This window comes from Butyrivibrio sp. M55, assembly GCF_900116865.1.
Lineage (GTDB): Bacteria > Bacillota > Clostridia > Lachnospirales > Lachnospiraceae > Butyrivibrio.
The window spans coordinates 1-57,671 of sequence record NZ_FPCD01000015.1 but is presented as its reverse complement, the minus strand read 5'-3'; the positions used below and the strand labels follow the sequence as shown (position 1 = coordinate 57,671).

General features: G+C 37.0%; 68 protein-coding genes (1 of these 68 running past the window's edge). 56 read left to right on the top strand and 12 right to left on the bottom strand.

From position 1 onward, the window contains the following. The 5 genes from tnpC to BM398_RS13745 form a co-directional block, all read right to left on the bottom strand. On the bottom strand, positions 1 to 1,706 hold the 5' portion of the coding sequence (gene tnpC, locus BM398_RS13765) for an IS66 family transposase (protein ID WP_175531958.1). Its footprint begins 238 nt before the window's first position; 1,706 of the gene's 1,944 nt are visible here — the first part of the coding sequence; the start codon lies at positions 1,704 to 1,706; its stop codon lies beyond the left edge, outside the window. A gap of 19 nt (positions 1,707 to 1,725) precedes the next feature. Next, on the bottom strand, positions 1,726 to 2,079 hold the full coding sequence (locus BM398_RS13760) for a hypothetical protein (RefSeq protein WP_092338355.1): 354 nt from the start codon (positions 2,077 to 2,079) through the stop codon (positions 1,726 to 1,728). 90 nt (positions 2,080 to 2,169) lie between these two features. Next, on the bottom strand, positions 2,170 to 2,544 hold the full coding sequence (gene tnpB / locus BM398_RS13755; protein ID WP_092338353.1) for an IS66 family insertion sequence element accessory protein TnpB: 375 nt from the start codon (positions 2,542 to 2,544) through the stop codon (positions 2,170 to 2,172). Next, a complete protein-coding gene (tnpA, locus tag BM398_RS13750) occupies positions 2,537 to 2,932 on the bottom strand; it encodes an IS66 family insertion sequence element accessory protein TnpA (protein WP_092338351.1) in 396 nt (131 codons plus the stop codon). Before tnpA ends, tnpB begins: the two co-directional genes overlap by 8 nt. Before the next feature lie 172 nt (positions 2,933 to 3,104). Continuing rightward, positions 3,105 to 4,421, bottom strand: coding sequence for an IS30 family transposase (locus BM398_RS13745; RefSeq protein ID WP_175531957.1), 1,317 nt, complete (start codon positions 4,419 to 4,421; stop codon positions 3,105 to 3,107). Positions 4,422 to 4,698: 277 nt separating this feature from the next. On the opposite strand from BM398_RS13745, the gene BM398_RS13740 reads away from it, so the two are divergent. From BM398_RS13740 to BM398_RS13710, 7 genes are all read left to right on the top strand, one after another. Beyond that, positions 4,699 to 5,229: a helix-turn-helix domain-containing protein gene (locus tag BM398_RS13740; protein WP_092338346.1), complete on the top strand. Its 531-nt coding sequence runs from the start codon at positions 4,699 to 4,701 to the stop codon at positions 5,227 to 5,229. A gap of 109 nt (positions 5,230 to 5,338) precedes the next feature. After that, positions 5,339 to 5,641 (top strand): hypothetical protein, encoded by a 303-nt coding sequence (locus BM398_RS13735; protein ID WP_092338344.1) that lies wholly within the window; start codon positions 5,339 to 5,341, stop codon positions 5,639 to 5,641. 3 nt (positions 5,642 to 5,644) lie between these two features. Continuing rightward, a complete protein-coding gene (locus BM398_RS13730; RefSeq protein WP_092338342.1) occupies positions 5,645 to 6,019 on the top strand; it encodes a hypothetical protein in 375 nt (124 codons plus the stop codon). Between the two features lie 18 nt (positions 6,020 to 6,037). Next, entirely contained in the window at positions 6,038 to 7,657 is a 1,620-nt protein-coding gene (locus BM398_RS13725) for a hypothetical protein (protein ID WP_092338340.1), read from the top strand. A 22-nt stretch (positions 7,658 to 7,679) separates the two neighbouring features. Then, complete coding sequence (locus BM398_RS13720) at positions 7,680 to 8,243, top strand: hypothetical protein (RefSeq protein WP_092338338.1); 564 nt, start codon at positions 7,680 to 7,682, stop codon at positions 8,241 to 8,243. Positions 8,244 to 8,287: 44 nt separating this feature from the next. Then, the gene (locus BM398_RS13715) at positions 8,288 to 8,653 is read left to right on the top strand and encodes a hypothetical protein (RefSeq protein WP_092338336.1); all 366 of its coding nucleotides are present in this window, start codon (positions 8,288 to 8,290) and stop codon (positions 8,651 to 8,653) included. Positions 8,654 to 9,046: 393 nt separating this feature from the next. Further along, on the top strand, positions 9,047 to 10,429 hold the full coding sequence (locus BM398_RS13710) for an ISL3 family transposase (RefSeq protein WP_092338334.1): 1,383 nt from the start codon (positions 9,047 to 9,049) through the stop codon (positions 10,427 to 10,429). 51 nt (positions 10,430 to 10,480) lie between these two features. Here the strand turns inward: BM398_RS13710 and BM398_RS13705 are convergent, their stop codons facing one another. The 5 genes from BM398_RS13705 to BM398_RS13685 are packed head-to-tail and all read right to left on the bottom strand — an operon-like array spanning position 10,481 to position 13,533. Then, positions 10,481 to 10,840: a hypothetical protein gene (locus BM398_RS13705; protein ID WP_092338332.1), complete on the bottom strand. Its 360-nt coding sequence runs from the start codon at positions 10,838 to 10,840 to the stop codon at positions 10,481 to 10,483. A 28-nt stretch (positions 10,841 to 10,868) separates the two neighbouring features. Beyond that, a complete protein-coding gene (locus BM398_RS13700) occupies positions 10,869 to 11,396 on the bottom strand; it encodes a hypothetical protein (protein ID WP_092338330.1) in 528 nt (175 codons plus the stop codon). Then, complete coding sequence (locus BM398_RS13695; RefSeq protein ID WP_092338328.1) at positions 11,386 to 12,840, bottom strand: polymorphic toxin type 44 domain-containing protein; 1,455 nt, start codon at positions 12,838 to 12,840, stop codon at positions 11,386 to 11,388. Before BM398_RS13695 ends, BM398_RS13700 begins: the two co-directional genes overlap by 11 nt. A gap of 13 nt (positions 12,841 to 12,853) precedes the next feature. After that, on the bottom strand, positions 12,854 to 13,216 hold the full coding sequence (locus tag BM398_RS13690) for a YwqH-like family protein (protein ID WP_092338326.1): 363 nt from the start codon (positions 13,214 to 13,216) through the stop codon (positions 12,854 to 12,856). Continuing rightward, positions 13,216 to 13,533 carry a hypothetical protein gene (locus BM398_RS13685; RefSeq protein ID WP_092338324.1) on the bottom strand — a complete coding sequence of 106 codons (318 nt, stop codon included), beginning with the start codon at positions 13,531 to 13,533 and terminating at the stop codon, positions 13,216 to 13,218. The genes BM398_RS13690 and BM398_RS13685 overlap by 1 nt, the downstream gene beginning before the upstream one ends. Before the next feature lie 235 nt (positions 13,534 to 13,768). On the opposite strand from BM398_RS13685, the gene BM398_RS13680 reads away from it, so the two are divergent. After that, the gene (locus tag BM398_RS13680; RefSeq protein ID WP_092338322.1) at positions 13,769 to 14,005 is read left to right on the top strand and encodes a hypothetical protein; all 237 of its coding nucleotides are present in this window, start codon (positions 13,769 to 13,771) and stop codon (positions 14,003 to 14,005) included. 36 nt (positions 14,006 to 14,041) lie between these two features. Then, positions 14,042 to 15,127 carry a PDDEXK nuclease domain-containing protein gene (locus BM398_RS13675; protein WP_092338320.1) on the top strand — a complete coding sequence of 362 codons (1,086 nt, stop codon included), beginning with the start codon at positions 14,042 to 14,044 and terminating at the stop codon, positions 15,125 to 15,127. A gap of 378 nt (positions 15,128 to 15,505) precedes the next feature. Here the strand turns inward: BM398_RS13675 and BM398_RS13670 are convergent, their stop codons facing one another. Continuing rightward, on the bottom strand, positions 15,506 to 15,778 hold the full coding sequence (locus BM398_RS13670; RefSeq protein ID WP_092338317.1) for a hypothetical protein: 273 nt from the start codon (positions 15,776 to 15,778) through the stop codon (positions 15,506 to 15,508). Positions 15,779 to 16,538: 760 nt separating this feature from the next. Here BM398_RS13670 and BM398_RS13660 point away from each other — a divergent pair. The 30 genes from BM398_RS13660 to BM398_RS13520 all read left to right on the top strand — a co-directional run bounded on the left by BM398_RS13660 (position 16,539) and on the right by BM398_RS13520 (position 40,662). Beyond that, the gene (locus BM398_RS13660) at positions 16,539 to 17,489 is read left to right on the top strand and encodes a DUF5688 family protein (protein ID WP_092338313.1); all 951 of its coding nucleotides are present in this window, start codon (positions 16,539 to 16,541) and stop codon (positions 17,487 to 17,489) included. Between the two features lie 98 nt (positions 17,490 to 17,587). Continuing rightward, positions 17,588 to 17,776, top strand: coding sequence for a hypothetical protein (locus BM398_RS13655; RefSeq protein WP_092338311.1), 189 nt, complete (start codon positions 17,588 to 17,590; stop codon positions 17,774 to 17,776). Between the two features lie 30 nt (positions 17,777 to 17,806). Further along, a complete protein-coding gene (locus BM398_RS13650; protein ID WP_092338309.1) occupies positions 17,807 to 18,487 on the top strand; it encodes a macro domain-containing protein in 681 nt (226 codons plus the stop codon). Between the two features lie 416 nt (positions 18,488 to 18,903). Further along, positions 18,904 to 19,470: a tyrosine-type recombinase/integrase gene (locus BM398_RS13645; protein WP_092338307.1), complete on the top strand. Its 567-nt coding sequence runs from the start codon at positions 18,904 to 18,906 to the stop codon at positions 19,468 to 19,470. 195 nt (positions 19,471 to 19,665) lie between these two features. Continuing rightward, positions 19,666 to 20,883: a WGR domain-containing protein gene (locus BM398_RS13640; RefSeq protein WP_092338305.1), complete on the top strand. Its 1,218-nt coding sequence runs from the start codon at positions 19,666 to 19,668 to the stop codon at positions 20,881 to 20,883. A 53-nt stretch (positions 20,884 to 20,936) separates the two neighbouring features. Continuing rightward, on the top strand, positions 20,937 to 21,458 hold the full coding sequence (locus BM398_RS13635; RefSeq protein WP_092338303.1) for a metallophosphoesterase family protein: 522 nt from the start codon (positions 20,937 to 20,939) through the stop codon (positions 21,456 to 21,458). Between the two features lie 315 nt (positions 21,459 to 21,773). Beyond that, positions 21,774 to 22,787 (top strand): phosphoadenosine phosphosulfate reductase domain-containing protein, encoded by a 1,014-nt coding sequence (locus BM398_RS13630; RefSeq protein WP_242949821.1) that lies wholly within the window; start codon positions 21,774 to 21,776, stop codon positions 22,785 to 22,787. Positions 22,788 to 22,967: 180 nt separating this feature from the next. Further along, positions 22,968 to 25,166 (top strand): NAD-dependent DNA ligase LigA, encoded by a 2,199-nt coding sequence (gene ligA / locus BM398_RS13625; RefSeq protein ID WP_092338301.1) that lies wholly within the window; start codon positions 22,968 to 22,970, stop codon positions 25,164 to 25,166. 15 nt (positions 25,167 to 25,181) lie between these two features. Then, positions 25,182 to 25,673: a hypothetical protein gene (locus tag BM398_RS13620; protein WP_092338299.1), complete on the top strand. Its 492-nt coding sequence runs from the start codon at positions 25,182 to 25,184 to the stop codon at positions 25,671 to 25,673. 199 nt (positions 25,674 to 25,872) lie between these two features. After that, positions 25,873 to 26,292, top strand: a complete 420-nt coding sequence (locus BM398_RS13615; RefSeq protein WP_092338297.1) for a hypothetical protein — start codon at positions 25,873 to 25,875, stop codon at positions 26,290 to 26,292. 62 nt (positions 26,293 to 26,354) lie between these two features. Continuing rightward, positions 26,355 to 27,797, top strand: coding sequence for a DNA cytosine methyltransferase (locus BM398_RS13610; RefSeq protein WP_139233829.1), 1,443 nt, complete (start codon positions 26,355 to 26,357; stop codon positions 27,795 to 27,797). A 340-nt stretch (positions 27,798 to 28,137) separates the two neighbouring features. Next, on the top strand, positions 28,138 to 29,283 hold the full coding sequence (locus BM398_RS13605; RefSeq protein WP_092338293.1) for a hypothetical protein: 1,146 nt from the start codon (positions 28,138 to 28,140) through the stop codon (positions 29,281 to 29,283). After that, on the top strand, positions 29,280 to 29,762 hold the full coding sequence (locus tag BM398_RS13600) for a hypothetical protein (RefSeq protein ID WP_092338291.1): 483 nt from the start codon (positions 29,280 to 29,282) through the stop codon (positions 29,760 to 29,762). Before BM398_RS13605 ends, BM398_RS13600 begins: the two co-directional genes overlap by 4 nt. Before the next feature lie 12 nt (positions 29,763 to 29,774). Continuing rightward, a complete protein-coding gene (locus tag BM398_RS13595; protein WP_092338289.1) occupies positions 29,775 to 30,035 on the top strand; it encodes a hypothetical protein in 261 nt (86 codons plus the stop codon). Beyond that, on the top strand, positions 30,035 to 30,208 hold the full coding sequence (locus tag BM398_RS17205; protein ID WP_175531956.1) for a hypothetical protein: 174 nt from the start codon (positions 30,035 to 30,037) through the stop codon (positions 30,206 to 30,208). Before BM398_RS13595 ends, BM398_RS17205 begins: the two co-directional genes overlap by 1 nt. A 100-nt stretch (positions 30,209 to 30,308) precedes the next feature. Then, positions 30,309 to 30,491 (top strand): hypothetical protein, encoded by a 183-nt coding sequence (locus BM398_RS13590; protein ID WP_092338287.1) that lies wholly within the window; start codon positions 30,309 to 30,311, stop codon positions 30,489 to 30,491. A gap of 2 nt (positions 30,492 to 30,493) precedes the next feature. Beyond that, positions 30,494 to 30,880: a hypothetical protein gene (locus BM398_RS13585; RefSeq protein WP_092338285.1), complete on the top strand. Its 387-nt coding sequence runs from the start codon at positions 30,494 to 30,496 to the stop codon at positions 30,878 to 30,880. Between the two features lie 249 nt (positions 30,881 to 31,129). After that, positions 31,130 to 31,888: a thermonuclease family protein gene (locus BM398_RS13580; RefSeq protein ID WP_092338283.1), complete on the top strand. Its 759-nt coding sequence runs from the start codon at positions 31,130 to 31,132 to the stop codon at positions 31,886 to 31,888. Between the two features lie 9 nt (positions 31,889 to 31,897). Further along, positions 31,898 to 32,542 (top strand): hypothetical protein, encoded by a 645-nt coding sequence (locus BM398_RS13575; protein WP_092338281.1) that lies wholly within the window; start codon positions 31,898 to 31,900, stop codon positions 32,540 to 32,542. 137 nt (positions 32,543 to 32,679) lie between these two features. Continuing rightward, the gene (locus BM398_RS13570; RefSeq protein ID WP_092338279.1) at positions 32,680 to 33,090 is read left to right on the top strand and encodes a hypothetical protein; all 411 of its coding nucleotides are present in this window, start codon (positions 32,680 to 32,682) and stop codon (positions 33,088 to 33,090) included. 176 nt (positions 33,091 to 33,266) lie between these two features. Continuing rightward, complete coding sequence (locus tag BM398_RS13565) at positions 33,267 to 34,535, top strand: coiled-coil domain-containing protein (protein WP_092338277.1); 1,269 nt, start codon at positions 33,267 to 33,269, stop codon at positions 34,533 to 34,535. 99 nt (positions 34,536 to 34,634) lie between these two features. After that, positions 34,635 to 34,835: a helix-turn-helix domain-containing protein gene (locus tag BM398_RS13560; RefSeq protein ID WP_092338275.1), complete on the top strand. Its 201-nt coding sequence runs from the start codon at positions 34,635 to 34,637 to the stop codon at positions 34,833 to 34,835. Positions 34,836 to 34,974: 139 nt separating this feature from the next. Beyond that, a complete protein-coding gene (locus tag BM398_RS13555; protein ID WP_092338273.1) occupies positions 34,975 to 35,178 on the top strand; it encodes a hypothetical protein in 204 nt (67 codons plus the stop codon). Positions 35,179 to 35,181: 3 nt separating this feature from the next. Continuing rightward, positions 35,182 to 35,412, top strand: a complete 231-nt coding sequence (locus tag BM398_RS13550; RefSeq protein ID WP_092338271.1) for a hypothetical protein — start codon at positions 35,182 to 35,184, stop codon at positions 35,410 to 35,412. A gap of 401 nt (positions 35,413 to 35,813) precedes the next feature. Then, positions 35,814 to 37,310, top strand: a complete 1,497-nt coding sequence (locus BM398_RS13545) for a hypothetical protein (protein WP_139233828.1) — start codon at positions 35,814 to 35,816, stop codon at positions 37,308 to 37,310. A 1-nt stretch (position 37,311) separates the two neighbouring features. Beyond that, positions 37,312 to 38,214 carry a hypothetical protein gene (locus BM398_RS13540; RefSeq protein ID WP_092338266.1) on the top strand — a complete coding sequence of 301 codons (903 nt, stop codon included), beginning with the start codon at positions 37,312 to 37,314 and terminating at the stop codon, positions 38,212 to 38,214. A gap of 22 nt (positions 38,215 to 38,236) precedes the next feature. Then, a complete protein-coding gene (locus BM398_RS13535) occupies positions 38,237 to 39,550 on the top strand; it encodes a hypothetical protein (protein WP_092338264.1) in 1,314 nt (437 codons plus the stop codon). Next, complete coding sequence (locus BM398_RS13530) at positions 39,532 to 39,849, top strand: 3'-5' exonuclease (protein WP_242949820.1); 318 nt, start codon at positions 39,532 to 39,534, stop codon at positions 39,847 to 39,849. Before BM398_RS13535 ends, BM398_RS13530 begins: the two co-directional genes overlap by 19 nt. Before the next feature lie 2 nt (positions 39,850 to 39,851). Then, positions 39,852 to 40,268, top strand: coding sequence for a hypothetical protein (locus BM398_RS13525; protein ID WP_092338262.1), 417 nt, complete (start codon positions 39,852 to 39,854; stop codon positions 40,266 to 40,268). A 73-nt stretch (positions 40,269 to 40,341) separates the two neighbouring features. Next, a complete protein-coding gene (locus BM398_RS13520) occupies positions 40,342 to 40,662 on the top strand; it encodes a hypothetical protein (protein ID WP_092338259.1) in 321 nt (106 codons plus the stop codon). A 122-nt stretch (positions 40,663 to 40,784) separates the two neighbouring features. Here the strand turns inward: BM398_RS13520 and BM398_RS13515 are convergent, their stop codons facing one another. Further along, on the bottom strand, positions 40,785 to 41,342 hold the full coding sequence (locus tag BM398_RS13515) for a winged-helix domain-containing protein (protein ID WP_175531955.1): 558 nt from the start codon (positions 41,340 to 41,342) through the stop codon (positions 40,785 to 40,787). A gap of 258 nt (positions 41,343 to 41,600) precedes the next feature. On the opposite strand from BM398_RS13515, the gene BM398_RS13510 reads away from it, so the two are divergent. From BM398_RS13510 to BM398_RS13435, 17 genes are all read left to right on the top strand, one after another. Next, the gene (locus tag BM398_RS13510; protein WP_092338255.1) at positions 41,601 to 42,302 is read left to right on the top strand and encodes a hypothetical protein; all 702 of its coding nucleotides are present in this window, start codon (positions 41,601 to 41,603) and stop codon (positions 42,300 to 42,302) included. 12 nt (positions 42,303 to 42,314) lie between these two features. Further along, on the top strand, positions 42,315 to 42,530 hold the full coding sequence (locus BM398_RS13505; RefSeq protein WP_092338253.1) for a hypothetical protein: 216 nt from the start codon (positions 42,315 to 42,317) through the stop codon (positions 42,528 to 42,530). Further along, a complete protein-coding gene (locus tag BM398_RS13500; protein ID WP_092338251.1) occupies positions 42,531 to 43,064 on the top strand; it encodes a helix-turn-helix domain-containing protein in 534 nt (177 codons plus the stop codon). Next, a complete protein-coding gene (locus BM398_RS13495) occupies positions 43,024 to 44,499 on the top strand; it encodes a hypothetical protein (RefSeq protein ID WP_092338248.1) in 1,476 nt (491 codons plus the stop codon). The genes BM398_RS13500 and BM398_RS13495 overlap by 41 nt, the downstream gene beginning before the upstream one ends. A 4-nt stretch (positions 44,500 to 44,503) precedes the next feature. After that, the gene (locus tag BM398_RS13490) at positions 44,504 to 45,133 is read left to right on the top strand and encodes a CvpA family protein (protein WP_092338246.1); all 630 of its coding nucleotides are present in this window, start codon (positions 44,504 to 44,506) and stop codon (positions 45,131 to 45,133) included. Between the two features lie 14 nt (positions 45,134 to 45,147). Further along, complete coding sequence (locus tag BM398_RS13485) at positions 45,148 to 45,387, top strand: hypothetical protein (RefSeq protein ID WP_092338244.1); 240 nt, start codon at positions 45,148 to 45,150, stop codon at positions 45,385 to 45,387. Then, positions 45,365 to 45,538: a hypothetical protein gene (locus tag BM398_RS17200; RefSeq protein ID WP_175531954.1), complete on the top strand. Its 174-nt coding sequence runs from the start codon at positions 45,365 to 45,367 to the stop codon at positions 45,536 to 45,538. Before BM398_RS13485 ends, BM398_RS17200 begins: the two co-directional genes overlap by 23 nt. Positions 45,539 to 46,477: 939 nt before the next feature. Continuing rightward, a complete protein-coding gene (locus BM398_RS13480; RefSeq protein ID WP_092338241.1) occupies positions 46,478 to 47,698 on the top strand; it encodes a replication initiation protein in 1,221 nt (406 codons plus the stop codon). Between the two features lie 264 nt (positions 47,699 to 47,962). Then, complete coding sequence (locus tag BM398_RS13475) at positions 47,963 to 48,148, top strand: hypothetical protein (RefSeq protein WP_092338239.1); 186 nt, start codon at positions 47,963 to 47,965, stop codon at positions 48,146 to 48,148. A gap of 116 nt (positions 48,149 to 48,264) precedes the next feature. Continuing rightward, positions 48,265 to 50,145 carry an ATP-dependent helicase gene (locus BM398_RS13470; RefSeq protein ID WP_092338237.1) on the top strand — a complete coding sequence of 627 codons (1,881 nt, stop codon included), beginning with the start codon at positions 48,265 to 48,267 and terminating at the stop codon, positions 50,143 to 50,145. A gap of 231 nt (positions 50,146 to 50,376) precedes the next feature. Next, complete coding sequence (locus tag BM398_RS13465) at positions 50,377 to 51,810, top strand: toprim domain-containing protein (RefSeq protein ID WP_092338235.1); 1,434 nt, start codon at positions 50,377 to 50,379, stop codon at positions 51,808 to 51,810. 13 nt (positions 51,811 to 51,823) lie between these two features. Next, a complete protein-coding gene (locus tag BM398_RS13460; RefSeq protein ID WP_175531953.1) occupies positions 51,824 to 52,876 on the top strand; it encodes a DUF1351 domain-containing protein in 1,053 nt (350 codons plus the stop codon). A 148-nt stretch (positions 52,877 to 53,024) separates the two neighbouring features. Further along, positions 53,025 to 53,288, top strand: coding sequence for a hypothetical protein (locus BM398_RS13455; protein WP_092338230.1), 264 nt, complete (start codon positions 53,025 to 53,027; stop codon positions 53,286 to 53,288). A gap of 20 nt (positions 53,289 to 53,308) precedes the next feature. After that, positions 53,309 to 53,776, top strand: coding sequence for a hypothetical protein (locus BM398_RS13450; protein ID WP_092338228.1), 468 nt, complete (start codon positions 53,309 to 53,311; stop codon positions 53,774 to 53,776). 93 nt (positions 53,777 to 53,869) lie between these two features. Beyond that, a complete protein-coding gene (locus BM398_RS13445) occupies positions 53,870 to 55,309 on the top strand; it encodes an IS110 family RNA-guided transposase (RefSeq protein WP_092338226.1) in 1,440 nt (479 codons plus the stop codon). Between the two features lie 570 nt (positions 55,310 to 55,879). Then, positions 55,880 to 56,530, top strand: a complete 651-nt coding sequence (locus BM398_RS13440) for a hypothetical protein (RefSeq protein ID WP_139233827.1) — start codon at positions 55,880 to 55,882, stop codon at positions 56,528 to 56,530. Positions 56,531 to 56,640: 110 nt separating this feature from the next. Then, a partial coding sequence (locus BM398_RS13435) for a hypothetical protein (protein WP_139233826.1) occupies positions 56,641 to 57,671 on the top strand: 1,031 nt, incomplete at its 3' end.

The window sequence follows — 57,671 nt, the reverse complement described above, 5'->3', positions numbered from 1 at the left end:
ATGTAGGGATTTACCTTGTTAGCGATAGCCGTTTCTACGATGGAATACATGGCAGCATTTACTTTTGCACCCTCTGGAGTATCGGCAAAAAGCCAGTTGGAGCGCCCAACGGAGTAGCGGCGTATATGACGTTCCGAACTGCCATTATCGCAAGGAATACTGCCATCTTCAAGAAATCTCCTTAAATATACTTCCTGATTTATTGCATAAGAAATGGCTTTTGATAACTTCTCTGAAAAGACAGCTCCGGAATCATTAAGCTCATGTATGTATTCAAACAGTGCATCCATCTTAGGAGCAACAAACTCTTTTCTTGCAAGAAGCCTGTCATCAGCAGTCATGCTTTTTAGCTTGTTTTCCTCGGCATAAACTTCTCTTATGAGCATAAGTACCTTTACTTCAGGCATCTCAAGGATCTGCTCTGCAGATAAGTCTTTAAGGTCGTTTACAAAAAGCGCAATAGCAAAGTACCTGCGGCAATGCATAAGACAACCTGTTGTCATTATCCTGCCGTTACTTTCTTCTTCAAGTACGCGGTATGATACGTAGGCGTCACAGGTAATATAGCCATGAAATTCCAGAAGGAGATTTCTTAAGTGGTCAGTGCCGCGAGTCGCTTCGTAAAAGAAAAGTATTATAGGATTGCAGTCAGCAAGCTCACTTGTGCTATGTACCCACATAAAACTTTTAGAGCCTGCAGAGCGTCCATCACGATTTACAAGAAGGTAGCTCTCATCGCATTGATGATACATGCATTTAAGCATAAGCTCTGCAAGATAATCTATGACAGGGCTTATGATAGTAGGGACAAGTTCATTCACCCATTTGATGATGACCTGCCTTGAAAGGGCAAGTCCCCATGTATTGTAATCCTCTGACTGCCTGTAAAAAGGTATTGAAAGTACAAATTTCCTATAAAGTATGTCTGCAAGGAGTGAAGCCGACAGGTAAGTTCTGTCTTTTATCGGATTTTTATAGGGGATTGTTGTCATCCTGTGTTCAAGACCTGAAGATATCACAGGAGTAAGGATCTTTCTTACATAAAGAGGACATTCTATCTTCTCGACTACAAAGTGTTCGTGCCATCTGGCAATACGCCAGTTACCTTCTCCGTAGTCTTCATTGAGCTTATCTATATCAAGATCATAGACAAGCTGCATCGGAAGGTCTTTTAACGACTCATAAAGCTTTGAAAGGCGCGGCGCTTTATCATTTCCGCTCTTTGGCGAACTGAGACTGACATTTTTCTTTTTATTTTTCTTTGTGCCGGGATCAGTGTTTTCTTCAGCGCGGCACTTTTTATACTCTTCGAGACTGACTATGCTGCCAATATCATTTTTATCGTGAGCATCATTGTCCTCGATATCACTTTCATCTACGAATTCTTCAGTATGATCGCAGGCTTCTTCAATGTCGGCAATGAACTTCTCGGTACTGCGCCCGAATACTGTTCTTGTTTTAAGCGATAGCTGTTCGCTAAGGGATGAGATCATCTTATCTCTTTCCTCAAGATTTTTCTTTGTTTCAGCAAGTTCCTTCTCCATACGAAGGTAAGCTATCGTACTCTCAGTATTTATCCTGTCATTCGCATTTCCAACAAGTGTTATCTCTGTAAGTTCATCGTACAGACGAAGGCAGAGAGAGCGCAGCTCTGTATTATCAAGACTATTCATTGAATCTATGAATTTATCCCTGTCTGCTCTCATCCCTGCATCCTCCATCAAACTATAACGACCATTTTTTTAAGAGCACATCAAGTGCTTCAAGAATCTCTTTTTTCTCCTTGATAAGACGTCTGTTCTCAGCCTTTAACTGGTTTATGAGTTCATCTTTCTCTGCAAGGAGCTTCACATGATCTGTTATTACTTCAGGAGCTTCGGATTGCTTTTGAACATCAGTATTGTCGGCTTTTTTCCTGCCACTTTTACCGGTTGGGATGATCTCGCCCGTCTCATCATCTATCTTTCCGATAAGAGTGCGCTTTGAGCGGGGCTGCTTCTTTTCTTTATCCCAGTAGGATTCAGATTCATAAACATAAGTAATTCCGGAACGTTTATCAGTGTGTTTTACAATAGACATCTTTTTTGTCCTCCATAGTGATATTTTATCATATAATTATACCTATGTCAACTAAATAGTGATAATTATTAATAAAATATCACTAGGTTTTTATATTTTTCTTTTCACACTGATAGGCTTTGATATGCGCTTTTTTCCTACTGATGGATCAATAGCAAATCCATCCATTAGACGCATGAATTCTTCGCTGGACAGATTTCGTGCTTCTTCCTCAGAACGAGGCCACTGGAAGGAACCTTCCACAAGACGGATATAGAGTAGGACAAAGCGGTCGCCAAGCCACAGTATTCCTTTGAGACGGTCTTTTCGCGTTCCACAAAAAAGGAAAAGCGTATCTTTCTCAAGCGGATCGCGGTTATAACGCAATCTCACCATAGCGGAGAGACCATCTATTCCTTTACGAAGATCACAACGGCCAACCAGAACCACTACCTTTGAAAAAGACAGTCCGTTCTGATCAAGCATGTTTCACCGCCCGAAGAACAGCAGCTAGAGCATCTTCATCCACAGCACCCTCAATCTTGATCGATACACCATGAAATGTAAGCGTCATTGATGATGGTTTTTTAGGTGACAACAATCCCTTAGTATCAACAGACTTTTGTACATCAGGAGTCATAGGAAGTTCTACAAATGTCGGTTCCTGTTCACTTTCCGGAATATTTGTCTGAACTTCAGAAAAATCATGCTCATCAATGAGTTTGCTCCTAAGATAGCGCTGCCATCTATAGAATGTATTTTCACTGATATTGTGCAGCTCACAAAAAGCTTTTTTGCTTAGTCCACTTTCAGCCTGTGCCTTTAGCACTGGGATCCAGGTTTGCAATCTTACGTCCATTACTGCTGAATCCATAAAAAATCCCTCCCGTATCAGTAGTTTTCTCTAAGAGAATTCTACCAATATGAGAGGGCGTGTTCCTAGACGCGTTCGTATTACCGCTTACGATTTTGCGCTGTTTTGCACATGCTTAACAGGTCCATTTCTGGACCTGTCAGAGTAAATCGTACATATTTGGGTGTTGCATTTAGTCTGAAGAATCAGACTTTTTAAGGAGCTTTGGGGTAAGGATTATATCGTTTGGCGGAATCTCTTCAAGACCTAAGAGATTTGCAAAGTCTTCCGGGTACATGAGTTTAGTCAGCTCATACGGAGATTTTCCATGCAGTTCTTTGCGCTTATAGCTGTTGATGTGATTCATCATAAGGTTTATATCAGCCTGAGAATACGGCTCAAGAGGAGTTCCTTTCTTTATCACATAACGAATAAACTCATGGTTTTTCTCGCAACCGCCTTTCTGCTCGGGATGATTAGGTTCACAAAAATATATAAAGCAACGATCACCGCCATTTATAGAACGCTGCATACCATCGATATCAGCAAACTCATGACCGTTATCGGTAATAATGTACGGGAACATTTCTTTAAACAGCTCTGTCCCCAAAATCTCTTCGAGCATATCAAGACAAGCAACTACGTTTTCTGAGGTCTGTTCTTCAAGAATAAAAGCAAGCTGCAGCCTTGTGACCGGAAAGAATAATGTCAAAAGAACAGCTTTAGAATCCTTCGAACCCTCGACACAATCCATCTGTGGAATCTCTATGGGGTTACCTTCCTTGAACTTAAGGTAGTCCTCATATTTATGTCCGTCCTTTATGACTTTCATTGATTTGTAGTCTTTGGGCCTTTTCTGTCTTTGACGGCGTTTTACAGCATTTCTAAGGTCAATGTTCCTGGCTTCAAGCTCGCAGCTGTTTATCATACGTCTTAAGGTTGATTCGCTCACCTTAAGGTTATTGGTCTGAGCTATATGATAAACTGATTGTCCGTTCTTTATGAGCGGTGATACCGTTTCGTCGATTGCTATTAGCTCTTCTGCAGTAAGGTCATATCCATTGCGGCTGTTTACAAGAGTATCCTTGTATTCACGCTGTGCTTTTGAAGCTTTGTAGTAACGCTTGCTAAAATGGCAGTTATAAGGTCTACTGCAACCATTGCAGAGCTTTAACTTGCTATCTTCAAGCCTGTCACAGTAGGACTTGGAATAATCGGTACAGTATTTCTTAGCTTTTCCGCAGTTACGGCATTGCTTCTTGCAACTCTTGCTTCCGCATACATTCATGGTATTGCACTCATAAAAATATATGCAGTCACATGAACAGGTCTTGCTATTCGATGTATGGAGCTTTATCTCCCTTGAGATAGTTGAAGGTGACTTATCGAGTCTTTCTGCGATATAACGGATTGACATCTGCTCATTTAACAGAGTCTCAATCCTTGTGCGGTCATCTTCTGTCAGGTGTTTCTTTGCCGGTGGTCTGTTCATCATGTCCTTTCCCTGCATAGAAAAAGCACCCACTATGAATGTCATGAGGGTGCACTTAATAAGACCATCAAATTTCTTCTTGATTTTTGTGCGTTATGAGTGGTAATGTTTATTATATCAAGTAAAGATACTGATGGTGCGTTGCACCATAGGGTGAAGGCATCGGGCAAAAGCGGTCAAACTTTTGGAGCCCGGTGCTTTTTGTATGCAGTTTTTTATATTAAGTATAAAGTGCGCGGAAATGCTGATAAATAGGCGACTTTGATAAAAAATATAACTGAGAGGAATATCAGCTATGAGAAATACACATATATCTAACGATTCATTCTTAAAACGTGTAGGTTGTACGATTGCAAGACTAAGGATCAGAAAAAACATCAAACAGGAACAGATGGCAAAAGAACTCAATATAACACAACCTGCGCTAAGTAAATATGAACGCGGGAAGATAGACATCCCGGTTCTTAAAATAAAAGAGATATGCGATAAGTATGACTATCCATTGGAGGAATTCTTTTCCATGGATGAACTGCCAAGTGAGATGTACAGAAAGATTGTCAAAGCTCCTAAACATCAGAAAATGAACAATGATGATGAAGTTTTTAATGACTACATGCTTGATCCGGTCAACAAAGATAAACGTGAAGTCTTAAAAGCGGCGTACATACTGTATAAAAACAGGATGCTCATAGATATACAGCTTCAGGACATACGCTTGCTTATAGAAAATCCCGATAATGATAAATATAAGCGGAATGATAGGCTGTTAGCATATTTCTTTAAGATGAATGAATTAGCCAAAAAACAGCCAACAAAGAATATATGAAATCTCAAGCACTTTTGTGTTTTGATCGTTGATAAAGTGTATACGCCATGATAAAATGTTAATGTTTTATTAAATAATGTTTCAAAATTAGAAATAATAGAGGTACATAATGGCAGAAAAAAGCGTATACATAGACACCAACGTGTTTACAGATATTGTTAATGAGATACAGACCACTTCAGCTAATTGTGTTCTTTCCAAAGATCCACTTAGCAAAGTGAGTGTTTTTGAAGGTATGAATGTTGGACGTGAGATGAATGAGATTCTTAAACTTTTTTATAAATCCACAGACACATACAGGCATGAAGCTTCTGAATGTCTTCCAAGAGCACTTCTTACAATCAGGGACGGTATGATCGAGCAGGATAGGATCCTCAGCGAAGGGCTTACTGTAGAAACAAAGCGGAGGTAATAGATGGGACTTCATTCAAGATTAGCAGAGAAAGAACATGAAAAAAGAGAATATGAACGTGATCTTGCCGAATGCGAAGAATCATACGATTATATCAGTCAGAAACGCAGAGCTATAGAGGAAGAGATATATCAGCCGGATAAAGCCTATGATATGACAAGCTCCGGCGATTGGTATGGAAAACTTGAACAAGACGCAGATAATTTCAGAAATGATCTATGTTTAAAGACAAGCATAATACTGAGCAATACATCAGAGCACCTGAATGATCTGCAAAAAGTAATGGAAAGACTCCGGGAACTTATCAGAGAATGTGAAGAAGAAATAGCCGCTCTTGAAGAAGAAATCCGTGAAAGGGAGCGCAGAGATAACATATAAAATTTTGGGGTTAATGTAATGGGAAAAAGTTGGGATACAAAGAAGATACATGATTTTATAGAAACTTTTGAAAATGCCGCTCATAATTATATGGAAGGCATAGGCTATCTACAGTCAGGTTATGAAAAATATCAGAATAACGAAACGTTCGTGGGCGGAGGCGCTGAAGCTACTAAGAGATTTATAGGCACGAAGCAGTCTGAATTTAACCGCCAGCAATACGAGCTTTCAAAGGAAATGATCAAGAGATACGTTGATCTTGATGAAACTTTTAAGGCTATGGTCGATCCTGCCGATGATGCTAAGATAGATACCGATGTAGTAGCAAGGACAAAAACACGTTTTCAGAGGCAGCTTGAAGAGTACGAAAGTCTGGCTTTTGCGATACAGCAGAAAACAATGGAAGATGTCGATAAATTCAGAAAATATTGCGGAGACATAGAAGAAGTATATGTAAGGGATACTTTAGCTGACTATGATGAATTTTGCGGCACCGGAGGATTTCTTTATGATTGCATAAAGAAGGTTGAAGAATTCGACGACAAAGCATGCAATCGTCTGTTTAATTCAGGTATTAAGGATGCTATTCAGGGACACATAGAAGAAATATCAGGTAAAGCAGCAGGGCTTGATTCAATACATTCTCATGCTGTTGATATAGATAAGCATACGTTAAGCCTTGTGGCACTCGGAACAGATGCAACTTTGAATTCAATTAATTTGGCGCCGAGATTGATGGCTTCAAATAGAATAAGCCTTGTTTCACCAAGGTATAAAACGCCTAGAAAATGGTCTTTGGTAAAGAAAAAGTTTTCGATTGATAATATAAAATCAAATGCTGAAATAAATGAAGTTAAATACATAGAATCTATGGAAAAATTATATGGATTTAGCAAAGAAGAATCGAAGCTTTTTAATGATGCATATTTAAAGCATTGTGAACATTATAAAGATGCAGAAAAAACAGGAAACAGAGAAAAAGCTGATTCTTTTTATACTGCACTTGCGTGTTTGTTCACTCAATATTCGGCAGATTCATGGCAATTTAAACTTATGGGAAATAATAAAATGTCTCCAAGTGAAGCTGTTGCATATTTTGATGCTATTGGCGCAGATGGAAAAGCGCTTTATGATGCGGTAAATAATCAACATAATACTTGCAAAAAAAATGAAAAGCGTGATTTTGCGCATGAATGTGCTATATATTCGGTGATGGCAGATGACAATATCTATAAAGGTGCAGCTACATTAGACGATAACGTAGGTGAACTTGTAGGATTTAAAGGTGATGTATATTCTGGAAGTATGGGTGGTGATGATAAAATGTCAGATGTTTCAGCATACAATATATATTATCGTATGAAAAAAAGTGAAGATGGTGATATATGGAACACCATGGTTGAATATAATATAGATGTTTGTGATGGTTCTATTAATGAAGCAACAGAATTTTTGCAAAACATGGGCTATGGTAATGCTAAAATTGGAATGACAGTACTAAAAACAAAATTGAATTATAAAACCGCTTCTGCGCTTCTCATAACAGCAACCTCTAAGACCAATCTTACTAAAGTCAAGAAGACAAAAGAGGAATTTCTTGATTATATAGCCGACGAAAGCGGAATAGACTGGAAATAATTTTTTTAGCGGGAGAATAAACATGCCACAAAAAGTACTCAAAAAAATAATATGTATTGTATTTTTCGCATTTATTATAGCGGTAGCAATATATTTTTTTATTAACTATAAAAAAGAAATGATAACAGAAAAAGCTAATAAAGCTGGTGAATCTGTAGAGTTCTCTGGGTATAAAAACTTTTCTATAAAAGAAGGAGCTGTTACATATTTTTATACCCTTGGCATTGCAAAGGTCAAATTTATAAAATATGAAATTGTTGTTGAAGAACCTGATAAAAAAGTAAAAAAGGGAGAGCTTACAGTTAGCGTACAGAACAAAGATAAAGATGGAAAACAAATTGAAGGCAGTTACGATGATACTCGAACTTTAATAGCAGACGACGGAACAGAAAAAAATATGCATTCGGGCATGTTTTTTATATGCAATAATAATTTTGATAGATCATCTTTGGTTACTACCGGATGGATAGATGCTGAGCAAAAAGCCATTGAAGCATATGAAAGTGTTACAGGTTATGTTCCGGTAGAAGGATTAAAACAATATTACAATCGTGCTTTAACTATTTGCAATCAGCTAAACGAGTAATGTAAGAATTAAGTGTTTTTGTATATATTGTCGGAGGTAGGACATTGAATCGAAGTGAAAAACGCATAGAAATAAAGAAACTTGATGAACAGCTTAAAGAATATGAAGATGACCTTGTTATGCTTGAAGAAACCTATAAAGTAATAAAATTAGATTACGAGAGTATTGTCAAGGACGTTTATGAACCAACAAAGACTTATGACATGACTCCACTTAAGATATATGGGAATGATATATATGAAGGAGCGGAGGAACATCGGAAGAAGATTGTTGTGGAAATTCGGAAAAACCTTAAAGATACAGAAAAGTTTATGTCTGAACTCTTAGTTGCTAAAAAAAATATACAAAAAGCAATTCAGGAGTGTGAAGACAAGAGGAAGTCTTTCGAAGCAGAACTTGATATATCATAGTATTATGGTTCAGCCAGATCATACGATTTGGTTGAGCTATTTTTATATCCATATTCTTCAGACTAAATGCAACACCTGATACCTGTCAGAGTAAATGCATTTAAAATTGCATTTACTTTGAAAAATAACGGCGGCTTTAAAATTGTACTCATAACTTTTGATTTCTGAGACCATTTGTTATAATATCGATAATACTATTACTTAACTATTTCTTACTATAAAGAAGGGAGGCAAAAATGCCCTGTAATTATTGGGAATTTAAGTTTGAGTGTGTTTAACGGCACACTCTTTTCTTTTGTCCAACATACAGGATTTAAGTTTCAGTGTGTTTTTATTTAAGTTTCAGTGTGGGTGATGATATAATACAGATATCTACCAAAAAGGAGTCTCCTTATGCCAAACCTATATCATATTACCCCTAAAGAGTTTGAGATTATAGATCGCATAGAAGTTGATGATCGTAGCATCAGATATGAGTTACAGCCAGTAAATGCACCCTCATCTTGTCCGCAATGCCATTGCTCAGATATTATTCAGCATGGTACTAATACAAGAAAAGCACGTGATCTAAGCGAGTTTGGGAAAATGGTAGGTCTTGTAATCAATGGGCATAGATACAGATGCAAGAACTGTGGCAAGACATTTGTAGATCAGTATGAAACTATTGACGCTGATGCCAAGATAACGAAACGAATGAGGGACTACATCCGAGAACAGGCTTTAAATGTACCATTTTCGCATATAAAGCGTGAGTTGGACATTTCTGTACCCACCATAGAAAAGATATTTGGCGAGTATACCGCTGAAATGGAAAAGAACAGAGAACTTGTAGCGCCTAGGATCCTTGGCATGGATGAAACGCAGCTTAATAGTGTTTATCGTGGAATGTTTGTTGATGTTGAAAACAGGCGCATTATAGATATGACTGAAGATAGAAAACTTTCTACTATCCGTTCTTGGTTACAGCAGCTTCCGGAAAAAGAACGCATAGAGTGTTGTACTATCGATATGTGGGGACCTTACAAGGATGCTATAGAATATGAAATACCTGATTCCAACATTATCATTGATAAATTCCATGTGATAAAACATCTCAATGAATCTCTTGAAACTATCAGAAAAGCATATGCGGCTAAGCTGACTGATAAGGAACGCAGACACATAAAGGGAAATAGATGGCTCATGCTGAAAAATTCTGAAGAATTAGACTTTATGTCACAATGCAAGCTGAAAGATATTCTGCATTCTTTCCCTCAGTTTGAAGAGCCACATGCCATCAAAGAAAATTTCAGAGAAATCTACATGGCAGGTTCACGCTCAGAAGCCGAAAAAGCTTTTGAAAAATGGAAGGAAACGATAACAGATTACCCGGAGTTTGTGGAGTTCGCTGAAACTGTTGACCGATGGAATATCGAGATTTTCAACTACTTTGACAATAAATATACGAATTCGGTCACAGAGTCTTTAAACAGGGTTTCAAAGGAAATTTCTGCCCAGGGGCGCGGCTACAATTTTAAGGTTCTTAGAGCTAAGATATTGTATAGGACACCGGCATCTAAACCTGCAAAATTCAGCTATTATAATGCAGAAAACGAATTTAATGTGTGCCGCAAAACAAATGCAGGCCAAAATGATTTTATTATACCAATCTACAATATGGACACACCCAAATATATGGTTGAAATAGGCAGTGGTGTTGATATCGATGAACTATACAATTTTATGCAAAAAGAGCGCCTATTTGCATATTCTTCCCACATTTTAAAGCTAAAATAAACGCCCCCTCAAAAAGCAGGGAGCGTTGTTTTGCCATAGGCTTAGTAGAAATCACTCTTTATTTGCACTGTAATTTTCACTCAACAGACTCATGCACTCAGCTTCGAATTTTTCTGCATCGGCCTTTTTCCTTTTTATAGCTTCAAGTATAATCTCATCTTCTTCAGGAATTATTACTTCATATGCTTGGTTTTTGTAGTACTCTATCATCGTTTCCAATTCTTCTTTTGAGTACTTACAAGGTGTTCCTTCTTCAAGAATTTTTTTTAAATCGTTGCTAGTCTTCATGAGCACATCATGCTTACAGCCAACAGACATTAGTTGAATCATAAGATCACCATAATCTTTAGTAACCAAAGTCCTCATTTTATCTAATTTTGCATCTTCTTTTATAAAATCAATATTTCCCATAAAGTTGACTCCTTAAATATCAAATCCACTAATTCCACGTATCATCTTCGTAATAGTACCAGTTATCGCATATTTTTTCTGTTCGATATTTATGTCTATAACCTTCCGTAGTGCCATCATACTCATAAGTATCTCCAATTCCTTCTTTAGGTGTTCCATATTCCATGAGAAGATCATCGGGAGAGTAGTATATGCCACATGAATAATTGCCATTTTTGTTTTTTAAAAGAATGGATACATAATCTTTATAATCAAGATGGTTTTTTCCAACAAAAATATCTTGAACTTTTAAATCAAAATACAGTTTATTAGAATTGATACCGCTTGGTAATGAGTTTTGGTTATAGTATATTTCTACTGTTTTTTCTTGTTTGGCAAGAAGCTGCTCAGCTATACTAGTTAAATATTGATTATTCTCTTCTACGTATTGTTTGACTTCTGACAATTTCACAAAATGCACTTGCCGATAAACGAAGAAAACAATAAATAAAATAGCAATAACGATAACGCTTATTTTTATTATACTTTTAGGAGTTCTCTTGGCATTAATTATCATCTGGGAAGCCTTCCTTTCTCCATTTTATTCCAAGCCCAATTGACTCATGATCTTCAGGCATGTCACCATAATCAGGTAATGTATACATATATGGTATATCACTCGGATTACGTCTTTTAGTTTGAACTAAAGCTCCTCCTGAATATAATGCAAAATCAGAATAATATTTTGCGCCTATATATGAATAAGTCACATTACCAAGTGTTGCAGCATCCATGACCTGTCCATGATAAATAAAATAGGCATTATCTCCTTCTGGGAATGGAACATCTGGGAATGCCTTACTCCATTTTTCTGGTTGTTTTATATCCATATCACCGCCAGTTTTTACTTTATTATAAAACACAGTGGTAAAGACTGCTTCTCCAGCAATAGTTGCACCAGTTATCGGATTAGGATCTCCCGGATCTAGTTTGTCAAAGTACTTTTCTTGCTCAGCTAGCCATTTATCAACCATCTCGGTGTAGTCAGGGAAGTTTGCATCAGGAGTATTTAACGCCTGTAGTTCTGCAAGAGTTTTTCCGGTGTTCTGAGAACGATTATACTCGTATTCAGCATCATAATTCTTTTTGGCTTTTTCTTTTCCTTTTTTCAAAAATTTTTCCATTTGTTCTTGAGCATATCTATTACCAAATGGAATATTAGCAGATGCAACAGATAAATTATTTGCTGCACATTTCTCCAACGTAATATCTTGAGACCCCTGCTTAGCTCCAAGAGCAGCAGCGGCTCCAATTGCTCCAACGCTTGCACCAAGTGCCACAAGCTCAATAGAGTTCTTTGCTATATCAGGTTGATAAACAGTCATGCTATCAAGCGAATTAGCGGTTGCTCTAAGCTTATTCTGCATGTTCTTTTCTTCATCATAGAATCCCGTTCTATCAACATCATCAGAGCTCCATTTATCAAACTCCAATAACTTGTTTATACATTTATCAAGAAAGCCTCCGCTGTAGCAGAAATCTTCAAATGCGCATATCGCATTAGCGAAATCCGGCGTTTCAAAATCTGCGAATTCGCCAAATTCATTATCAAGTTCCTGTGCCAAATTCATTATCTTTCTTCCATGATAATCCATAGATTCAGCCATTCCTTGATAATCGCTTCTTACCTTCTTTAAAACAGACATCTTTATTCTTGCTTTAGGAGATGAGTCCACAGTATCTCTGAAGTTATTATCTATATCGCAATATTTTTTGTATATAGCACGCTGAAGTTCATATTTATTACTGAGAAATTTTTGATGAGCTGAAATATACAGCTTTGTCTTATCTGCGGTATCTCCTACATATGTATCATTATGGCAATATCTATCATAAACAGAATTAAGCAACTCAGCCTTGGAGTTGTACGCTTTAAGCGTATAGAACAGATCTTCAATGAATTCATTTGTCTTTTCGGCATCATATCCTAAATATTCTGACATGTCATTTAAAACTAACATATTTTAATACCCCTTACATATTTTCTGAACAGAGCCTTGCTTCAAGCTCGCTGATTTCATCTTCACATTCTCTTATCAGTTCATACAGTTTTTCTATAGCTTCTTGTATCTTTGATAAAAGTGTGTTTGTGCCGCGTAATCCGATAGATATTTTGTTATCTATATCGGACTGAATATCTTTGGCTTCTTGATGAAGACTACCTCTCCATTCATCGACATTACTCATATCATAAGCTCTGTTTGGCTTAAGTACATCACTCTCTATAATAGCCTGTTCTTGTCGTATCGTCTCAGCTGCGGATTCGAGTTTGGCAATTTTGCTCTTATAGCGAGATATACGATGTTTGAGCTCACTTATTTCTGACATGGTCCCCATTACTTTTTACCACCTCCAAGATTTCCTTTATTTACACTAAGACTTTCGCTCATCGCATTATCAACTGCAATCATACCGTCACGAATCTTAAGAAGCGCATTAGGTAACGAACCAGATGCGACTGTATTATATAAAAAATCGGTACGGTACATCTCTTCTAAGATGTTATACATTTTGCATCCGCCGGTTATTCCGCACATCGCTTCTGCTTTTTCAAGCGATGAATCTTTAAGTTTCAATTCAGACGCAGCGCCTCTTATATCTTCAACGATACCGGTAAATATGCCGGTATCCATAAATACTTTTTTATCAGACATTTTTACTCCTACATTAAAATATTATGTAACATTTTGGTAACATTCTATCACTCGTTTAGATCTTTATCAATGTAAAATCGGAAAAAATCATGGTTTCTCTCTATCTTTGAAATTTCTACAGTGAATTTGAGCTGTCCTTGCCCACTATATAGGTTGCTATATCTTTTCTGTGTTGTTATAATTACTTCGTTGGGAACAGTATAGAGCTTTATTAAAACAAAGAAAGGTATATGCAATGGCTTATTATTCTGAATCGTCAAAGAAGGCTACCTTAAAATACATAAAAGACAAGCTAAAACAGATAAACGTGCGCTTTCCTAAAAAAGAATATGAACAGCTTATAAAGCCGCTTATTGATAGATCAGGTATACCTATAACCACCTATATAAAAGTAGCTTTGAAAGAAAAACTACAACGGGACTTTCCCGGTGAAGTGCCAGACAATGCAATAACTGATACAGATAATAACTAAACACGATAGCTCTGAAAGCCAAAACAAAGGAGAAGTATGGACGAACTTGTAAGATACGTAAAAACAGAAGATTTTGTTGGAGATGTTTGTCAGATCATTGAAGGTGCGCAAAAATACGCTTACCGTTTGGTTGATACAACACTTGTGCTCCGCAACTGGTTTATTGGTAAAAGGATATCGGAGGAAGAGTTAAACGGTAGTGATCGAGCTGACTATGGAAAAAAGACCGTAAACTCCTTGGCGAAAAATCTCACCGAAAAATATGGAAAAGGCTATACCAAAAGAGCGCTTTACCAATATTTAGAATTCTACCGGAAATTTCCGCAGATTGTGTACTCAGGAGGTACAAAATCTGATGCATCTGAGATTGTGTACTCAGCAAGTACACAATCGGGTTTACTTTCTTGGACGCACTATAGAGTTCTTTTACAAGTAACTGACGAGAATGCTCGTTTGTGGTATGCAAAAGAAGCACTTGAGCAGACTTGGAGTGTGAAAACACTGCAACGGAATGTATCAAGCCAATACTACTACAGGCTATTAAAGACACAGGATAAAGATAGTGTAGAACAGGAGATGAAACAATTAACCACACCTCTTCAGGATAAGCTTGAATTCATAAAAAACCCAGTCATAGCAGAATTTCTTGGCATGCAGCAGAATGACTCCTATCTTGAATCAGACCTTGAAAAGTGCATAATTGATAATCTGTCGCAGTTTCTTATGGAACTGGGTAAAGGCTATGCTTTTGTAGCAAGGCAACAGCATATCCATACCGAAAAAGAAGATTACTACATTGATTTGGTATTTTACAACTACATCCTTAAATGCTTTGTATTAATCGACTTAAAGACCAAAAAAATCACTCATCAGGACGTCGGACAGATGGATATGTATATTCGTATGTATGATGAAATAAAGAAAGCACCTGATGATAATCCTACTTTGGGAATAATCCTTTGTTCTGATACTGATGAAGATATCGCAAGGTATTCCATACTGCATGACAACGAGCAACTATTTGCTTCAAAATATAAACTTTACCTTCCGTCAGAAGAAGAACTTCGTGCAGAAATAGAAGCTCAAAAACAGTTCTATTATTTGCAAAAATCTGAAGATTAAAACACTCGTCATATTGATATTTATAAAGAAAGTGGTGTGTAAAATCAATCATCAAACACACCACTTCGATTTACTAACGCAATAAAGTGTTCTGCTATCAAACACACTGAAACTTAAATTCCCATAAATACATATGGAGTTTTAGATAGGACTGCATATGCATCTACCTTTAAAAAATTTTTTCACAAAATATGACATTATCAAGAATAGTGGCTTAGTCGGTTGTTACCATATATAAGCACCCATATTATATACACGGATTCCTTTTAATCCACTTTTGTACATGATTGATGGCGACACTATTAGCAGTAATAAGCAGCTAATTGCAGAGATATATTCTTTTATGCGTGAAAATGAGGTAGAAGATGATTGGATAAGCTAATCCTTGCCAAGCTGCCATATATCATGGGCTTTTATCATATCCTGAGCTTCCTGTATGGAGCGAGGATGAACCCTTGGCTGGATATGAAAAGGATCCATATCGTTGTGCTTGTGGCTTATCACAATACTTTTACCATAAGGATTTTCCGTGGATGTGATATCCCAAGTATGCCCGGTATTTTTGCTTTTTAATGTAATGTGATAGCAGGTTTCACTAATAACCTGGAAATATTCCCGATCTATGCAATTGAGATCTTTTCTATCAAACATTCTTCTTCCCTGTACTTTTTGACGGTGATTTTAAATTGCTATTCGCCACTTGCAGTTACGTGTTTCGAAATACAAGCGAACCCTCTTCTTAGAGTTCAAGACTACTACTATGCATTCAAATATATAGGTACTGCTGGACACATAGAGATTGTCCGGAGTAGTATATGGCCCAGGATGTGAGATATTCCGATAGCCTTTTATCGTATAATTTTCATATTCTCCATCTTCGTTCATAAGCCGGAACCGTATAGGAATGATTTCTCCATTATACTTGTGCTGGCAAATGACGTCTACAGCATCAATTACTTTACTCATATAGAACCTCACTAAAAGAACTAATGTTCGGTAGTTAAATAATACACCTTCAAAATAAATGTTTCAAATATAAATATTACATTTGAAAGGTTAAAAGAGAAATTTCTTCGTTTGTGCCCGAGAAATTCTATCGTTGCCGCTTAAAAAATGTTGTATTTTCAATACACTTATTGTATAATAAATTCAACGTCAAACATATTAAGTTAAATCATAAGAGTCATGGCATTCTGTCATGGCTCTTTTTGACGTTTTCAGATAGATTCCCCTAAGTTCCGCCAGAAGTGGCGTTTATATAGATAGTAAGCATAAGAAGGGAAAGCAATATTAACCCTGTAAATTATATGAAGTATGAATAGTCCTTTTAATAGCTAAATCCTTTTCACAGCTTTGATATGAAAAAAAGCATTTTAAATAGGACCGGAAAAAGAAAGTGAGGGAAAAGATTATGACAAATATCAAATACGATTTATTCAAAGAGAAGTTTGAAGCAGACTTAAAGGCCAAGCTTAATGAGCAGGGCGCTGACGTAACGGTTTCAGTCAACACCGTAAACAAGCTCAATGAGAGTTACGAGGCTGTAACGGTAACGCCGAAGGGCAGCAATATCGGAGTGAACATCAGGATTGACAATTTTTACAATGCGATGGAAAATGGCAGATCTTACGATGAAGTCGTAGATAAGGCCGTAGAGGATGTGAAAAGCGGTATTACCCAGAGACCTTTCTTCGATATCGACTCCTTATCTGATTACTCTCAGATGAAAGAAAAGCTCTCGATCGAAGTAGTTTCGGCAGAATCAAATAAGGAGATGCTTGAAACTGTACCTCATCAGAATATTGAGGACATGGCGGTTGTTTACCGCTTCGTTCTGAATTCAGATGACGAGGGCAGCGCTTCCATCCTGGTAACAAACCAGCTACTTGAAAAAATGGGTGTTACTCCCGAACAGCTCCACGCTGATGCGATGGAAAATGCGCCTCAGACCAAGCCCATTGAGATCAAGGGCATTAGTGAATTCATGGCCGATATGATGGGCGTTGAGCATGCTGAGATGATGGGGCTTTCTCCTGTAGCTTCTGAAGATGAAAAGATGTTCGTTGCAACGGTACCCGATAAGGTGCATGGTGCCGGTGTTCTTGCTTATCCTGATTTCATGGATCAAGCAACAAAAAAAGTCGGGGGGGGGTTCTATATCCTTCCGAGTTCAATCCACGAACTTTTGATTGTTCCTGATAACGGAGAGATGAAACTGAAAGATCTTGAGGCTATGGTAAAGGAAGTCAATGCAACTCAGGTTGCTCCCGAGGATAAGCTTACCGACAATGTTTACCATTATGACAGTCAGGCAAAGATCTTCGAACTTGGCGAAAAGTTCATGGCGCGTCAGGCTGGATAAAGGATATTTGTACTATAACGATTAAATAATGCAAATAAGTAAGTGAGAGATCCCACGGTGCTTCTTTAGCCGTGGGATTATCTTAAAGAGGTATAACAATGAAAAAAAAATATAGAGTATGGGCAAAGATGACATCTTATTCTTATCTTGATGTTGAAGCTGAATCCGAAGATGAGGCAATAAACATCGCGAACGAGACTGACGGCGGAGAATTTATACCAACAACCTCAGAAGACTCTGCCGGCGACTGGAAAATCTTACCGGATGTCAAGGAAGTTAATGAATAACCCTATTTTATAAAAAGAAAGGAATCTAAAATGGTAAAAGAAGTACATGGGAATCTTTTGATGCAACCCGTAGACATCATAGCTCACCAGACAAATTGCACTGGTGTTATGGGAGCGGGGATTGCTTTGCAGATAAAGAAATCCCTTTTAACTTCAGAGGAATATAACAAGTACGTGAATATCTGCAAACAGCGGGGAGCTGGGCTTCTTGGTAAAACACAGCTCCTTAAAACACCGGACGGTAGAATAATCGCTAACTGCTTTGGTGAAAATATTCCTACTGGAAAAGGCAAAGACACTGATTATGATGCTTTGAAGCATGCAGTTACTATAATCCGCGACTATGCGAAAGAAAGAGGGCTTACAGTAGGAGTTCCAGGACTCATGGGATGTGGCCTTGCAGGAGGTGACTGGCATATCGTAAAGGATATGCTATATAAACTTTTTGGAACTGAAGATGATCCTGAACTTATCATCTGTTATTTTGACAAGGATGAATTCTATAAGAACAATCCAGACAAAAAGTCAAAACAGCTTCATACAGAACGCGGACTTGTATGCATAGAAAGAACTTTCAAGTCAAAGGAAGAAGCTTCTGCGGAAGGATATTCTTACTCATTCTATTCTTCAAAACTTGATAAAGCCCTCTTCTCTAAGCCATTAGATGACAGAGGCTTATATCATTCCTTTGCGATAGTAGAGACAGCATAAAAAGTAACAATCAGTCTAAAAGAGCTGCTCTCCGAGAGTAATCGGAGGCAGCTTTTTAATTGCCAGATATTATTCTGGCTTATTTGTTGTGGGGAAATGTCATTACTAATTCCGGCTGTTGGCTATTAAAAGTATAAACAGTCTATAGAAAGTTTGTAACTGTCATTTAAAAATCCATATCTGCCGATAAGAGAATATCTCTGTCTACTTTTATTCCGTTACACTCTAAAAACTGTCAAAAAAGTCCTTGACTTTCTCGAACCAGTTTAAAACCTGGCACCTGCATTAAATGCTTTAGTTCGTATAAGGATTATTTTAAGAACCGAAAAAGTATGATAAAATCAGTGTGCAAGAATATGAAGCATAATATACGAACTTACCTATACGCAAAATACGAACTTTTTATGGAGTTTTAGATGGCTAATAAGACAACAGTTGCTCTAACTAAAGAACAATATGATGAAATTATAGATACTATGAGAAATGGCGGTAGTTATTTTCGAAAGAATGATCGTATTGCAACCGCACTAGTCCTAGAAGCTAATCTTGGACTAAGAATTGAAGACATTTTAAATTTAAAACTCAATGATATCATCATGGATGGTGACAGATACAGATTGAATATCACAGAAAAGAAAACAAGTAAAAAAAGAACCTTCACAGTACCACTCCCTATATATCAGTACATAAAACTTTATGTTATGGAAAATGGAATTAAAGCTAATGAAAAAATATTCCCTATTGGAGAAAGAGCCGTTCAAAAATATCTTAAAATCGTAGCAGATTATTTAGGATTTGAAAATATAGGGACACATAGCTTCAGAAAATTCTATGCCACAGATATCTACAACAATAATAATTACAACATAGTCCTCGTCCAACAGCTCTTGCAGCACAGTTCCGTAGCAACTACCCAGAGATATATAGGCATTACATCTCAGATGCAGGAGGAAGCTATCCTTGGGCATATGGTGCTCCGCTGATTATATCTTGCTATCTAACTACGCTTATGGTAAAATATCGATAACGTCAAATAAATAATCGTAAAACTTTAAGAGTCATGGCTATAAAAGCCGTGGCTCTTTTTTACGTTAATCACAGATTTTCTTAAAATTCCGCCCGTTCAGGGCGATTACATAGATCACTATAAAAAAATTCATATTGGAGGTATAAACCTATTGGTAGAGGAAAAGTATCTAATCATGGTTGACTCATTAGACAACCACAACAAGTTTTATCGTATGATTCCACTTCCTAATGGCAGATTCAGAGTTGAATATGGAAGAATTGGAGCTAATGCCCAGTCAAGAGAATATGACCAACAGTTTTTCTATGATAAGTATCAAGAAAAAATCAAAAAAGGGTATACAGATCAGACTGATCTTCACACATCAGCTAAAACCATAATTACAGCACAATCCAAGTATAGAGACATCGGCAACAATGAGATACGAATTCTCATAGACAAGATGCTCGTTTGGGCTGACCGAGTAATCAAAAAGAATTACACAGTCAGTGCTGACCAGGTTAATCAGGATGCTATCGATAAAGCTCAAAGTATTTTAAATGCTATGACTACTGCAAGTAGTCTCTCTCAATTCAACAGATACTTAAATGAGCTGTTCCTTGTAATCCCGAGGCAGATGAAAAACGTGTATGAAATGTCTGCTAAGAGCCCATCCGAGTTCTCAGAAATCATTACAAGAGAACAGGCGCTCCTTGATGCGATTGCAGGTAAAGCCTCAAAGACAAAGCCTGACATCAAGTCGATAAAGTCCGGTAATCCTCAGGGAATGACAATCCTTGAAGCAAACGGGCTTTCAATCAGACCGTGTAATCAGAAAGAAAAGGATATGGTTAAGTCGCACCTTGATCCAGAGACAGCGGATAGATTCATTAACTGTTATCATGTAGAGAATGAATCCACACGTAAGAAATTTGACGCTTACTGCAAGAAATACAATATTGGCAAGAGCGGAATCAAATTCTACTATCACGGGAGCAGAAATGCTAACTACTGGAACATTTTAAAGCAGGGGCTTATGATACGGCCTACTCAGAAAGTAACAAGAAGTGGATCCATGTTTGGCTCAGGTCTTTATTTTGCCCCCAGTGCCAAAAAAAGCATGGGCTACACAGACTCAGGATTCTGGGCGCAAAGATTTGGAAGTACACCGCACAACAGCAACACTGTACTTCTTACCGTTTTTAAAGTTGCTATGGGAAAGGAAATGCATATCTCATGCGCTAACCCTTCTCTTAATGAGAATAATATCAGAGCAAAGGGATATGATTCGGTATTTGCACACGCCGGAATACAACTTCGAAATGATGAATGCATTATCTACAATAATGACGCATGCACCATCTGCTACATTATTGAGCTAAAAAACTGATTAATATTCTCTGTGGCTTTATCCCATAGAGATATTTATTAAGGAGGAAAAATATGAACTACTATACATCTGATCTACACTTTGAATGTCAGGAAATCTTTGATAGAACAAACCGTCCTTTCAAAGATCTTGATGAAATGAAGGACGTAATCATAAGAAATATAAATGAGACTGTATCGCCTAACGATACGCTATATATTCTCGGAGATATTGCCTGTGCAGATTATGATCCTACAATCGAACTTAAGGAAATGAACTGTGCAAAAGTACTCATAAAAGGAAATCATGATGCAAGGTGGATGCACCATCGCCACTTCAGACATCAGTTCGAAGAAATACACAGTATAAAAGCTGTAAGAGAAAATGATACAAAAATTGTTCTTTGTCACTACCCTCTAGCTGAGTGGGATGGATACTGGAAGGGGTACTGGCATTTCTACGGACACATCCATAACTCAACCGAAGGTGCAAGCCTTATAATGAGCAAAATCAAAAGAACTGTAAATGTAGGTGTTGATGTCAATGAATTTAAGCCAAAGACAGCAGCAGAACTTATGAACATAAGAAAGGATTAACACGAATTCCCCGTAGACGGGGTTCCTGTAGCGCTGCCGGGCGTCATTTTAAAATGTGCGCCCAACCAGCGCACGTTTTAAGACAGATGGGATGGAGTAAGGGTTGTTCCTTACATAAATCAGCTTAAAAACAGGGTAAAACATCATAACTACGAATTGCGGAGCCGGGTACTGCGACGAGGGCGTGCCAAAGATACCGATTACAAGGTAAGTAATGAGATTATGGTAGGTTAGCCGAAGGATAAACTCGGGGTTCCAATTAGAAAACAGCATTATATGTTGCCACACGTATACGGGTAGTTCCGTGTAGTGTGGATGATGTTAAGAACTTATGAAGATCTAAAAATCTTAAAGCACCCATCAATGGATGAATTCATGCTACTTGATAGGTTGCAAAAGATTGAAAGCGTAGTTAAAAGCTACGGCGAGGATAAATTCGCCATATCTTTTTCAGGCGGCAAGGATTCAACAGTTCTTTCAGCACTTATTGACCTTGCACTTCCAGGAAACAAGATACCGAGAGTTTATGTGAATACCGGAATCGAGCTTAACATGATAAGGGATTTTGTTTTTGACCTGCAGAAAAAAGATAACAGAATCGAGATCATAGAGCCCCAAGTTCCCATTAAGCCAATGCTTGAAAGAGATGGATATCCCTTTAAATCCAAAAAACATGCTCATCATGTTGAAAGATACAATCGCATAGGAATGTGTCCTTCAGTTGAACATTATCTTGGCAAGAGCGGTGATTGGGGTCCAAAACAGCGTTGTCCCAAGAAGCTTGAATATCAGTTCAGGCCGGAATTTTCTGAAAAACTCATCATCTCAGACCTCTGCTGTGTAAATATGAAGGAAGAGCCTTTGAAAAAATGGGGTAGTGAACATGGCAGACCAATCGCAATAGATGGGATAATGAAAGATGAAGGCGGCCGAAGAGAAAATGCCGTATGTCTTGCATTTAAAGGAAATAATCTTGAGAAGTTTCAGCCCATGAGCGTAGTAACTAAAAAATGGGAGGCATGGTTCATAACGGAGTTTCAGGTTGAAATCTGTCCTATATACCTTCCACCTTACAACTTCAAAAGAACCGGATGCAAAGGATGTCCGTTTGCACCTACCCTTCAGAAAGAACTTGATACTCTTGAAATGTATTTTCCTAATGAAAAAAAGCAATGCGAACTTATCTGGGCGCCGGTCTATAAAGAATACAGAAGACTTGGTTATCGCTTAAGGAAGCCTCAAAAGATAGCTTTTTCTGAAGAGGAAGAGAGAACCTGCGATGCAAGACAACTTGAACTATCAGAATTTATGCAGGTAATGCAAATGTAGTATTGTAAAATAATTCTACTCATAGTAAAATTATAACAACGTCAAATACATATAGTAAAATCATTAAAGAGTCATAGCAAAAAGCTGTGGCTCTTTTTTTGACGTTTTTATATAGATTTCCCTAAGTTACGTCCTATGGGCGATTACATAGATAATTAAAAACAAAATGGAGGAGAAATAATGACAATAAAAACTTATGCAGCTGATGATTCAGCACAGACAACACTCACACAGGAGCTTGCAGAAGCTAATAAAGCATATCGTAACTCAGGGATCACTCTTATGAGTGATCTTGAATATGATAAGAAGCTTGAAAAGCTTGTAGCTCTCGAAGAAAAGAATGGCTTTAAGTATGATATCAGTCCTACTGATAAGGTTGGAGCTGAGGTTGTATCAGCACTTAAGAAAGTAACTCACGAATTTCCTGCACTTTCACTTGATAAGGTAAAATACAAAGACAGAGAAGACCTTATTAAGTGGCTTATAAACGGCAGAGACAACGCTATCGTTACTTGGAAGAATGACGGTCTTACCGTCTGTGCAACCTATGATGATGGTAAGCTTGTACAGGCTGCTACAAGAGGAGACGGGAAAGTAGGAAGCGACATTACTCACAATGCTATGTACTTCAAAGGGCTTCCTACAGAGATTGCATATAAAGGTCATCTCGTTGTAAGAGGCGAAGCAGTAATGAAGACCACCGAGTTTGAGCGTGTAAATGCTCTCTCAGGTGGTATTTATGAAAACCCTCGCAACCTTGCATCTGCAACCATTCAGATGCTGGATGCCAATGAGTCTAAAAAGCGTGAGATTAACTTCATTGCTTTTGAGCTTGTTAATCCAATTCCAGAGGAAGGATATGTAGAAAACATAGGTGATGAAGTATTCAACTTACAGTACATGCAGGACAGGCTCAATTTCCTTGAGCATCTTGGATTTGCAGTAGTTGAGTACGAATGCACCGACTCAATGGATATCCTTGCAAAGATTGAAGAGTGGAAGGATGCTATTAAAACCCTTGATTATCCTACAGACGGCCTAGTTATTTCATATAACGATATGGTATTTGGGATGAATCTTGGAGCCACAGGACATCATTTCAGACATTCAATTGCCTTAAAATGGTCAGATGAAACCGCAGAAACCACAATCCGTGATATTGAGTGGAGCGTAGGTAAGACAGGACTCATCACTCCTGTTGTAATCTTTGATGATGTTCGACTTGGTCTTGGTTCTAATGTTACAAGAGCTTCGCTGCACAACCTTTCGATCATGAAGAATATGCCAGTTACAGGGATGAATGTAAAAGGCCCTCTTGCAATTGGAAGTAAAGTACAAGTATATCTTGCAAATATGATAATCCCACAGGTGGCCTCATATACTTCCATGACTGGAAAAGAAGAGGATATAGAAATTCCTTCTGTATGCCCTGTTTGTGGAAAGCCAACAAGGATTGAGAATTGTAACGGTATTGAAACGCTTCACTGCGACAATCCAGACTGTGCAGCTCAACAGATTGGAAAACTAATGAATACTTTTTCAAAGGATGGATTATTTATTAAGGGCTTGGGCGAAAGCCAGATTGAAGATCTGATAAATGAAGGATTGGTTAATTCGTCCCCATCTAGTTTTTACGAACTTGCAAAGGCTTGGAAAGCGTTTAAGAACAATCCTTTAAGAAATGAATCAGAGCCAGGATATAAGGCTTATCTGTCTCTCATGCAAAAAGACGGATGGGGAAAAAAGAAATGGGAAAACCTCATGGCTGCTATTGAACAGTCAAAGAACACCACTTTACAGAAATTCCTTTATAGCCTCAATGTTCCCCTTCTTGGAAATGACCTTTCGAAAAAACTGTCAAAGCTTTGGAATGACGATATTGATGCTTTCAAAGCATTTGTAGACTCGTTTGCAGGAAATTACGATGATGATTATTCCCGTGATGATGCAGCTTATTTTGAAGGAGTTTATGAAACAGAATACAAAAAACTGTGTGAGATTGATGGTATTGGTAATGAAAAGGCTCAGAACATTATCAACTGGGTTGATGAGATCACAGCTCATCGTGAAAAGTACGAAGATTTTGTATCACTTATAAATGAGCTGAATTTCCCAGAACCTAAGACAGAGTCTTCTGATAACAGCCTTGACGGGCTTACCTTTGTTATCACCGGTTCTGTATATGAGTATAAGAACAGAGCTGAATTCAAGGCATCAGTTGAAGCAAGAGGCGGCAAGGTTGCAGGCTCCGTGTCTGCAAAGACATCATTCCTTGTAAACAATGACATAGCCTCCACTTCCGGAAAAAACGCCAAGGCCAAGGAGCTGAATATCCCCATCATTTCAGAGGAGGAGTTTATTTCACGCTTTGGAAAGTAATCTCTAAGGAGAAAAATGAACAGTTACTATAATACAAAAGGAGTTAGGGAAATATGTCATGATGTTAAGAATACTTTTTCAAACAAAGATGCGATCCTGACTATGACAGAATACTTCTTAAGCCTTAATATCATTAATGAGTCATGCATCATTATTCCTGCACCACAGCACTACGGATATGCCGATTATACTTTGAAAATCGCAGAACTTGTAGCAAAAATAACAGGAGCAAAGATCCTAGATATCCTAAAATGCAGACCACGGGATATGTTGTATAATCTTAAAAAGCAAGGAAAAAGAAGTGATGCAGGGCTTTACTTATCAGAAGATATTAAAATATCAGGAAAGTTTTTCTTTCTCGACAACGTGATAAGTACTGGAAAGACCTTCAGCGAAGCTTGCAACGTAACAAAGTTAAATCTCACCGCTTTGATTTACGCGGAAGATGAAACAGAGCATAGCAATAATACTTATGGTCAGTTCAGCCTTCAATACGAGAATTTTTAGTTGTTCACAAACTACACTTATGGTAAAATAGACATAACGTAAAATTATATATGTGAAAACAAACGAGTTAAAGCCTAGTGCTTTGGCTCGTTTTTTGTTGTATGAAGCTTTAAAAATTCCCGTCCAATAGGGCGTTAACATAGATAACTATAAACAAAGATTTGATTCCCATTACGGGTAGCCAAAGAAAGGAACAGGTATGATAGGACAGATAACCATAAACGATTTTCTTTCAGAAAATGCACGTCTTACTTTCGTAGATAAGTCCCATGTAGGAAAAATAATCCCTTTCCAGAAGCTTAAGAACTATATCGGGAAAAGAGTTATCATCGAAAGCAAAACACAAGGCTATAACACCGATGTTCCAAAGAGTTGGTATAAGGTCGTAATCATAAAGGATTACTGTAAAGACGCAGATCTTACCTATAAGCTCAATAAAACAACCGGCGAATATGTTCCTGATTTTTCATATGATAAAGTCATATTTTCAGATGACAAGAAAAAAGCTCATAGAGGGAATATGTCAACGCGAGAGATAGACTGCACAAACGGGCGCTACAAACCTTTCGGGGGCTTTGCTAAATATGCAGGTTGTTTTTATGAATACAAAGCAATCTGAGAATTTATGAAATTTTGCAGATCAACATTATTGATGCAGCAAATGAGAAAGGAAAAATTAGAGTGAAGATTAAATATTCAAAAAGAGGACTCACTTTTTCGTTTAAGGAGAATGACCACTTCCATGCCGGAGATCATTACAGATATGTAATTGACAGCAAGGCTTCAGAAGTCCACATTATACCAGATAAAAACGGTAAGTATAAATTTTCAAAAAAGGGTGCAGAGCAGAAACCTCTTGTAGACCTTAGAAACGAAGAAATAAGAGAAGCTATGTCAATGGCAAGGTATATGGAAGTTGAGATAAGCGACAATAAGATTATCGTCCATATTATCAAAACCAACGTAAATGTCGATACCATGACAGATGTAGAACTTACAGACCTTTTGGATAAGGCAGATAAGACTACTTTTTCAATCGACAAGGAAATCCTTACAAAGAACCATGAAGCTCTTTCTGAGATGCTAACTGCATCAGGTTTTTTCTCTGATAAAGTTATAGATGACATCTCTTATATCTTTGACACAGTGTCTCTCTTTAGCGGCGCCGGGCTTCTTGATTATCCATTCAAGAAGGATGATTCCTTTGATATAAAATTTGCTATCGACTTTAATAAGTCAGCTTGTTTAACTTACAAAAAAAATATCGGAGATCATATAATCTGTATGGATATGAGAGATTTGGATACGGAAGATGTACCTGAAGCAGACCTCATAATAGGCGGGCCATGCTGCCAAGGATATAGCAACAGTAATAGGGCTGGCAACACCGAACAGGATATCAAAAAGAGACTCTTAATTGATGACTATATAAGAGTTGTTAAAGCAAAAAAGCCTATAATGTTCGTTATAGAAAATGTCAAACAGTTCATCACTAAAGAAAAAGGCAAACATCTTGAGAAAGTCTTTTCTGAGTTATCAACTGACTATAACATTACCTACTCAGTAGTAAATGATGTTAAGGTTGGAGGATATTCAAAGAGAGAGAGAATGGTCTTGATCGGCTCTATTAAGGCAATGGGGAAAGTAATTATCCCTGACGTAGAACTTGCGCTTCATAAGACCGCTGGAGACGCCCTGAAAAAAGTAACTCCTGACTGGTTTAATTATGAAGATATCACCAAGGCTTCTGCTGAAACCGTAAAAAAGATGGCTCAAGTCCGTCCGGGGCATAATTATAAGGATATAAAAGAAATGAAAGACCTTGACAGACATTCAGATGTTTATAGAAGGCTTTCTGCTGATGAACCATCCGTTACGATAAACAATTGGAGAAAAATCAATCTTATGCCACCAAGCGGTAACAGGATCCTTTCTGTTTCAGAAGCTGCTGCAATAATGGGGCTTGATAAAAACTTTAAATTTTATGGTTCTTTAAATGATCGTCAGCAACAGGTCGCAAACGGCGTAACACAGGCTATTGCCTCATTCATAAAGAGCATAGTTAAAAACGCTCTATACAAATATATAAATGGTATATTGATTCAGGATGTTGCGGTTGCCTAACTTTTTATTCAACGCCAACTTAACACCGCTCTTTAGAAGTAGAGATTTTGTTTGTTCATAAAGTGATATTGCTTTATCATTACTCCAATGGTAAAATATCTATAACGTCAAACAAAACGAGTAAAATCATAAGAGTCATGGCATTTTGTCATGGCTCTTTTTGACGTTTCATATAGATTTTCTTTATTTTCCGCCGATTCCGGCGTTTACATATATCACTATTAAACCAAAGAAACATCGCTGTAGGGCGGTAGGGCTCGCCACAAAAGTAATACAATGTCGAGCTTTGCGCCGCCATTGTATTTCGGCATGTTTCTTTTTAAATTAGGAGGATGCAATCATGGAACAGGAAAAGATTTATCTTCACGATTACGAGGAAAAGCTACTTGATACAAGAGAAGACCTCCAAGAGTACCTTGACCACATCAAGGCAACCGATAAGTGGGTAACACCTACTGTCAATGAATGTCAGGTGCTTGGCCTTGACTTACAGACTAATGTTGAAGAAGTCCTTAAGATCAACAAAGTATCAATTTCCAATGACGATGTAATGGCAACAATAGAGAATGAGAATCACTTCTCCCTCTACGTTAACAACCTTTTTGGGAATCTGGTACATCCCGTAAGATATACTGCATTCCCTGATATCGAGGCAAGAGCAGGTCTTTATGGAAGAGCGATTGAAAATTCTATTGAAAAGCAGGACATCCAGGTACTTCCTGTAAGGATCAAGGCTTTCTGGCTTTCACAGTGCTTTGCACTTAATGCAGAGCTTTGCAAGATCCTTATAAGAGACGGAAAAGTCTCAAGTATGAAGTCAAAAAAATATCAGCCTTTCATGCAGTGGGATGTAATTTCTCATACAGAAAATAGACTTTCTTCTATTTTCCCTGAGTATGAGTTCAGTGCTGGTCGTGTATCACATGAAGGGCTTGTTGTTGAGTATAAGCTTAACGCAAAAATGATGGAAGATGGGTTTGCTAATACCCTTTCCCAGTTTGGATTTGGTTTAACAGCAGCTGATATCAATACAAGACTCATTGTATCAACATCTGACATTGGAAGTAGTTGCGTTTCCGCTTCACCTATCATGGAAGTACAGGGGGTTCCAATGCGACTTGGCAAACGTATTGAACTTCGCCATGACGTAGGAAATACCCTTGAGATGTGGGAGGAAGTTCTCACAAATATAGCAGTCTCTCTTCAGGAAGCGGAAGATAAAGTAGAAGAGCTCGGCAACATAAGTATCGTAAACGCTCAGAGCGTCTTTGAAACAATGGCAGAAGAGCTCAAGATTCCTAAAAAGATCTCTCAGAATATTCAGTTCATTGCCACATCTGCCATTGATATTTATCTCGCACTTAACCAATGCGTAGATGATATGGCAGGAGACCTTAACCTTTCTCAGATGATCGACTTACGGGAGAAGGTTGCTAGATACTTATATGTAGATTATGAAGCGTATGACAGGAGGGTTGGCGTATGACAGTCGGAAGAGATGACTTGGAAACACGTTACAATCAGCTTAAATCTTTAAAGGCCGAGATTTCGGCTTCTAAAGATAAACTTGAGAGAAACCGTGTAGCCATAGAAGTTGATGGGAAAATACCTGATAACTATAAGCGTGCTTTCAACGAGCTTACTGCATCCATTAAGACTATGGAAGATCAATATGACGAGCTCATCGTGGACGTGGCTCCTATAGAGGAAGAATACGTACTCTCAGTTATATCCGGTAATCTTTTGTTTTTTAATGATGAAGAAGGTAAGCGTTTTGTAAAGAAAGCCTATGCTCTGAAACAGACAAGACTTGATCTTATCCGCCTGTCAGAGAATTCATTTGATATTGATGCATTAGATGACATTCTTATGGGCCTAAGAACTAAGTTTGTTTCTGAAGAGTTCGATAACTACACAAAATATGCACAGGAGAAGAACAATATAATTTTTTCAAATGTTGCATAAGGAGGAATAAACATGGCGATACCTAAAATTGTTTTTCAATCAGTTAAGTTTGACAAAAAGATCTACTATACCAGATACATCACAACTCCAAAGAACGGGGATGTAACCGTTTCCTATCAGTCATTTGAAGACGTGCTCATTGCCAATGACAGCTATGTGTCAGAAAAAGCACAGGCTATCGACGATGACATATTCTACTATGTAGATGATAATGCATTCTTCTCAATGAACGATAAGGATCTTGCAATTCTTGTAGATAAGGAGGTGGCTTGATGGTAGAGTTTTATCAGACTGTTATTGGAAAGCGTTTTTCCATGTCTCAGCTCCCAGAGCTGATCAAAAGTGTGAACCGTTTGGCAGATGCCATAGAAAAGGCAACTAATCTTTCACAAGCAAACGGAAAGGTGGTGATCGCATCTACAGCTAACGCTGATAGGTGCGAATAAGCCATATTAAAAATTAAATAGGTACGCCCGACACGCACAGGGGCATTTAACTGACACTCCCGTGCGTGGGCGAGTGTCTTTTTTAATATGGGAAAATATTATGGCAAAATATGTAGTAGGTTTCGCAGTAGAAGCAAGAGCTTATGTTGAAGTAGACGCTGATAATCTCAAAGAAGCAAAAGAGAGAGCTGAATACTTATATCCCAATGTAGAATTAGAAGTTAATGATCATAAGTACCTTTATACTCAGGACATTGATGGAAATTTTATTGAGGAGGCCTAAGTATGAGCAGAGACTTTTCGCCAAGAGAATGCTGGTTCGTCAACAAGCAGTCAGGATGCGATGCATTCCTTCAGAATATTACTTATTCATATGCCGGCAAGAAATGGGATATGTACACTGAAGAAGAACTTGCAGACCGCAAAGCGCATAGGACTCTTGCCATTCTTGGAGCAGATATATATATAAAGATCAAAGAAAAGCTTTCTACAGAACAGTTTGAGGCTTTGAATATGACTCTGACAACGCTTGTAGAAGCTGATGAAAACAATAAAAGTATTCCTGAAATTCCAGAGGAGATCATTAATTGGTATTTTAATAAGAACGATCACTATTACCACGAACCAAACGACTATGAGTTTCTTGATTATCTTGAAAAATCATATAAATAAATTAAAGCTGTTCTTTTCCTATATGGGGAAAGAACAGTTTTTTTTACGTACAAACATGTATACAGACATTTTGCGTAATAGTTGTATTGCATTAATTATCCATATAGTGTACACTGTAAGTGTATTGATCAATAATATATAAAAGGAAATAATAACCTGAGTACTCCCTACATGATTTGAGCTTTTGAGGAAAAGTTATAACTACTTTATCTGTCACAGCAAAGGCCGCAATATTAAGGAGAAAAAAGAATGAGAAAGAAGCTATTCTTACCCATAATTCTAGTGGTGATACTTACCTGCGGGTGCTCTACCGAGAAAATTGCACAGGCTATCGACGAAGATCTTGGAACAAACTCAAAAAACATTGGTTCTAATATAGATAAAAAGACCAATGAAATCACGGAAAAATACAATAAAGGGATAGAAGATGGCAACACAAAGGAAGTTGCAAAAGATGTTACCAACTACCTGATCGACAAAGCTGCCGAATTAGCCGAAAATGCTGTATCTACGGGCAACTCTAAAAAAACTGCTGAGGTCAAAGAAAAGTCCAACCTTGAAAAGATGGCTCTTGTAAGCGTCACAGATGGAGATACTATAGTTGCTCTTGGAGAAGACGGTTTTGAATATCGGATAAGACTTATTGGAATAGACACTCCTGAATCTGTAAACACTAATATAAGCAAAAACAACGAATATGGCAAAGAAGCAAGTGCATACACTAAAGAACTTTTAAAGGATGTAGATACGATCTATATCGAAACAGATAAGGAGATGTACGATAAGTATTCAAGACTTCTTGCTTATGTATGGCTCCGTGATGATGCATCAGACCTGAATTTCATGGTCAATGCCATAATCGCCAAAAACGGCTACTGCAAACAAATGACCATAGAACCTAATCTAAAATATGCCTCGGAATTTAAAGCTCTTATTGATGAAGCAAAAGAGAATAATACAGGTCTTTGGCAATATGATGGATATAGAGCACTTGTTGATGAGGAGTAATAAAAATTTATGAAGATATATCAGTTAGAAGATATCAAGGCAGGAGTAATCTTCAGAAACACAAGCCCCAAACTCTACGCTGCCATAAAAAATGAACTCAGAAAAGTTGAATTGGGGAAGGGCGTAAGCGAAGGCTTTATAGACGCCATGTATAAGGCAGGAATTATCCCTGATGGAAACAATTTTTTCAGTCCCTTAGTATTTGATATGGGTGCATTCATTGCAATAATCATATCAAATAAACAGTTTGACTATACTGACATTATAAGAATTCGTTCCAAGTTTATTGAGCTTTTTAGCAAAGATGCCGCTGCTGGTGAAGAAATACCGGAAGATAACATTTTAAAAAGCCTCTTATCAGAGGAAGAAAAATCCAAACAGCGGCGCCCTGTAAAGCAAGTAATAAGAGCTGTCTCAGGATGCAAATGTAAAGATAATGATTTTTGCGACATGGAAACATCAGAAGGATTCCAAATATATCACATTAAAAATCCAAGAGATATATTCAGATACAAGCCAGTAGCACTAGCATATTACTATTACTGCCATGAGTACTATATAGCAACAAAGTACATACTGGATGACTTTTTAGATAGAGCTTATATAGATGTAACCAAAGGAAAAGAAATATCGCCAAAAAATCTTACACTATAAAAGAGAATAGAATGGAACCGCTGTGTACGGACAGCCTGAAAAAATAACCTCGTCAGCTCTTTTATGATGATGATAAATGTATTGCAAAAATTAAAAAAAATCCCTTATAATAAAACAGATAAGGAGAAGAAAAAGAAATGAAGGCAAACACAGAAACAGAAGAAAGTAAAACAAGGAGGCCTGGAAGACCTTCCGTTGAGGATGGTAGAAATGTTACCAAGTGCTTTAGACTTAAAGAAGATACCGCAATCAAACTCGATGCGCTTATGAAACACTTTGGCAAAAAAGAAGGAAAAAAAACTCTCTCTATCGGCAGAACTTTGGAAATTCTGATAAGCAAAGAATATTATAGAGCTTTTCAGCAATCTTTCTCTGAAGATGAGGATACTGAAGCCGCTTTAACCATAGACACTCCTCTTCCTGACGATGTCATATTACCGGAATCGCCAACGACAAAAAAGACGAAGCGTAAAAAGAAAGATCCATATTCATCAGACAATTACGAAAGTTTTCCAACTAGCTCATTTAGTGAACAGTATGATGAATGAAATATATTGTATATATTTAAGCGTCAGCATGATTGCAGGCGCTTTTTTATATTGAAAAAATAAATATAATATAATATATTATATTTATAATTCGCCATTAGTGTATTTACACTGAAAAAAGGGTACAAAATAAAATTTATAGATGAATAAAAAATAAAGAAGGGGGGAGTAGAAAAATGAAGCTAAAAATAATTTCGATATTCAAAAAAAGGTTATTTACCATCGGAATTGTTGCAACGCTTATCTTAATAGAGATCATCTACGGTGTACAACTAATATCAGTAACAGCGTTGCAGACTGATCTACAGGAGAAAATGCGCCATGAAATAACAGAAAAAATCATAAGTGAAGCGCCTCTTGATAATAGCTCATCTACAATAAGAGCAACTACAGGAACAATTTCAAGCAAAACAAATGAAGAGAAAACAGCAGAATTTGCCGATACAATTGCTTCTATTGTTATTAGCCAGATATCTAATGATTACAAAGATGAGCTTAAGGAGCTTGTGATTGATCAGCTCATGAGTGACATTGGCGACATAGTAAGACAGCACTATCAGGAATACACGAGCAGAGAAGCAAATGATATAGCCGCATCCGTAAAGATCATAGTTCTTGAAGAACTTCAAGATTACACAAAAAAGCTTGAAAGTGAAGTTTACGAGACCAAAAACCTCTATACTGCGGTACAGAACACGCTTGCCGGGATCAAGGAGACACAGAATAGTACCCAAGCAAAAATATCTGCAATACAGAACACATATAATAATGAAATTGCTAAATTAAAACAAAAAGATAACTACCTTCAAGCTCAGATTGATACCCTTTCCGGGAAACAGGTATCAAATAGAAATGAATTTGATGTATCTGTAACAAAGGCAAGAGAAGCATTTAATGAAGCACTTAAGAAATTACAGAATAATACTCTAAGCTCTGACTTAGATATCCTTAGAGAGCTTGAAACTGTCAGAGATGCTTTGGACAATGCAGAATCAGTTCTTAATGGACAGCTTTCTTCACTTGATTCAAATATTGCAGCAAACATTCAGGCAGAGATCAATGCAAGAAAACAGGCCATAAATGAAGCAATCACATCATTAAGAGAATCGGATTCCATAGATAAGCAATATCTTATAAGCCTTCTACAGACAACTAATAACAGTCTCACCTCTAAGCTCAATCAGACAAATAGCACACTTAATGAAAGAATTGGTCAGACTGTTGCCAATCTCGCTCAGACAGCAAATGACTTATCCAATGCTGATGAGGCGAATAAACAAGAACTTACTAATGAATTAAATAGGCTTAACGAAAATATTGAGACTCTTATCCAGGAACTAAGGGACACAAAACTCGATAAAGTAGCAGCTCCTACATATGAAACAAACAGTCTGACAAATTCGGTCACTATTACCGTCCCCGACACATATCCTAATCAGAACTGATTACCATTAGATACAAAACGCCTTTTGCATCATATATGCTCTGGGCGTTTTACCTATAGCGGAAGTGTTGGAGCAAATGAAGGGGGACAGCTTATTAATATGAGAGAGGATAACCGGCTTAAAATACTGCTCAGAAGAAATGATATGACACAGCAGGAATTCGCGGATTGGTTTTATGTTTCCAGGGACACCGCTTGGAAGGTGCTTAACGGGCAGAGAAGACTTAAAGCTGATGAGATCATAGAAATCTGTCGCAGATTTAGATATATGGTGGACAAAAAATACAAAGCATCTCGGTAACAAACCGATGTGGGGAATAAGAACAAATGGTGGCAGAAGAAAAAATGGAGATACTTGTTTTGATTTTTTCATTCATTTTGGCTATTTGATATTTAACTATACCAACTTTAATTTACAAGGTAGAAAGTGAGGATAAGAGATGACTAATGCAGAGTTAATGAAGTTAGTCGGTAAAAAGATTACTGTATATTTCAAAGGTGGAGAAAGAGGAATATACGGAACACTTGGATATGCAGATGAGTTTTCAGCAAAGCACGATTACCGCCGTCCTGAATATTTTTATATTGGTAATACATCGTTCAAAGTAAGCCATGTAAGAAAGGTGGTGGAAAGCGAGGGATAAGGAATGAGTAGTAGAGTAACTAACGAAAACCGAAGTTTCCACGGCTCAAACGTATACCTAACATCTTTAGAAAAAGACTCATTATTAAGAGCCATAGACCAATATATTATAAATGTCGAAGGCGCAGACGAGGGCGATAGTTTTAGAAAGTTTTTTGAAAAGTACGACCAAGAACCTTTACATAGCGCCTATCGAAAACTTATTGGCAAGCACAAGATAGAAAGTGAGGGATGAATAATGGCAGATATAGAGTTGGTAATTAAGATTCCCGAATAAATACACCAAGATATTATGAACCATAAGCAAAAAGATAAATTTAAACATAGGAGCAGATAAGGAGGGCGGAGAAAACCAGAAACAGGCTGATGATGAAATCAAGATAGGTAACGAAGTTAAGAACTTTGAATGCCGCGGAATAGTTGTGAAGGTGGATGAAAGTTTAAATACTGCAACAATATTTTGGGTAGATAGATGCTCTCTTAGTACGTGGAGCAATGAAAGCACTAAAGAAATAAAAACAGGCCGCCACTTCTCACAGATGTCAGCTACTTGAAAACTATATCGGTTTGCGGTATATTTAACCTATAATAAATACACCTATTGTGAAATTATTGTAATGCAATTGTAAGGAGAATATGAGAAAACAAATTTTAAAATCTATATGTACCTTAATGAGCATGACCATAATGCTGACATCTTGCGGCATAAAAAAGTCTGCTACATATAAAGATGCAGGCAAAGGATACACAACAATATCAAGCGTTGATGGTATTACTTTTGAGATACCATTGGCGTTTTCAAGTAAGGCAACTGCCGTTACGCGGATTGCAAATGATCAGGACTTCACGCCAGATGGTATATACTCATATACAAATGGCAATGACGAGTACATGTTCTTTTGTATGGATGAACTTGTAATCCTTGCAAATAAGGGGACAAACTATAATTTCTCAGAAACAGAAAAAAAAGAGAATGCACTCTCATCATCTAGCGTCATCGACTCTATGTGTTCGAAGCTTGGTAAGAAATTTTGCTACACGGAATCCATAAATGACGGAGTCTATAAGATTATTGGTGATGTAGCGGAAAACATTTCGATCACAACAGAACTTTACGGAGATTATATAGGAAGACTCGCGGTAATTGAAGATGGCATGACTGAATGGAGCGTACTTGCAGGAGTAAAAGGAAGCAATTTGTCAGACCTCTCAAAAGAACAGCTCTCTGTAATAGATACTGTAGTTAGTTCAATGAAAACAACTCACGGAGAAGGCGTCGTTCAGACTAATACTCCTGATTATGACGTGGTAATAAGCGATAAGTCTATTTCAACATCGCTATCGGAAGAAACAGAAGAAAAATCGAAAGCTAACGAAGAAACAAAAGATGAAGATAGTCAGAAAGATGACGTATTTCTTGATCTTGATGGCACAGAAGAAACCGGGCAATCAGAAGAAGCGCTTCAACATGAAAAACTAGCAGCTCCTAAAACAGAAACCTCTGAGAAAGATATTGCAAAGCCAAAACCGTCAGTTAAAGAAGAATCCACACCTGAAGACATTGAAACAGTTGTTTCTGATGACAAAATAGAACATTCCAATCAAAAAGAACGTAAGCTCACTGAAGGAAAAGTATACAGTTCTGACATATATTCACTTTTAAAAACAGGTGATTATGGCATCATTGCGAGTTCTGATCCAGACGGGGAGATTAAATATCCGGTAGTTCACTTGAAAGCTATTCTCTCCGGAAACGATGCAGTTGACATAGTAAAGAAACAGGCGTCATCAACAACAAGATATGACTATTTCGAAGCTCCTCCTGGTTATTCATGGCAAGTTGCAGAATATGACATTATTTACACACAAGCCAATCCAGAACATGAGATAGATGTAAGGATGCTTGGAGTTGATGGAAACACACTAAAATACAGAGGTGTTCCTGCTCCACAGAGGACTTACTATGTTGATTATGATATAGAAAACGATGTAGCAAATGAAACGCTTAGGAACATAAAAGTATTTTACGCCGTACCAAATGGCTGTAAAGAATATATCCTTAAGTTTGGCGACGGAATTGTTGGCACGGAAACAGAACATTACTCAGCATATTACCATGTGGGAGGAATTTAAAATGGCAACAAACATAATAAAAGCAAGAAAGAGTAAAAGACATATAGTGACGCTCTCAAGTATAAGCGCCGCCTTTGTAATAGTACTTATTATTTTCTTATTTATGAACACTTATTACAAAGATAATTACGCCACAAAAAAATACGTCCTTGACGCACTTTCCGGCTCGGAACTTAATATATCAGAAACGGAGATGGGAAGGATCGCTTCACAAATCAGTAAAGACCTTAATCATTCTATAGGTGCTATGGATATAGAAAACCTAACTGACGAGCAGCTTAATAGTCTTATGAATCAGGTAAAGACATATCTCGATTCAGAATTTACCTCTGTGGCATCTGAAACAATAAATGCACTTGCAAATGAGATAGTTAAGGCACAGCTTAGTGATGCTCTCAAAAACAACGACACTCTTATAAAAGAGTATCAGGCCAAGCTCGATAAGCTCAATATGCAGACACTTGAGCTTCAAAAACTCATGGAAACTATAAATAATTACTCATACTCAGACATATATGACGTAGTAAAAAAATACGGTATGTCAGAAGATGATGTAAAACAGTTTCTTTCAGCTTATGAGACATCAAACAGCTCAAAACTAAAGGAATTATCTAACAAGCTTGGAGTGTCGGTTGAACAGCTCACGACTCTTATTTCAACAAATGCCAATAGTGACGACTCTAAAATCAAAGATTTATCAAAAAAACTAGGAGTGACAGAAAGTGACATCAAGACTCTTATTTCCAACTATAACGCATCACTTACAAATAAGATCGATTCTTTACAAGCATACACAATAAACAGCATGGGCGCTTTAGAAGACACTCTTCCTTCATACTCCATCACAACAGATTCAAATGCAAAAACAACCGTGACTGTTACGATTCCTAAAGGTCACAAGTAATTGGGATTTTGGAGGTCTTGCTATGAAAAATAAGGTAAAGGGTATTATAAAGGAATTTTTTTTCTTTTCAGCAACATTATTTGCATTATATCTTGCATTTGTGGCAGTAAATAAAGTGACACCGGTCTTTGCAGATACAACTGATTATGATGTAAACGTTTATGCCATGATTAATGGGAGTCTTGGCTCAAGTCCCGTGACTATAAACGGTAAAGCAGAAGGTATCTATGTAGAGCTTCAACAGGATCTTGTCCTAAAAAAGAATGATAAGACATATCTTTTGAAGGGATGGGAAAATTATGCCACTACCGGTTCAGATGGCATTCCAAAGTATACTTACCGTGATGTTAATACCTCTAAAGGAAAAGCTATCCTTGGCTTTTACATGCCAGCAAGAGATGTAAATATCAAGGTAGTATACGAAGAGGCAACCACTTATGGAAACAATACTTCCAATATCCTCAAGAGGATAGATCACGATGATGAGTATCTTACAGGTTCACTTTGGCAGGTAAGCAGTATCTATATGCCAACAGAAGGAACAACATTAAATACTCTGTCATCAGATATCAGCTCTTATGTAAAAGATGGAGTAGGCGACAGCATTGTATACTCTGCCAATCCTTTCTTGAGTAATGGCTCTACATATAACAAAAATATTTGCTTTGATGCAGGAAGCGCAGGCTCAAACAGTGTTTCAAAAAGAGCAGGAGACCTTGTTGTTTACGCGATACCATACGCTTTGAATGGCCATTATATTGATGACAGTAGCATAACCATCACAAAGGAAAATGGTTCATTTACCTTTATCAATAATGCAATGTCCTATAACGGAGACAACACATTCTTTCTTAAAAGGTATGCCATTGACAGCAAACATGACAGATATATACTCCTGATATTCACAATGCCGGATGACAACGTGACAATCACTGCAAATTATCCAACAGCTATCCAAATTCCACAGAGTTTTGCGCAAACTAAAACAGATACAGAGCTTAGCCCAACAATTAACTCAAAAGGAAAGCTCAAAATTAATTTTGAAGATGGAAGAGCATCAGTTCTTATTGACGCCGATGATATCCAGAATAACAGAGATAAAATTCTTGCGCTTAAAGAGCAGGTTGGTAGCTCAGATAAAATGTATGTATATCAAATTGGGAATCATATCTACTTCGTAACCGGAAGCCATACCAATATTAACTCGTTACCTGATGATGCAACAAAGCTTGCTGTTATAGCTGCTGAGAAAAAAGCAGAACCGTTTGTGGCTTATGGTGGCAGCGATATAACTTTAGTCCCAGGTGGAAACTCAACGTGGCAGCAAGTTTACTAAATAGACTTTTCCATATTTTCTACAATATGTTTCCTTTACGGACACCGCCTTATGAAGAGGGCGTTTGTCTTTCAACTTTCCATGGATCAAAAGTACTTGAATGGGAAACGGTATTTATTGTTGATGCAAACGAAGGTGTTTGTCCATATAAGAAAGCAATAACTGAAGAAGAGATTGAAGAAGAACGAAGAATGTTCTATGTCGCGATGACAAGAGCAAGAGATAATCTTCAGATGTGCTATACAATGGATCCGGCAAAGAATATCAATGTTTCGAGATTTTTGAAACAGGAGGTGTAAGAATGAGAAAGCTTCATAAATGTCCAAAATGCGAAGGAAAATTGTTCTCCGATGGAACTATAACCGCACTTCCAAGTACCCGAAGTAAACGTATCATGCGAATAGCCTTTATACTTGCTATATTTGTCATTTATTCAACTGGGGTAATATTGCTAGCTAAATCTTCCTCAAAAGTGACCGTGTCACATACCCCTGTTTCTTGCGATAACTCATCAGTAGAAAAAGATAGTGATATTGTTCAAGTAGAGACACTCCATGACGGTATAGTTGAAATAAGTAGGAAAAATATAATAAACCTTTGCAAAGTACACACAGATTACGTGTGCGGTGATATATCCGATTACCACTATGACCAAGAAACTAAATACCTAACAATAAAATTTAATAATGATGAGGAAAGTACATATTATTTACCCTGATTGTATGTAGTAGGATGCTTAAAAATATGCTAGATTTACATGTTGCAGTTACTTTGAAGCAGGGAGGATTCTTATGGAAAAATTATTATATGAATTACCTATAGAAAGATACGTTGAATTGTATACCTCACTTAAAACAGCTCAGGAATTTAAGACCTTTGAAGATTCTATAATTAAACAACCTTCACTCTCAACCTTTATATCCGATAAAAACATTCTTTGTTTAAACTGGTGTATAATCGATGCCGATGATTGGACTGGATTAGCAATCCATTACCAAACAAAACAAAACGATATAGTGGTAAATGAAGGAATATATTATGATGATTCAATTTATTCCTATGCCCCAAAAGGGTTACAACATTGGAGCGATATCATCCGGTTATCTATATAATTGGAAGATTTTCTACAATATGTTTTCTTTACGGATACCGCCTTATGAAAAAAGACGGTATCCCATATTTTTTATGTAAGTCTATCCGCCTGAATAGAATCCCCCTTCTTTCACTATGTGAATTATTCTTCTTTATTTTTTAGATACCATGCATTTGATAAAAGCTCTAAGATATCGACATTTACTACATAAAAACTCATGTCTGAATCATCTATCTCTTTTCCTGTAAAATTAATAACCACTTTTACTGTATCTGGGATCTTTCCAAGATCGGCAAGCGCATTTTTATCTGTCAGAATAATTCCACGTATCTCATGCTCAGTTATCAGTTCCTTATCTATCTTATCAAGTGTACCAACAATATTAAATCCTCGCCGTGTACATTCCTCATTATTAAAAAGAGCGTTACTTTCTCCCACAACTGCTATATTAACACCGCTGCCAATATTCATCAGCGCTTTGAATTTATTGTACATAAAAGTGTTGTTGTATCCATATTTGATATTCCCGGCATTTTCAATAAATAAACTAAAATCTCTCACAATACTATTTGCCGACTTAAACCCAAGCTCAGTAGCCACATCTTTAGCATGCACTTTTTCTACGTGTTCATCTATAAGCCTTCCAAAATACCTGTAATAAAATGGAACTCTTTCTTTTGTGTTGTTATATTTCTTCATATCATCATCCTTTAAAATACTCAAAACACAGACAAGCTGAGTATTTCTGTATCTTTGAGTTATTATACACATTTTTGTTTTAATGCCTATATTGTAGCACACAAAACACAAATGTGTGTGAAAAATCAAAATCTTAGTGAAACCAAAAATTACACTCATTACACTTATGGTATATTTTATTATTGCTTAAATATGTCTAGAGGTGTAATATGTTGGTAGACACAATTGGTGTATTTAAGATGTTGGAGGTGTTATTGCGTGAAATTATACAAAGTAATAAAAGACTGGGCAACAGCGGAAGAAGTCAAATACGAAAACGGCAGAGAAGTCTCGCTTCTTGTAATTGGAGAATATTCCCCAAAAGAGTACATCATTGTTAATATTTATTCCGACATCCTTGACGATTTAGTCAATAACCCGTCTGATTACGATATCAGAATCTCCCCCGGAAAAGAACCTATAATGACTGTTCTTAGAGATAACGACATTGTTTTTATCAATAAAGAAACAGCTATCTTAAAACAAGAAGTCCGCAATGCTTTAAAAGAAATCTCATCGGGAATCCTATTTAACGCCTATGTAGAAATAAGAAAAAATATGTGCAACAAAAATAAGCTTTCTAGTGCATTTCAGATTCTTGAAGGGATGCTTAATCAAGCAACCCAAAAAAACTTAAATCAAGCCCTTATCAGTTCAGTCTTAAAAGAATACCTTGAAGCAGCATTTTACCCTACAGACAAGGAATCCAAGGAATATATAAGGGCAATGAGCTATGATGATATCTTAAAGCTCATTTTAGAGATCAGAAGCTGTCAATTAACAGAAAACCTTAACGTAATCACTGATGAATATATCAGAGAGTTTGTCGGAGATAATCCGTCAAAACTTAATGAGATCAAAAAAACTCTCAATCTTGAACTTGAATACAGAGTGTTCATGGGGCAGCTAATAGAAATTTAAGGAGAAACAAAGATGTTACTTGAGCAAGGCGAAAAGCTTGTAATTGAAAACACTTCAACAAATCCAAGAGTTATAGCGCTCATTCTTGGAATTATCTTACTTATCATCTTCGCAGATTATGTAATAGAAATGTACATCTGCGCCCGAACAAAGCAGGAGCTCTACACCTTAAAGGAAGAGCTATTTGCACGAAGAAGAAATGATCACAATTCGAAAGGAAGAAAATAAATGCAGTATCCGGATTATATCGACCATGGCAACTATAGAGTTTTCAGAAACGGTAAGATTGTCAATACAAAGAATAACCGCGAGCTTGTACAAAAAATGATTAAGGGAAGCCACTACGTCAATCTGATTTCAAAAACTCCCGACGGCGGTAATATCAATAAAAAAGTATGTGTAGAAAGGCTCATGTATACCCTTTTTACAGGAGATGGCCTTACAAGAATGTTTTCTATTGTAAATAAGAATGGCTCTTTACAATCTGAATACGATATTGACGATCTCATCAAGGTAGAAAAAAGCAATAAATATCTATATGACAGCAAAGCCGAAGGTGGGAGCTTATTTGACGAAGCCACCTGTAAAGAGATTAGAAGTCAATACAACTTTGAACATAAAGCTATATCACAATGGGATAAACATGGCATGTCAATAAGAGAACTTGCTCTGAAATACAGTTGCAGCCCAAATACAATCCAAAGAATTTTGAAAGGAACATATGTTGCCAAAAAAGAAAAGAAATATATCTCAACTACATAAAATTTTTTTGCTTTTCCTTGTCATTGTTCTTATAATGCCTCTTTTAACCGGATGTACAAATATCATTGAAAGAAAAAAGAATAAATATGTTCAAGTACAACTAACAAAAGATGAACTTAAAGATGATATCTTTTATATAAAGAACGGCACCAAATTTGTTCAGGTATATAAGGCCCAGACATACAATACTACAAGCACAGAGTCAGGGAGAAATAAAAAAGCAGTATTCCTTGGCCTTGATTTCGAAACAATACCTACGCTTTATAAAGGCGAGATAATCGCACTTACAACAAAAAGCACTACTTTTAAGAAAGTAGAGGTTGTCCGTTATGAAACAATCGGATATACCCTTGGGATGTTTGGGATAAAGAAAAATGACACTACAGGAACCCTTGATTTGAGCACGGAACAAAATCTTGCAGAAGGCAGTAATGCATATAAAACACTGAAAAAAAAGACTTACTCATCATCACTTCAACTTGTAAGCGTAAACAATCAACCCGTATCGGAAAGTATGATCAACGACACCGGAATATTTAACTGCCTGGAAGATAATGGCATTTATACACTTAAATATTACTCGGGAACAAAGCTTACATCATCACAGCTAAAAGCGGATATGTTTGCATTGCAGGAGTATGAGTACTATGAGATATGTGAAGCCGAAAATACATCAAACGGATATTTCTCTATTTCACTTCCCGAGGATGCCAAGAGCGGCTATTACTACATTGAAGGAGCAGGAATGTTTAAATACATTGCTGACAAAAAAGGAACCAATGAACTTGATATAAGCATGAACGAACCATATTACTCAGATGAATATTCCTTAGAAGATGCCTATTCGCAGAAATACTCCGTGGAATTTGATGTAAGGATGGCTAACGTGACCATAAATCTCTATTACGACGCTCTCTCAATAAATGATATTGAAGCAATTACCGGTAGAGCTGTAAGTCCTGATGGCACAGAATATGACTTAGACATAGATTACTCAAAGTCACTTATAACCGTCAGCCTTTTAGAGGCTATGGCAGGTAAGTGGAATATCTATATACAACCTAAAGACATAGCTATTACTAAGGCAAATATTGTTTCAAGTGCAAATCAGCAAGAAATAACGCAAGAAACATATAATTTCAGCTTTGATGAAGCACAAGAAAATACTCAGTTTATTGTTAAGTATAAGACATCTGCTAATACAACAGACAAAGTACCAGAGATTTATGCCCTTTTGGTTCTCCCTGATGGTACTACTCAGGAGCTTAAGCATAACACCAAAAACAAAATGCTTTACAGTAATGTGCCTTATATAAATGGTGGAAGTTATGTAGTAAAGGTATACCACTATACAGATACAGAAATTGATAATGTTACGACTGAAATCGGAGATCAATGTTGCGACGAAGATACCATCATAACGGTAACGGAGTAGATCTATGGAAACATCAACGACTGTATGTCTATTCATCATAATACTTTTTGTAGAGGCTGCTATTGAAGGAGCAAGAAGAGGTATCCTTTCAATAGCAAGTCCTGTAATAGCTTTTATACTTGCTTTATCAGTGGCAGGCACAGGAAATCTTGTCCTTGGAGATTTTACAGAAAAGATCTCTCAACCTGCTTATGAATCAGCAAAATATATCACAAATGAAATAATAAAGAATTACACAAGAGAAAGTCAGATTTTTCCCAAACACAAGGAAAACGACTCTGCAAAAACTATCTTTGACATAGAAATTGATCTTACAGATGAAATTAAAGACAACCTAAAGCATGATAAGAACGACATGGCAAGAAATGTAGTTGCTTTCATCCTTATCTATACGCTTGCAGGGATAGCTGTAAAAATTCTGATAGAAGTACTTGGAAAGAACTTTATCATATCAGTACCGGACAGAATACTGGGGATTATCGCAGGATCTATTATCTCAATTATAAAGATGTGGTTTCTTATGATACTTATTACATATATTTCAGCTTTTGTTCCGCCTGTAGCAGAACTTAATGAAAAGCTTTTAACAAGCAATCTGTATTCATATATTTATATGATCAATCCATTCCTATAAGGGGCAAGTAATTTATGAGTAAAGAAGAATTTATAAAAGAATTATCTAATGCAGGATATGATGCAGAATTTAATTCCCATGGCATACCTACAGTGTTTGTTGAAGTGCCAATGCTGATGAATGCTGCAAAAAAGGCGATAAGAACCGTAAGCAAAAAGTTTGGTTATGACCAAAGCTACAGCATATGCCTTTCAAAAATTAAATCAAAAACAAAGAATAACGGAGAGTCTAATGATGTTCAGAAGGATTATTGAAGATGCAATCAACGAAGCAGACATTAACAATGTAAGCATAAGAGAAAAAGAGGCTTTTTTACAGCAATACTATAGCGGTCAGATTTATGAATTCATGACACATGAAGAGATAATGGCAACACTAAGAATAGATGGAACAATACAAAATTGAAAAAATATATTTGATATCTCAAGACAGAAGAAACTTGAACAGACCATAATATAGATAATCCATATCTAAGGAGCGGCGCCGGTTGTAGTTTTCTTTTATTTGTTAACAACAAAATTCTTTCTTTTTATTAAGACAACCAAAAAGACAGTAAATATGCGGCTTATAAGCCATGTTTTAGCTAGAAAATTGGAATAAGTTACCTAGAGAACTGGATTTAGTCTTACAGAAAATTGGAATAAGATAGGAAGAAAACTGGAATGTTTATTAGCTAGAAAATTGGAATAAATTGCCTTGATAAATGGAAGAAGAGGGAAGAAAAAAGGACTATTTAGCCTAGAAAAATGGGCGTTTTAGCTAGAGAAATGGAATATTACAAAAAAATGGTGGTCTTGATTGTCTCAAAAGCCACTATTTTAGCGCATTTTAAACATCCTTCCGCTTTAACTTGGCTAGAAAATTGGAATAAGAAAAGATTTATGGCTAGAAAAATGGAATATAAGAAAGTTAATTAGTATTTAATAAAAAAATGTGTCCAAAATAAAATCAAAACACAATATTTTGTTTAGTGTAGTCCTATTTTTTCATAAATGTTTTCAAAATAGTCTAGAAAAATGGAATGTATAAATCTTTTAGCTAGAAAATCGGAATGTTTATTGGCTAGAAAATTGGAATGTTATTATGATGTCCGGAAACATCAGTATAAAAGCCGATTATAAGCGCATTTTACGTATAATTTAAACCCGTATTATATATATTTTAGCTAGAAAATTGGAATAAACTTGTATAGAAAATTGGAATTATGTTCATATATGCCTTGTAATTCATTTTGGCTAGAAAATTGGAATAACAATATTTAAAATTGGAATAAGTTTCGCAAGAAATGGATTGACTTAAAGCTTTTGGAAAAATATAATTAAGGCATGGAATAAGGAGGATGTGATGGCAAAAAAAACCAGGGGAAACCAACCGGACTTTTCGATACTTGAAGGAAAGTTTTATTCAAAGTCCAATGCGCTTGTAAACGCAAAGGGCAAAGGTTCTCTACTTTCACAGAAACTCTTTGCGGTAGGTATACAGCAGGCAGAGAAAGATGAAAAAACCGGAATTATAAGTTCTACTCTTTACGGAACAGATCTTCGTATGATATTTGGAGCTAAGAACGGTTCTTTTTATGACCAGATAAAAGAAGTAGTCCAGTCTGTTAAAGGTAAACCATCACTTCTTGATTACAGACTTGTATATGCAGATGATGCCACAGAGAGGGTTGAAGCTATTAACGTTATTACTGACTGCACCTTCGAAAACGGCATTTTAAACATCAGATACAATACAAAAGTAAATGATGACATCTACCGCCTTAAATCGAACTATACGACATATGCTCTTTCAGAGACAATGGGACTTAAGAGCATATACTCATTCAGGCTTTATGAAATACTTAAGGCTGAGTATGATAAGCAAAGCTATGTGGCACATAAGAACGGAAGAAATCTTAACAATGAAAAAGCATACGTTCTTGAGATAAATCTTACAGATCTTAAACTAAGACTTGGTATTATAGATCCATCAATTGATAAGGAAATTTTGAAGGCAATTCAGAGCGAAAATCCGGATTATAATCTGGTTGAAGAACTTGCAAAAGGACAAAAAGATGGTCGTAAATATTCCAAAGTATCTAATCTTAAAACATATGCTCTTAACAGGGCGAAAGATGAGCTTGCTGAAAAGACAAGCCTTTCCTTTGAGTATGAAGAGATAAAGGCTGGAAGAGGTGGAAAAGTAGTTGGAATCCGCTTCTTTATCAGGCATAAGGGAAAAGAAAAGAAAGACATCATAGATATCACTCCTGAGATAACAGAGGAAATGAAAGAGAACATCATCGACGAGATAAATGAGTATATTGATGAGAAGATAAAAATAAAGGACCTTAAGGCTATAGCAGAAGAAGCTGATTATGATATCGAAAAGATCAAGAAACAGTATGATCTTATGAAGAAAAAGAAGAATAAGATTGAAGATATTGTAGCTTATCTTATCAAGGCCATTAGAGATGATTACTCAGAACCGGTAACTAAGGTTAATAGCTTTAATAGTTTTAATAGTTTTGAGCAGAACCACTACAATTTTAAAGAACTTGAAAGAAAACTTCTTGATAATTAGTATTTGAAATTTCAGAATACTAATAGTATAATTAGGATAAAGTAAAACATTCATCCGTAAAATCAAAAGAGTCATGACATTTTGTTGTGGCTCTTTTTTTGTTATATAAAATAAAAATTACGCCTTACCAGGCGATTAAATAGATATCAGATTAACCCAAGGAACAAACCATAGGATGCAACGATTCGTCACGAATAATACTCTGTTGAGTTTTGTATCGCCACTATATTTTGGTCTGTTTCTTTTTTATTGGAGGAAAAGAAGATGATTGGATTTAAAACAGCAAACAATAGGTATTACGTTGACCTTACAGAAAAAAAGGTAGTAGGTGGTGCTATCAACGAATTTAAGGAATTCGAGGAGGCAATCATTATTGTCGGACGTCCCGCAGAATTTCTTTTCAAGGATGGAGGTTCTATGAAGACTTCCACAGTACAAAATTATATTTAAAGTAAATGATAAGGCTGATTTCGAAAGAATGAGGCCTTATTTTTAATTAAAAGTTTGCATAAAATACGCTAATGGTGTAATATTGTTGTTATAAAAATGGAGAAAGGAGAAATAGTATGCTTTCACAAGAACAAGAAAGAGCGGCAAATGCCATAGACGGTCAGGTCTTAGTTGTTGCCTGTCCCGGATCGGGAAAGACGACAACAATCATGCAACGTGCGCTTAACATGGTAAATAGAGGCATAGATCCTAACTCCATGATAAATATCACGTTTACTAAAGCAGCGGCAGATGAGATGGCAAAGAGATTTGAAAAGCTATCAGGTGGTATTAAGATGCCATTTTCAACAATCCATGCATTTTGTTATAGGCAGCTTTGCACTGAGTATGGCTATACACAGGACGATATCATAAAAGAGTCTGAAAAGTGGATATACATATTCGATCATTTAAAAGGAAGTGCGGCTCCTGCGCAGGTCGAGGATATGGTAAAGGAGGCTATGGAGGGAATTTCTTTTATAAAGAACAAGGAATTATCAGCCAAAGCCTTTAGGACAGAAAAATTAGATAGGCAGACATTCCTTGATATATTTAAAAGATATGAGGAATATAAAGAAAAGCTTCATAAGATTGATTTTGACGATATGCTCATAGTTTTCAGGGATAAACTTATCTCCGATAAGACTTTTCTTTCAAAGCTCCAAAAGAAGTATAAATATATTACTGTAGATGAGTTCCAGGATGTAAACAAGATTCAGGCAGATATCTGCTACACGATAGCAGGACCTGACGGAAACATATTTATAGTCGGGGATGATGACCAGAGTATTTACGGATTCAGAGCCGCAGAGTCAAAGATAATGCTTGATTTTGCAAAGACCTATCCTAAATGCGTAAGGATCAACCTTGATACCAACTATAGGAGCTGTAAGTCAATCATAACGATAGCGGATAATCTTATTCAGAACAACAGAACAAGATTTCCTAAGGAATTCAAGGCGTTCAGAAAAGAAGAAGGAACATTACATGTCCTAGAATTCGAATCCGGCTTTGTTCAAGCTAAAAGGATTGCAGGAGAGATAAAGAATGCGGTTTACAAAAATGAACTTGAATATAGTGATTTTGCAATTCTCTTTAGAACTAATAATTTATCACTTCCTCTTACAACAATCCTCATTAAGGAAGACATACCTTTCTATATGAAAGAAAGAGTAGCGTCCATACATCAGGATCCGATATGTGATGATATAAGGGCATATTATCAAATAGCAAGTGGATATGAAAGAAGAGGAGATCTTCAGAGAATATTAAACAAGCCTTCAAGATATCTTCCGGTAGATGCATTTCTTAATATAAACTTCGATGAAGCAAAACTGTTAAAGGCTGCCGATAGTGCTAATATAAAGCCATTTGCAAGAGAAAAACTCAAGGATCTTTGTTGGGATATCAGGGCTTTAAAGGATAAGAAAAATCCAAAGGAATTCTTAAACTACCTCATGGGGCCTATGGAATACCGCTTAGGGCTTAAAAAGACGGCAGAATACCTTAACAAGGATGTTAATGAATACTATGAAGTACTGGATGAGCTTATTGCCGAAGCCTCTGAATTTAAAACAATGGAAGAGTGGTTTAACTATATTGAGATTTATGAGGTAAGGCTTAAGGAAGCATCTAAGAAAAAGAAAGGTGGTGTATGCCTTTCAACGTTTCATGGTTCTAAGGGACTTGAGTGGAAATTCGTCTTTGTAGTCAACATAAACGAAAAGGTCATACCATACATTAAAGCTGCTACCGCAGAAGAATTGGAAGAGGAAAGAAGAATGTTCTATGTTGCCATAACAAGAGCAAAGGACATTTTATATCTTTCATATCTTTCATCGAGACAGAAAGAGAGCGTTCCATCAAGATACTTTGAGGAAATGGGTATTGAAGTAGATGAACTTTTCGCAGGGAAAAAAGATTTACAGCTTGATGAAGAGAAGGGACTTGGAATATGAGTGGTGAACTACCACTATGCAGGCTACAAAATGACATAGAAAGGACTTCTTATGATTTAAAAATACTATTATCCTGAGTAATTACAATCTTGACTTAATACGCAAATAGCGTATATAATGATAATATCGTAAAAAGAAAACAACGTAAAAATTAAGCAGTTGCCAATCATCCCTTGGCGGCTGCTTTTTTGCGTTTATATAGATAATTATAAAACATAAGGAGGACTTAAGATGGGCGGATTCCCATTTGAAACAAGAGATGTTCTTACTTTGATGGGTTATCATGTTCCATCAGGCAAGGGCAATATCTATATTCCATGTCCTTACTGCATGGGTAAGAAAAAGACCTTAAACTTTAATCTTTCAAAGAATGTGTATCGTTGTAATAAGAACGATGAGCACAAAGGCAACATCCTTACTTTCTACCGTGATCAGATGGGGCTTTCCGACAATAAGGAAGCATATAAGCAGATCATGGAAAGGCTTCAAATGGGTGATAAGCTATCGGCCGTAAAAGCCGTTATTTCTTCAGATGAAGATAATGAAGTTAAGATGGCTAGCGTAGATAAGAGGAATCTATTCTATACAAAGCTTCTTAAACAGTTTTCTTTATCAAAGAAGAACGCAGATGATCTGCTAAAGAGAGGATTCACAAAAGAAGAGATAAAAGCTCTTGGGTACAAGACCGTGCCAGCTCCTAATGATGTAGAAGAGATAGGAACAGCCTTAAAGGAGATGAATCTTTCATCGGAAAGTTTCGAAGGTATTCCCGGAACGTATATAAGCAATAAGGGTAATTGGTGGCTTAATATATGGAAAGGCGGTATTGGAGTTAAGTATCTTGATATCTTTGGGAGATGTCAGATGATTAATGTTCGTAAGAACGAAGAAGAGCGTCAGATCGACAAAGATGGAGAAAAAGAGTGCAAATACTATCCTATTTCTTCTAATGGTAAAAAGAAAGGCACTTCTGCGAAACAAGTAATACATTATGCTGGCAAAAGACATAAGGCTAAAAACGGCCTTATGGTGCTCGATGCGCCAAAAGATGGAAAAGCCTACATAACAGAAGGTGTGATAAAAGGAGATTTATATCATTGCATATCTGGAAATCTTGTTATCTGTACACCCGGGGTTAACTGCCTTGGAGCTCTAGAAAAAGAAATCCCATATATAAAAAAAATTGGGATAAAAGAAATATGTATAGCTTATGACATGGACAGAGTAAAGAATATAGAAGTCCTTATAGCTTTACAGAAACTTGGGATGTTTTTAATAGAAAAAGGTTTTATAGTCACTGTAAAAGAGTGGTCAACGACCATCACTTACTTTGATGGAAGCCATGGAAAGCTTGATAGCCACAAGAACTTTGTAGTAATTCCTGAAACATATCAGAAAGCATTAAAGGATGCGGAGTACAATAAGGTATCAATAGATGAGATATTGACAAACAGAATCATTAAAAGAGCCGCTGGGATTGGTAGGACAGATTTTTTATTTGCTTTTGAGTCTTCTAAAGAAGCAAGAGAAAATATGGAAGTCTATTACCGGTTCAAAAATCTTTGCATCGAAAACAATGTAACCTTAAAGCCTTGCTTTTGGAAACTTGTTTACAAGGGGGTTGATGATTTCTATGCACATAAAGAAAGAGGCATTGAAGCATAAGGAGGATAATGACATGGAAAATATAGTTAATACAGATATCGCACTTAGCGGTACAGTATATCCTGGAAATATCGTTTTTAACATTGATGAGATAAAGGAACAGGCGCTTGCTATCAAGCAGATGTATGAGACAATGGTATATTCTGCATCGTCAGCAAAGCAGAGAAACACTGATATGAAAAGTGACAGGGCAAAACTTAATAAGGCAGCCAAAGAGGTAAAAGAAAAACTTTCCGAAGTTAAGTCAGCGTACATGACGCCATTTTCTAAGTTTGAGGCAGGCATCAAAGAAGCTGTAAACACTATCGGGGAGGCGACAAATATCCTTGATAAGAAAATAAAGGAGTTCGAGGAAGCAGAAAGAGCCGAGAAAAAGGCTCAGATCACTGATTACTATGATAAGTCCTTTATAGCATCAGGCATTGATCCTAATGTAAAGAATGTGATTTTCACTATAATCTATGATCCTAGATGGGAAAATGTCAATGCAACTCAGAAAGCATATAAAGAAGGCATCGATGATGGTCTTACTAGGTATGAGAGCGGAGTTAAAGCCCTTTCGAGTGATATCTACAAGAACTATCGTGATGAAGCCATGGAAGTATTTCTTCAGAATCTTGATCTTGCAGCTGCTCTTGAAAAGGTTGAAGCCTTAAAGAAGCGTGATGAGGAGATACTTCGCAGAGAAAAAGAGAGACTTGAAGCAGAGGCAAAAAGAAAAGCTGAAGCTGAGATTGCAGAAGCAAAGAGACGTGCAGAAGAAGCTGAGAGAAAAGCAAAAGAAGCACAGGAAGCAGCAGAGCTTAAGGCGAAGAGGGAATTTAGCCGTGCTGAAAAGGCAATGGAAATAAAAGCTTCAAATGCAACGCCGGATCTTGTTGATCCTATTGCAAATATCAGTTCAAAGACAAAGCTTGCGATTCATGTCATTGGAGGTGCGATTGTTGGTGTCTATATAGATAACAACATTCAGTTTGACCTTACAATTTTCGATGAAGATGTATCGGAGCAGAGAGAACTCGCTGAGTTTGCAAAGACAACAACGAATATGAAGAAAATATACTAAAACAATACAATTAAGACCTCTTCGGAGGTCTTTTTTGTTGAGCAAATATTGACATCTAACTACGCCAATAGTATATTTAGGGTGAATGATAATTGCAAAAATACATGCTTCTAGTAGTAACTAATAAACCGAAAGAGAAGGGAGGAACATGAAGAAAACAGGAGAAACTAATCTACTCTATTTTATTTACAGGCAGCTTCAGAATGATCCATTTTGGGTGACTATTATGAAAGAAGCCAATGATCTTGATGTATGTAATTTTTACCTGCGGGTTGCAGCCTTAACAAAGATTGGGTTTATAGATTACAAAAAGATAACAGGAGCAGATACTAAAATAATCACGGATTTTATAAATCTGCATCCAAACAAGAAGCAGATAGATGTTTTTCTTTGTGATATAGCAACAAACTGATAGCTTATGAGGAAAATAATATGAAAATACATAGAAATTTGGTGAAAAGAACAATAGCTATAGTAGGCGCAATGATTATGACTTTATCAACAGCCATATCTGCTAAAGATGCAAGACTTATAAATTCAAAAGGAGTTATCAATTTGAACACTAATGAGGGTTCAGTCTCCATTGATACAGACGATATCGAAGATAATGCTCAAGCTCTTGCTGGGTTAGATAGTCAACTTGGTGGTTTGTCTTTTAAGCATGAGGATGGTTATTACTGGGCAAAGGTCGGAGAAGACGGATCATGGGAAAAGATAGGAGCTGTTGGTAGCGCTGAACCTTGGATGGTTCTAAAAAGTGCCGGCGCAAAGAATATCACATTCTCATCAGAATCAGGTGTAGATATTGCAGGCACAATGGAAAATTATGCCGGAAACAAGAATCTTTTAGTAACTTCACATGCAAAAGTTTCAAATATTGGAGCTTCCTGTATGATTTAAACAGGGATTGACCTAAAAAGAATACCTCAAGTAAAGTTGGATTGTTACTGACCTGACCGTTGGTAAAATCCAAAACTACAAGAGGTATCTTACATGAATGCTAAAACAACAAGACAGAAAAATCAAGAAGAAAAGGGATTCTCAGTGATAAACACGTTATCAGCTGAGGAAAGACAGTCAAGGATTGATGAGCTCTTGAATACAATGCAGGCGAAGACCTGGCATGATCTGGAGACATCAGGAAAGTTTGACAAGAATGCCAAGCTCTCATTTATATCAGAGGACATGCTTATAGTTGGATGCGATATAGGCAGTGAAACCCACTATCTGAGAGCTATAGATATAAGAGGCAGAGAACTTAGCAAAAAGCCATTTTCCTTTACTAATAACGAAGAAGGCTTCGAAAACGCTAAGGCATGGATTGTAGAGCTTGCTGCAGTAAATGACAAGAAGCAGATAGTCTTAGGACTTGAGCCTACAGGTCATTACTGGTTCTGTATAGCCACATGGCTCATAAGCAATGGAATAAGTGTTGTACAGGTAAATCCATATGCAGTAAAGCAGACGAAGGAGGTTGAGGACAACAGCCAGCTTAAGGATGACAGAAAAGATCCAAAGGTTATAGCAAACCTTGTTATGAACGGAAACTACGGGATGCCATATCTTCCAGAGGGTGTATACGCTGATCTGCGTAGCCTTTCGCTTCTAAGGAGCCAGCAAAACGAAAATAGGATCCGTTGCATTAACAGATTGCATAGACTGATGAAAATACACTTTCCTGAATATAAGGACGCATTCGGAAAGACGGATGGCAGTTTTGCATTGGAAATGCTCAAGGTTGCACCATTTCCGGAGGATATTGTCAAACTTGGAGAGGATGGAATCAGAGAAATATGGCACAATGCTAAGCTCAGAGGACGCGGTTATAGCAGGGCATCGGAAATATTTAGGTATGCCAGTGCCAGTGTGGGCAGAAAAGAAGGCATAGAGGCTGATAGATATGCAGTCAAATGTTATGTCGAGGAAATGATTTCCTTGGATGAAAAGATTTCTACAATCGAAGCAGACATAAAAGAAAAATGCATGGAAATACCACATGCTGAGAAAATCCTTGATATAACTGGTCTTGGTCAAAACATAGTTGCAGGAATCATATCTTCAATGGGAGATATTGATAGATTTGATGATGCTAAAGAAATACAGAAATTAAGTGGTCTAAACCTTGTTGCCTGTAGTTCGGGTAAGCATAATGGCGAAACAAAGATAAGCCATAGAGGACGCAAAGAATTGCGAACCTGGCTGTTTCAAGGGGCAAAATCGGTAGTTGCTCATGCGGAGGAATTCCAGTTGCTACATGAGTACTATACTACGAGGAATAAGAATCCGCTTAAGAAGATGCAGTCGCTGATAGTCATAGCGTGCAAGCTTCTGAGGATTATATTTGCAATCCTGAAGAAAGGTGTCACATATGACCCACAGAAGATGCTTGATGATATCAAGAGATTTGAAGAATCTGAAATAGTAGCTGCATAAGATAGACATGTTTCCGGAATCCTGCCGAACTGTGGAATGATATTCGACAGCTGGGCAGGGTTCCGGATGGTAACCCGAAAACAGTAGGAGCAGGTCTTCTACATTACAACTGCCAACTTATGTATAGATGGATTGCGTCCACCGCTCATCGGTACCATCTGGATCATATGTGGGTCAGCTAACAAGTACCAAAAACAAACAAGAGCTGTAGCTGGCGCAGTTTTTTCCTTAGGGCATAGACCCTGTATTGGAGCTTTGCTGGCACTTGGTGTATGAATTGGTTGGACGAAGGAAGTTGGGACATGATCCCTTTAGACACGGAAGGTTAACCATCATAGTTGATTAAAGGATAAATGGCCTTCATAGAGCAAAAAAAGAGGATGCTTTATTAGTGCTACCTTAAATCATCTATTCAGTACATGATACTATGGCAATTCATCACCTTTGGCTCCTGTTTTGAGGAATTTAAAATCGTCAAAGCCTGTAAAAATCTATATTGAGGGCTTGACATAATAGGAAGGGAAAAAATATCTGTCGTTAGAAGTGCCATTTACAGGTTATTATACCGCATTGGATAATGCGCTTGACGCGGATACTACTAGAATCAATTATGCTCTTGCAGAGCTCGGAGATGCAGAAGCTGAAAATGTTCTTGATGGAAAGTATTTTACTTCATCAGCAGGTATCCGTACAAAAGGTAGCATCAAAAATAATGGAGTTCTTAATTGGAATCCGTCAGGTATCGCAACAATTGCTATTAATGGGTTCTATTCTGGCGGAACTGTAAGCACAGCAAACGCTTATAATGCTGGTTATGAAGCGGGAAAGCGTGCGGGCATCGCTGAAGGAAGAGGGCAAAATACAGGATTTGGAAGAGGTTCTTATACATTAGATACATTGGCGTGGATTGGAAGAGCTTGTGATTGTTATAGCAATTCTTATATGATTTCTCCACCTATGGGGTATGACGGAACGGTATCTTTAGATTATATTGCATCAGGTGGCTGGAGGGATCATCAAACAGGTGGCGTAACAGGTACATTGACAGTACATAATATGACGAGAGGAACGAGCGTTTCATATTCCGGAAGCAAAGAGGGAAGATTGAATATAACAGGGCGTACTCTTAGCTTTTATAAAAACGATGTAATTAAGATTACATTGGATGCAAATTCGCCTAGCTGGCATGCATGGTGCCAAGGAGGTGTGACATTTTATTAAGATATATCAAATGCTCATTTATAAGAAAACGAAACAGGAATCCTCATTCCAGAAAGAAACAGATATTTTTTTAATATAACAATAATCAGAAAACTTATGAGGAAAATGATATGAAAATTCAAAGAGGAATTATAAATAAAACAATAATTGCAATATGCAGCTTAGCTCTTTCTTTTTGTACAGGAATACATGCTGAAGAGTTAAGACTAACTAATTCAAATGGAATAATTACTATAAACACGAACGATGGCTCAGTTACTATTGATACAGACGATATCGAAGATAATGCACAAGCATTAGATGCATTAGAAGGTCAGCTTAATAATATCTATTTTAAATATGAAAGCGGCTACTATTGGGCTAAATCAAGCGCGGATAGTGAATGGGAAAAGATAGGTGCCGTAGGAAATACTGAGCCTTGGATGGTCTTAAAGAACACTGGGGATAAGGATATTACATTTTCATCGCAATCTGGTGTAGACATTGCAGGTGCAATGGAAAACTATGCAGGAAATAAAGAACTTTTAGTAACCTCAGATGCAACGCTATCAAATATTGGTGGTACAGATTGCCTTTCACTTGAAGTTCCATCTACAGGATATTACACCGCATCAGGCAATGCACTTGGCGCAGATACGACAAAACTCAATTATGCGCTATCAAAGCTTGGGGATGCGGGAGTAGCAAACGTCCTTGATGGAAAATACTTTACTTCATCAGTAGGGATTCGTACAAAAGGCAGCATGGCAAATCACTCTGAAGATGTAACAAACAAAAATTCCAATACTGGCTATCTACCTAAGAATGGCGCTAATTACCTATCGGTTACAGTTCCATATACAGGCTATTATACTGATGCAACTAAACTGATTACCGGGGTTAAATATAATCCAACGGGAAGAGTTTCACAGATGCCAAACAAACAGACAATCGATCAAAATATTGGTAATGCAAATCCAAATCTTGCTTCGTCCGTTTTAAAGCTGGGTATGAATCAGTCTCTTACGATACCGGCAGGATATTACAGCAATGATATTGTTATAGATAATGGTGCCAAATATAGAGGCGGGAGTCCGTATATTGGAAGTGGTCAACCGTCATATAACATTAAAAATATACGAAGTGATTGGGATTCATTAAC

Bases quoted from the DNA above. Each gene is read 5' to 3' on its own strand.
- BM398_RS13620 (WP_092338299.1), top strand. From the start codon at position 25,182: ATGAACAGTTACTATAATACAAAAGGAGTTAGGGAAATATGTCATGAT.
- BM398_RS13525 (WP_092338262.1), top strand. From the start codon at position 39,852: ATGAGAAAGCTTCATAAATGTCCAAAATGCGAAGGAAAATTGTTCTCC.
- BM398_RS13605 (WP_092338293.1), top strand. From the start codon at position 28,138: ATGGAACAGGAAAAGATTTATCTTCACGATTACGAGGAAAAGCTACTT.
- BM398_RS13555 (WP_092338273.1), top strand. From the start codon at position 34,975: ATGACTAATGCAGAGTTAATGAAGTTAGTCGGTAAAAAGATTACTGTA.
- BM398_RS13760 (WP_092338355.1), bottom strand. From the start codon at position 2,079: ATGTCTATTGTAAAACACACTGATAAACGTTCCGGAATTACTTATGTT.
- BM398_RS13595 (WP_092338289.1), top strand. From the start codon at position 29,775: ATGGCGATACCTAAAATTGTTTTTCAATCAGTTAAGTTTGACAAAAAG.
- BM398_RS13735 (WP_092338344.1), top strand. From the start codon at position 5,339: ATGGCAGAAAAAAGCGTATACATAGACACCAACGTGTTTACAGATATT.
- BM398_RS13730 (WP_092338342.1), top strand. From the start codon at position 5,645: ATGGGACTTCATTCAAGATTAGCAGAGAAAGAACATGAAAAAAGAGAA.
- BM398_RS13725 (WP_092338340.1), top strand. From the start codon at position 6,038: ATGGGAAAAAGTTGGGATACAAAGAAGATACATGATTTTATAGAAACT.
- BM398_RS13635 (WP_092338303.1), top strand. From the start codon at position 20,937: ATGAACTACTATACATCTGATCTACACTTTGAATGTCAGGAAATCTTT.
- BM398_RS13710 (WP_092338334.1), top strand. From the start codon at position 9,047: ATGCCAAACCTATATCATATTACCCCTAAAGAGTTTGAGATTATAGAT.
- BM398_RS13540 (WP_092338266.1), top strand. From the start codon at position 37,312: ATGGCAACAAACATAATAAAAGCAAGAAAGAGTAAAAGACATATAGTG.
- BM398_RS13720 (WP_092338338.1), top strand. From the start codon at position 7,680: ATGCCACAAAAAGTACTCAAAAAAATAATATGTATTGTATTTTTCGCA.
- tnpB (WP_092338353.1), bottom strand. From the start codon at position 2,544: ATGCTTGATCAGAACGGACTGTCTTTTTCAAAGGTAGTGGTTCTGGTT.
- BM398_RS13740 (WP_092338346.1), top strand. From the start codon at position 4,699: ATGAGAAATACACATATATCTAACGATTCATTCTTAAAACGTGTAGGT.
- BM398_RS13575 (WP_092338281.1), top strand. From the start codon at position 31,898: ATGAAGATATATCAGTTAGAAGATATCAAGGCAGGAGTAATCTTCAGA.
- BM398_RS13650 (WP_092338309.1), top strand. From the start codon at position 17,807: ATGGTAAAAGAAGTACATGGGAATCTTTTGATGCAACCCGTAGACATC.
- BM398_RS13445 (WP_092338226.1), top strand. From the start codon at position 53,870: ATGAATGCTAAAACAACAAGACAGAAAAATCAAGAAGAAAAGGGATTC.
- BM398_RS13515 (WP_175531955.1), bottom strand. From the start codon at position 41,342: ATGAAGAAATATAACAACACAAAAGAAAGAGTTCCATTTTATTACAGG.
- BM398_RS13490 (WP_092338246.1), top strand. From the start codon at position 44,504: ATGGAAACATCAACGACTGTATGTCTATTCATCATAATACTTTTTGTA.
- BM398_RS13465 (WP_092338235.1), top strand. From the start codon at position 50,377: ATGGGCGGATTCCCATTTGAAACAAGAGATGTTCTTACTTTGATGGGT.
- BM398_RS13570 (WP_092338279.1), top strand. From the start codon at position 32,680: ATGAAGGCAAACACAGAAACAGAAGAAAGTAAAACAAGGAGGCCTGGA.
- ligA (WP_092338301.1), top strand. From the start codon at position 22,968: ATGACAATAAAAACTTATGCAGCTGATGATTCAGCACAGACAACACTC.
- BM398_RS13485 (WP_092338244.1), top strand. From the start codon at position 45,148: ATGAGTAAAGAAGAATTTATAAAAGAATTATCTAATGCAGGATATGAT.
- BM398_RS13460 (WP_175531953.1), top strand. From the start codon at position 51,824: ATGGAAAATATAGTTAATACAGATATCGCACTTAGCGGTACAGTATAT.
- BM398_RS13675 (WP_092338320.1), top strand. From the start codon at position 14,042: ATGGACGAACTTGTAAGATACGTAAAAACAGAAGATTTTGTTGGAGAT.
- BM398_RS13745 (WP_175531957.1), bottom strand. From the start codon at position 4,421: ATGCAGGGAAAGGACATGATGAACAGACCACCGGCAAAGAAACACCTG.
- BM398_RS13505 (WP_092338253.1), top strand. From the start codon at position 42,315: ATGTTACTTGAGCAAGGCGAAAAGCTTGTAATTGAAAACACTTCAACA.
- BM398_RS13545 (WP_139233828.1), top strand. From the start codon at position 35,814: ATGAGAAAACAAATTTTAAAATCTATATGTACCTTAATGAGCATGACC.
- BM398_RS13500 (WP_092338251.1), top strand. From the start codon at position 42,531: ATGCAGTATCCGGATTATATCGACCATGGCAACTATAGAGTTTTCAGA.
- BM398_RS13590 (WP_092338287.1), top strand. From the start codon at position 30,309: ATGGCAAAATATGTAGTAGGTTTCGCAGTAGAAGCAAGAGCTTATGTT.
- BM398_RS17205 (WP_175531956.1), top strand. From the start codon at position 30,035: ATGGTAGAGTTTTATCAGACTGTTATTGGAAAGCGTTTTTCCATGTCT.
- BM398_RS13470 (WP_092338237.1), top strand. From the start codon at position 48,265: ATGCTTTCACAAGAACAAGAAAGAGCGGCAAATGCCATAGACGGTCAG.
- BM398_RS13705 (WP_092338332.1), bottom strand. From the start codon at position 10,840: ATGGGAAATATTGATTTTATAAAAGAAGATGCAAAATTAGATAAAATG.
- BM398_RS13630 (WP_242949821.1), top strand. From the start codon at position 21,774: ATGATGTTAAGAACTTATGAAGATCTAAAAATCTTAAAGCACCCATCA.
- BM398_RS13700 (WP_092338330.1), bottom strand. From the start codon at position 11,396: ATGATAATTAATGCCAAGAGAACTCCTAAAAGTATAATAAAAATAAGC.
- BM398_RS13585 (WP_092338285.1), top strand. From the start codon at position 30,494: ATGAGCAGAGACTTTTCGCCAAGAGAATGCTGGTTCGTCAACAAGCAG.
- BM398_RS13580 (WP_092338283.1), top strand. From the start codon at position 31,130: ATGAGAAAGAAGCTATTCTTACCCATAATTCTAGTGGTGATACTTACC.
- BM398_RS13695 (WP_092338328.1), bottom strand. From the start codon at position 12,840: ATGTTAGTTTTAAATGACATGTCAGAATATTTAGGATATGATGCCGAA.
- BM398_RS13670 (WP_092338317.1), bottom strand. From the start codon at position 15,778: ATGTTTGATAGAAAAGATCTCAATTGCATAGATCGGGAATATTTCCAG.
- BM398_RS13450 (WP_092338228.1), top strand. From the start codon at position 53,309: ATGAAAATACATAGAAATTTGGTGAAAAGAACAATAGCTATAGTAGGC.
- BM398_RS13690 (WP_092338326.1), bottom strand. From the start codon at position 13,216: ATGGGGACCATGTCAGAAATAAGTGAGCTCAAACATCGTATATCTCGC.
- tnpA (WP_092338351.1), bottom strand. From the start codon at position 2,932: ATGGATTCAGCAGTAATGGACGTAAGATTGCAAACCTGGATCCCAGTG.
- BM398_RS13660 (WP_092338313.1), top strand. From the start codon at position 16,539: ATGACAAATATCAAATACGATTTATTCAAAGAGAAGTTTGAAGCAGAC.
- BM398_RS17200 (WP_175531954.1), top strand. From the start codon at position 45,365: ATGATGTTCAGAAGGATTATTGAAGATGCAATCAACGAAGCAGACATT.
- BM398_RS13600 (WP_092338291.1), top strand. From the start codon at position 29,280: ATGACAGTCGGAAGAGATGACTTGGAAACACGTTACAATCAGCTTAAA.
- BM398_RS13550 (WP_092338271.1), top strand. From the start codon at position 35,182: ATGAGTAGTAGAGTAACTAACGAAAACCGAAGTTTCCACGGCTCAAAC.
- BM398_RS13535 (WP_092338264.1), top strand. From the start codon at position 38,237: ATGAAAAATAAGGTAAAGGGTATTATAAAGGAATTTTTTTTCTTTTCA.
- BM398_RS13475 (WP_092338239.1), top strand. From the start codon at position 47,963: ATGATTGGATTTAAAACAGCAAACAATAGGTATTACGTTGACCTTACA.
- BM398_RS13560 (WP_092338275.1), top strand. From the start codon at position 34,635: ATGAGAGAGGATAACCGGCTTAAAATACTGCTCAGAAGAAATGATATG.
- BM398_RS13495 (WP_092338248.1), top strand. From the start codon at position 43,024: ATGTTGCCAAAAAAGAAAAGAAATATATCTCAACTACATAAAATTTTT.
- BM398_RS13565 (WP_092338277.1), top strand. From the start codon at position 33,267: ATGAAGCTAAAAATAATTTCGATATTCAAAAAAAGGTTATTTACCATC.
- BM398_RS13455 (WP_092338230.1), top strand. From the start codon at position 53,025: ATGAAGAAAACAGGAGAAACTAATCTACTCTATTTTATTTACAGGCAG.
- BM398_RS13680 (WP_092338322.1), top strand. From the start codon at position 13,769: ATGGCTTATTATTCTGAATCGTCAAAGAAGGCTACCTTAAAATACATA.
- BM398_RS13615 (WP_092338297.1), top strand. From the start codon at position 25,873: ATGATAGGACAGATAACCATAAACGATTTTCTTTCAGAAAATGCACGT.
- BM398_RS13520 (WP_092338259.1), top strand. From the start codon at position 40,342: ATGGAAAAATTATTATATGAATTACCTATAGAAAGATACGTTGAATTG.
- BM398_RS13480 (WP_092338241.1), top strand. From the start codon at position 46,478: ATGGCAAAAAAAACCAGGGGAAACCAACCGGACTTTTCGATACTTGAA.
- BM398_RS13645 (WP_092338307.1), top strand. From the start codon at position 18,904: ATGGCTAATAAGACAACAGTTGCTCTAACTAAAGAACAATATGATGAA.
- BM398_RS13655 (WP_092338311.1), top strand. From the start codon at position 17,588: ATGAAAAAAAAATATAGAGTATGGGCAAAGATGACATCTTATTCTTAT.
- BM398_RS13685 (WP_092338324.1), bottom strand. From the start codon at position 13,533: ATGTCTGATAAAAAAGTATTTATGGATACCGGCATATTTACCGGTATC.